Source organism: Ruegeria sp. CH8 (assembly GCF_056536985.1).
On record NZ_JBQFQR010000004.1, the window covers coordinates 1 to 55,850 of the forward strand.

Genomic DNA, 55,850 nt, shown 5'->3' on the forward strand with positions numbered 1-55,850 from the left:
TGGCGAGGACGGCAACGCCGACGTCGAAGCCAAGGTCAAAGCCGAGGTCGCAGACCTCTGCGCCAAATTCCCGATCTATCCTAACCTGTAATCAGGTTTAAAATCAAAGACCTGAGCGGCGTCCGATGGGCGCCGTTCTTTTTGAAGCGGGTCAGATAAACCCCTGCCACCGCAGGAAAATGATCAACAATGCCGACAGGGCCAGCAGATTGAACGCCAGCCCGCCCAGCACCCCCAGAAACCACCCCATCCGCCGGTCAGCGCGGTTGATCCCGCTTAGATGGGCCTGAACCTCTTCTGACGCGCGCACGAGCTTCGGCGTATCCAGCACCAGCCGCAGTTTCGGATGGGCTGCCATCGGCTCGGCATGCGCCAGCATTAATGCCTGTTTGTATATACGGCGGGGCAGCAGCCGTTTGGCCTTGCGGATCGATTCCGCCAGCGTCTTGTCCTTTACACCCAGTTTCTTGCGCAATAGCTGAACCGTCTGCGCAATCTGGCTTTGGATATCTGTATTTTCCGACATGACGCGGCCTCCGAAGCTGCCAACTTAACCGCCATGGGCGAAGGCGACAATGGGGGTGGTTGTTTCTGATCGCGACGGGTATCACAGCCTCATGCTGAATACGATCATACATGGCGAACCGACCGCGAACCCTCCTCTGCTGATTGCGCACGGGCTTTATGGCTCGGCCCGGAACTGGGGGGTGGTTGCCAGGCGTCTGGCGGACGAACGGCAGGTTGTGGCCGTGGATATGCGCAACCACGCCTTCAGCATGTGGACCGATCAGCACAGCTATCCGGAATTGGCCAATGATTTGGCTGAGGTCATCGAACATTTCGGTGGTAAAGCTGACGTGGTGGGCCATTCGATGGGCGGCAAGGCCGCTATGACGCTGGCCCTGCAACACGGGCATCTGTTGCGCAAACTGGTGGTCGCCGACATCGCGCCGGTGACCTACACGCACAGCCAGATTCAATTCATCGAGGCGATGCGTGCTGTTGATTTCTCCAAGGTCGAGCGCCGTTCGGACGCGTCAGAGCAATTGGCCACATTGGGCGTTGAGCCCACACTGCAAAGCTTTTTCACCCAATCCCTTGATATAAAGGGGAAACGCTGGCTGCTGAACCTTGATGTTCTTGCGGCTGAGATGCCAAAGATCATGGGCTTCCCGGATTTGGATGCATCGTGGGGAGGACCGACCCTTTTCCTGTCGGGCGGCGAGTCGGATTATGTCCTGCCCGAGCATCGCAATCTGATCCGTGTTCTGTTTCCCGCTGCCAAATTCGCCAAAATTCCCGGTGCGGGCCACTGGTTACACGCCGAGAAACCACGCGAATTCGAAGCCGCGGTTCGGGCATTCCTGAACGCCTGATCTTTTAGGCGGTGACTTCGCCCCCGCCATTGACCCAATCGGTCAGACCGCCGAGGTTATAGACCCGTTCATACCCCATATCTTTCAGCAGCTTGCCCGCCAGCGCGGCGCGACCACCGGCGGCGCAGTACAGTACAATCGGCCGGTCTTTTCTAAGCTCGGGGTCATGGGATTGCAGGGTTTCGTCAGCACTGAATTCCAGCACACCACGCGGTATATGATGCGCGCCACTGGCCCGCCCTGACTTCTGCACTTCAATGCCATCGCGCACATCCAGCAACAACCCGCCCTGCCCCAACAGTTCTTTCGCGGTACCCATGTCGATACGCTCGACTACGGCATTTGCGGCTTCGATCATGTCTTTAACAGTCAGGTGCATACGCATTCCTCCGGTGTTTCCCACCGGAAAGTAACATGCAGAAAACGGAAGGAGTAGACCGGCCCAACGGCCAGCCTGTTTACTGTTCGCGGAAAGCGCGCGACATACTGTCTGTCACAGGTTTTGCGATATAGGCCGCGAAGGTGCGCTCTTCCGTCTGGATCATGATCTCAGCGGGCATACCCGGGGTTGGGATAAAGCCCCGGACGCGTTCGATCTCTTCCGGCTCCAGTGAGATGCGGGCCAGATAAACCTCTTGCGGCGCACCATTGGTTTCTTCGATCAGCGAGTCAGCCGACAAATAGAACACCTGACCGTTCAGAACCGGCGTTGTTCGCTGGTTCAGGGCAACCAGACGCACCGTCGCGTCCTGGCCGGTCACCACGCTGTCAATCTCGGTGCGTGGGATCTGAGCCTCAATGATAAGGGGCGCGTCGGCGGGTAGAATCTCGGCGATCGGTTCACCGGTTTCGATCACGCCGCCCGGCGTGTGATAGTGCAGCCGCACAACCGTTCCTGTCACCGGAGCCCTCACGACCGCGCGGTCCAGAACGCTGCGGGCCTGACGCGCTTTTTCACGGACACTTTCCAGATCGGCTTCTATCACACCCAACTCATCCAGCGCAGCCTCGCGATAAGCTGCCCGGGTACGGGAAATCTGCTCCTCGTATTTCAACAGCATCTGACTGATCTCGGCTGCCTCGGCCTGCAAACGCGCCTGCTGGCCTTCGGCTTCGGCCTGAACCCTGCGAATGGTGTTCAATTCGCCCTTGCGTACAAGGCCCTTTTCGAAAAGCGCTTCTTTGGTTTCAAACTCTTCCTGCAGGATTTCTGCACGCCGGACCATGCTTTCCAACTGCGCCTCAAATCCGCTGGATCGAATTCTCAGCGCCTCCATGTTGCGCTCAAGCAAAGCGATGTCGTTCAGCAAGGTCTTGCGGGACAGGTCAAAGGTGATCTTTTGCCCGTCAAGGATGCTTAGCACTTCGGTATCATCCGACGCGGCAATCAGGTTGGGAGAAAACTCCAGCCGTTGAAGCTCGCCATATTCCGCATTCAGACGTTCCGACATAGCCTGCAGGCGGATTTTGCGGATGAACAGCTCACGCTCATTGGCTTCGGCCGAGGTCTGGTCCAAGGTCATCATCACCTGCCCGGCTTTGACAGCCTGGCCTTCGATAACTTTGATATCCTGAATGATACCACCTTCCAGATGCTGGACGATCTTGTTGCGACCAGTAGCGACAAAACTGCCCTGCGCGATCACTGCAGCAGCCAAAGGTGCGCGGAAAGACCAGATGCCAAACCCCCCAAAGCAGACAACCAGCATGATCATCCCGATGACGATCAAGTGGTTTATCGAACGCGGAACTTCGGCGTACCATACCGCCGGGTCCTTGGGGTCGTTGTTTACGGGTACTAGTTCATTCATGTCGCACCCCCTTATTGTTTCTGTATGCCGGGCTGATTGTTACGCGGACCGTTCAGTTGTTGCAGAACCTGTTCGCGGTGACCGAACAACGCAACACGGCCATCCGTCAGCAGCATGATCTTATCGACCACGTTCAGCAGCGTTGGTTTCTGCGTGATCACCACAACGGTAATCTTGTTTTCCCGGGCCTGTTCAATGGCCCGCGCAAGTGCCTTGTCCCCGGCAACGTCCAGGTTCGAGTTCGGCTCATCCAGAACCACCATACGCGGATTGCCGAAGAAGGCTCGTGCCAATGCGATGCGCTGTTTCTGACCGCCGGACAAGGGTGAGCCATCCGCAGCCACTACGGTTTCATAGCCCTGCGGCAGCGTCGCGATCATGTTGTGGACATCGGCCAGAACGGCGGCGTCATGGATTTGCTCGTCCGTCGCATCTTCGCGCATCCGTCCGATATTGTCCTTGATCGTGCCGGGAAACAGCTGCACGTCCTGCGGCAGATAGCCGATGCTTTCACCAAACTGACGCGGATCCCAGTTGCGGATGTCCATCAAATCCAACCGTACACTGCCCGAAGTTGGCAGGACCGACCCGACCAGCGTTTTACCAAGCGTGGTCTTGCCAGCGCCAGAGTTGCCGATGATCGCCAGCGTCTCGCCTGGATTCAGTGAAAAACTGATGCCATTTAGCACGACCCGTTTGGTTCCGCCCGGTACATAAAGCAACCGCTCTACATCCAACCGTCCCTCGGGGCGCGGCAGGCGCAGCTTTTCAAATTGCAGCGCTGAGTTGGACAGCAATTGGTTGATCCGGCCATAAGCTGCGCGTGTCAGCAAGAAAGCATTCCAGCCTTCGATCGAGCCTTCAATCGGCGCAAATGCACGACCTGCGATGATTGAAGCTGCGATAACCATGCCTCCGGTGATCTCGCCCTGCAGCGCCAGAAACGCGCCCCAGCCCAGAATAGCGATCTGCGTCAGCAGACGCACCGCTCGGGAAATGGCAGCAAAAATCACGTTCCGGTCCTGAGCGCGGACCTGCCAAGTCAGGGATTTCGCAGTATCACGGCCCCAGATGCGCACGGCCTCGGGGATCATGGCCAAAGCGTTGATGATTTGACTGTTTCGGGACATTGAGTCCAAATGCATGTTTGCCATCGACTGCGCCTTGTTGGCCTCGGCAAACGGCTTGGCCGTCATACGCTGGTTGATGAACGCGATGGTCACCAACAGCAAGGCGGTGACGATCACGATCATCCCAAGCTGCGGATGCACCAAAAAGATCATCAGTATGAACAATGGCGCGAATGGTACGTCCAAGAATGATATCAACGTTCCGGAAACCAGAAACCCGCGCACTTGTTGAAGATCACCCAGCGTCTGATACTCTCGCCCGTTTCCGTGCAAAGAGGCATGCGCAGCCGCGCTCAGAACCGGGGCGCCCAGACGGGCGGCCACCTCGACCGCAGTACGCATCAGCATGAACCGCCGCACCGCATCAAAGGCCGATTGGAAAATCACGGCCCCGCCAACGATGGCCGTCAGCATGATCAGCGTATCCAACGACCGGCTGGTCAGAACGCGGTCACTGATCTGGAACAGATAGATCGGGATCGCCAGGATCAGAAGGTTCGTTGCGCAAGTCAGGACCAACACGAAAGCCAGATTGCGGTAGATCGCACGCAACGAGGTGCGCAGTGTCTTCCGGAAATCTTCTGGCGGGGTCCGTTTATGGAAAGTTTGGGGTGGCCCTTTCCCATCGCCGCCACCTGAATTGCTGCGCAGCAATGGTTCGTTCGCCTTGGCCTCGATAGTGGTGCCCATGCCATCACCGCCATTCGAGCGCGACGCGGGGGGTGTACGGTCGCTCGTTTTATTGACGGGTTCCGGATCGGGGCTCTCGGCGTCGGCCACCCCAGCACCGCTGCCCTGTTGGTCATTGTCTTCGGCAGGCTGCGGCTGCTCGCGCCGGGGGGGAGGTCCGGCGCGTAATTGCGAATCCTCTTTTTCGTCGTGATGTTCAAGTTCTGCTGTCACGGTTTCACCGGCGCTCGCATCGCTTTTGGCGACTGCCTCCCGTTTACCGTCTTGCGGATCACCAATGCGTAAATCTTCGCTTAGACGTAATCCGGGGATCTTCTTTGGTTTCTTTTTGGACTGGCCCGCGCTGGACGGTTTTGATACGCCGCCGCTGTTACGATCCAATGGGCTGGCGTATCGACGCGGGCGCGACAGAAAAACAATCGACATGTTAAAACTTTCAGGTCACTCGTAACAAACAGGGTTACTACGCTAGCATAGATTGCAGGCCATCGTCGATGGTGGCCTGTTCCGAAGGTGTCAGCTTGTGATGGTCCGGCATGTGCTTAGAGTTGGCAGCCGCATCCATTTCTTCCAGCATAAGCGCGACAGCCTCGCCAACGATTTCGGCCTTTTCCTCTTGCGCGCTCTCGAACATGCTCGCCTGATGCAGCATCAACTCCGAGTATTCTTCTTCCTTTGCCATAATCACTGAATCAACGCCCATTTTTTTGATATTGGCTTTGTTCAGAATGGCGTTGCCGGCACCTATGGCAGAAACCTCTTGCCCGTTGTTCGCGTCAACATAGATGTCGTCATCGTCCTGCAACTTGGTCACTTGTTCGATGGCGTTGACCTGCAGCAAATCACCTTCAATCTTCAGCACGCGCACCAACTCAGCACCCGCGAACATCGGATCGTTCATAAGCGCATCTTCCAGTGCATCTGTATCGACCTCCTGCATAGGAATGACGTCCGCCAAAGAGTCACTCATCTCTTCATGCGTATCCTCGCCGGTTGTCGTCAGAGAAACCTCGTTCATTACAAGGTTTTCTTCTGGCGCGGTCGGGTGCGCACCGTGAACCACATCGCTATCCATAAGCGCAATGGTCTGGGTCACGACATCGATTGAGAGCATGTCACCACCAACGATGATCATGTCGTAGAAACTGCCCAACTGCAGAATGTCGGTTACGTTGGTCATGATGTTCTCACCCAACGTATATGCCGTGGACGAGGCCGTTATCTCGGTATGAATGTGGTCAATATCCGTGGCGTCGATGATCTGTTTGATAAAATTGGTTACCAGCAGATCGCCAGAAATCCAGTCGACGACAACAAACGGGTCTTCACCAGCCTCGCCGACGTTACCTTCTAGCCATGGCGCCTCGTTGCCTTCGACCAGAATTTCCGAAGACTGAACCACGTGGGTCGTGCTTTGCACGCCCGTTTCACCCTCGTCAAAGTCGGTTACAACTGCAACCTGACTGACAACGCCGAGGTTTATGGATTGCCCACCAACCAGGATGTTAGGTGCGTCAACCCAGCCAACGCTGATTGAAACTTCGTTAACCGCAAGGTTGCCCCCTGCGACCACAGAATGACCACCTTCGAACTCGGCGTCTATGGGCTGGTCCCACTCATCCGGCATCGCATATGAAAAGTCGTGTTCGGTTTCCTCGTCTTCCTCTGACTTGAGGTTTTCCGGCAGCAAGTCATTAAAATCAGGCGCTTCATCGACATATTCACCATTCACGATAACGCCATGTGCATCTTCGCCGTAGAACTGAACGACTGTGGCACCTTCAATCTCGATGTGTACAAACGAGTTAATCTGATCAATCAGTTGCTCTACCGCCTCGCCAGACAAATACTCATTGACGTCAATCGAGAACCCGGAAATCACATGCAGCGACAAGGCTGTTGCCAACATCGCCTCGCCATGTGTGACCAGGGTTTCCAAATCGCGGAAATCACCTTCTCCAACGGCATCATTGTCGTTCAATTTGATCGTCTGGAACGTATAAGTAACTGCAGACCCAATCAACTCGGTCACAAATTCCGGCACAATTTGAATAGTGTTTAGTTGAAAGGCAGCTCCACTGCCTTCGAACCCTTCAGGAAGGGTGAATTCGCGCCCTGGGCTTGACCCGAGGTTGACCTCGGATTCTTTCAACGGCCCGGGATCTGCCGGGGTTGAAGTGAGTTGTTCTTGGGGAGCGAAAAATTTGTAAGGCAACGGGTCGTATTCACCCGGGTTCATCTTCAGGTCTGCCTTAATCTCAATACGAGTGGGGTCTTCCAAATCTTCCAGTTCGGCTTTCCGTTTCAGCGCGACAAATTCTTCATACTGATCCCGTAACCGAACCTGTTCTGTGGTTAGCTCAAAAGTTCCAATAAAATGGGCAATTTGTTCCGAAATACTGTCAAGTGACATATTGATGTCCTTTCCCCGCCCCGGCCAAAAATTTCCGGTTGAGGTTAAGTTGGGCCGAGGCCGCCCGATACGGCCTCGGCGTTTTTTTGAATGAAATCAGAACCCGCTCAAGGGCGGGCTCTGATTTCAGTTACGCGTCGGTATCGTCGCTGGAGTAGCTGGACGACATGTTACCGCCAACCATTGTGGTATCGACGTTGTTGCCAAGAACATTGGCACCCATGACGATGTCCTGGTTGAAGGCCGACGTATCGATCACTGCAGCAGCAGATGCATAGGATTCACCGCTTACAACGCCGTCACCGTCGTTGTTCGAACCCCAGTTTCCTGCACTGCCACCGGCACCGCCATCGCCCGAGTATGCACCCGATGCGTTGCCACCGGTATTCACGCCACCATTGGTGTGGCCAGATTCAGCAAATCCGCTCGCGTCACCGCTGGTTCCGCCCCAGGCTTGTGCGGCACCGCCGCCGCCACCGATGCCCGATTCCGACATACCTGTGGCCTCACCCGTTCCGGTCGAGGTTGCATCGTTGTCGGAGTTTGCCGCTCCGCCATAGCCCGAGATAGCTTCGGACAGGCTGTCAGCAGTTCCGTCAACTTCAGACGTTGCGAAGACTTCGGCGAGCCCGCCATCACCGGCTGTGTTGGTCGCGTCAGCAGAGCCTGTACCAGAACCATCCGAGGTTGCATCCTGGTCAACAGCGCCACCGCCACCGCCAACGCCGTCTGCCGTCGAGGTGCTGGTTCCGTTAGCATCTGCTGCACCATCAGCTTCGTTGAAACCACCGGCTCCGGCTGTCGAGTCTGCGTCCTGATCGCCAACGCCGTCAGCATCAACTCTTGCGTCCGCAGGGCCACCATTGCCGTCGCCACCGCCGCCGTCGCCACCGGTACCTTCGGCGCCATTGCCGTCACCACCGTTACCGTCGCCGCCGTCACCGCCGTCACCGCGAGCACCATCACCGGCAGTACCTTCGGCGCCATTTCCGTCACCGCCGTCGCCGCCGTCACCGCGAGCGCCGTCACCGCCGTCACCACCGTCACCGCGAGCGCCGTCACCGCCGTCGCCACCGTCACCGCCGTTGCTGCTTTCGTCACGACCTCTGTTACCGCCGTCACCGCCGTCGCCGCCGTCGCCGCCGTCGCCGCCGTCACCGCCGTCGCCGTAACCGCCGTCACCGCCGTCGCCGCCATCACCGTAACCGCCGTCACCGTAACCGCCTTCTCCGTCGCCGCCGTCGCCGCCGTCACCGCCGTCACCGTAACCACCGTCACCGTAACCACCGTCACCGTAACCACCGTCACCGTCACCGCCGTCACCGTCACCGCCAGTTCCGTCTGAATGATTGGCCGCTAGCCCACCAGCAAGACCCAGTCCGATGTTACCGGCGCCGCTGTCGCCGCCGTCTGCGTCGCCATTCGACGTGTCGTTGTCTGCATCGCTGTCTTGATCTGCGTCAGAGTCGGTGTCGTTTTCACCACCAGAAGAATCGGCGTCATTGTCGGCATTCGACAATCCAAGACCCAGGCCAAGGCCGATCGAACCGGCGTTTCCGCCATCACCACCGTCACCATCGGCATCTACGTCTGAATCGCTGTCTTGGTCAGCTTCGGAGTTGCTGTCAGCGTCACCGCTGTCTCCGCCGTCGCTGTCGCCTTCGGCGGACGCTTCCGACTTACCAACACCCAGGCTTGCTGTTTTTGCGTCGCCCGAGTCGCCGCCATCGCCGGCTTCTGCGTCGCCATTGGCGTCGCCAGAATCACCACCAGTGGCATCGGCTTTGCTACCTTTTACATAGGCGTCTGCGTCGCCAGCTTCTGTTGAGCCACCGTTACCGGAATCGCCGCCGGTTGAGTTGGCGCTGATGCCTTCACTCGCTTCAGCATGACCTCCGGATGCATCGCCGTTCTGTTCGAACGTGCCCCAATTACCAACCTGAGCAGAACCCAATTCGTCATTGTCTTCCAAGCTTGCAAGCTGGTTATTGAAGGACGCCATATCGTTACCGGCGCCATCTAGCGAAACATCGATATTAATGTCGTCGCCAGGATCGTAGTCGCCACCAACAGTAATAACGTCCCCTACCGAACCGCCGTCATAGACATCAATGTCGACGTGGTCATCATCACGGGGAATCCATTCGCCACCACCAAAGTCGATGTGAACAGAGTTCGAGTTGTCGTTGCTGTCGTCACCGCCGTTTGTGTTCTGCTGTTGTTGCTTCTGATGTTGGTCCTGATCCTGATCTTGCTTCTGTTTTTGATCCTGATCGTTCTCGTTATCGACTTTCGTCTTCTGATCTTGCTTCTGCTGCTGCTGCTGATCGTTATCAACGCTGTTGTCGTTGGTTTGCTCTTGCTCATTGAGGTTCGCATCGACTTCAGCGTTTTCGACATCAATGTCGGCTTCAATCGGGATGTGCGCCTCGTCGATATTTACTTCGCCAACAGCTGTGGCTTCAGCATAGGGAGTATAACGTTTCGATGACATAACAATTTTCCACTCATTGAGCGCCTGGCTACCATTCATCTACAAAGCAGCTACCGGCGCGGTTAAAATAAAAAATTTGGCCTCAAGCGCAGAACGCGCATGACGCGGTGTTGTTCAGTGAATTCGCTTCCCACCTCCCTTTCCCGGCTAAGCCGATGAACTGTCCGCAATATTGAAATTCACGCTAATTCGCGATTCGCGGACACGTCAGGAACAGTGCTTCCCAAATTGAAGCCGGATCATCGTTGCAGCAGGAAAGAGGTCTGAATAGCTGCTCTAAAGCATTAGACAGGCTCAACCAATTAATTTTAAATCATTTTTTTACGATATGCTCAAAACTGATCAGCTCGCACACGAAAATACGGCCGAAATTCGGCCATTCCGTTAAATCTATAATATTGCTTTGCTTTTATGGAATTGGCCACAACGAACCTAACTAAAAGTTCTAGTCCCAATCGTCAGGTCAACACGGATTGTTGAAGAAAAATATACTTTCAGGTATAGTAGTTAGGCAAAAACTGAAAAATTGCCGCTATTTTGCGCTCCGCGTTTATTTTTACGATTTCGCCAAAAATTTTATGGCGTTGGTTTAAAGGGGGAAAGAATGAGCAATCCTTTGCAGGATAGTGCCGCCCAAATAAATGTATGTTCCGAAGATTTCTCGATCAATTTCATCGGCAAGGAACTCTTCTTTTCAAATCAAACTCTGCGAAGTGTTCAGTCGGAATTCGGCGTGTCCGCACATCGGTACGAAGATGTCGCTGACCTGTCATCGGAAGGCGCCCAGGTCCCGCTGGGAGGCAAAGTGGTGGTCGTTGATCAGATGATGCTGGATGATCTGCTTGCCCGCCCGCATGTCTATACCGAAGCAGCCTGGACGGGCTGCCTGGCTTTAGCCTACCGCAAAGAAGACGCCGCACGGGCCTTGTTCGAAGCCTGGGATCGCGCACAATTCGGAGATATCGGGTATCTTCCAATGAACGTCGCACCGGACGTGTGGCGCTCTATTCTTCGGCTGCTGATGCATGAAGAGCTTTATCTGCCAAGTTTCCTTGCCGATTGCGTATCCGCTCCCCAATCTCAGAACAAGCCGTGCCTGCTGAGTACGAGCAGTGTAAAACCGAAAGAGCCTCATCCGGTATATTCGCGGCTAACACGACGGGAAAAACAGGTTCTGAAACTGGTTGCAAAAGGTCAAAGCAACAAGATCATCGCCGCGAACCTCGGCATTACCGAACACACAGTAAAACTGCACATGCACAATGTTGCAGGAAAGATCGGTGTAAGTAACCGAACCGCAGCCGCGCAGTTCTACTTCGAAGTGACCGCGGACGAAGCGTACGGTCAAAGCGTTGACTAAGACGCTCGAAACTCGCTTTGACCGCCTGATCCTGCTGGTCGGCAGGCTAAACTACATGTGGACCAATACCGAAAGCCTGTTGATTCATCTGATTGCCGGCCTGAGTGGCACCAACAAGGATGTAGCGGTCATAATTTTCCTGACACTCAATACCACGCGCGCCCGGATCGATCTTGTCGAGCGGCTTGCCAAGATGGACGGTCGTCCAGCCGGCATACGCGATACGATCCTCGAGCATACTCAACGACTAAGCAAGCTGTCCTCAATTCGCAACAGGTACAATCACTGTATTTACTCGTTCGATGCCGACAGCGGTAACCCCAAGACCATTCTGATGCGTATCGCGGATCGAAAGACCGACATAAAAGTGGGGCGTGAAGACACCATGGACGATAAGGCAATTCAGGAAATCGAGGACATCGTGGCACAGCTTTCTGCAGCGAACCGCGATATCTGGCACCTTATCGGCAAACTGGGATTTCCGGTCTGACAAATTGAATGGTGCGGATGGCGGGGATCGAACCCGCAAGCCCTAGGGCGAGGGATTTTAAGTCCCTTGCGTTTACCAGTTTCGCCACATCCGCGTGCCACCGATGTCTTGAAGCCGGTGACCTCGGGAACTCTTACTGCCAAGCGAACTGATTGAAAAGCCGCTAAGTTGCCCTGCCACGTAAGATGCCGCTCCATTACCGGATCGTGCAGAACTCCCAGCGAAGAAAACTCGGGTGTTTTCACGTTCGAAAGCACAATCCGTTGATGCGAACAGTTATGATCGGACCCATCTACGTGATCCGGATTGATTTCTTGGCGCATGACCGGCTGAGCCATCGCAACCAAGGCTTCCGGGGCTGGTCAGCGATGTCCCAGAGCACTATGCGGTCGTTTGATGACGCGGTGTTTCCTCCGTTGTTCGATCAGGAATTGCGCCTCTCGCCGGGCATATCTTGGCCGACCATTCGGGAGGGGGCGTTGGGCAGGCGATCAAAACGGGTGCATAGCCTTGCCGTCGGCTGCGGCTTCGTGGTCCCAGGTGGCGGTGTCCTGAAGGGAAAAAACCGTTCTCAAGTGTTGTTCAGCATATCTGTGATTCGCCATGCTTCGCGCATTTTATTGAACATACTCATTCATGTTCGCTTCAATTGCTTCAGAGGCATCTTGAATCGCGTCGGAGATGGACGCGTCTAACGTATTTCGCTGAGATCGCAATGGCTCCAAGTTCAGCGATGACTAGAGGCATAGTGTCACCTCGTGTGTCACCTCCCAATCCAGCGAATGCGCTTTAAAGTACTGATATTTAATGATTTTTATGGTGCCCCGCACGGAATATAAAAAATATGGTAAATGTATACTTCTAAATTAAAAAATTTTGCACAAACCGCATGATACACCTAATGGTACCCCCCGCAGCGAAATTGCCTCGCCTGCATTTGCAGTGTACTTACCGTGACCGTTACCAAGTAGAGGCCAATTTTGACCTCGAGCACAACTACGCCCTCAAAAACCAGTCGTTCGTATGATACGAGCTTTGCGATCAATCTGGCAGCGAGCCAGCTTCAGCGGTTTGAACATTGAAGGCAGTAACCTGATCATTCGCTTATGCATGCTTTAGTGACCGCTAAGCGGACAAAACGGTGATTGCCTCATGAGTAGGAAATGACCGCGGTTAGCCCAAAGCGGGTATGTCCGTTTAACGCATTATGTGCCTCCTCAGGGAGAGGCACCGCAAAAGCTCCGGTGCTTGCGATACCCCGGAACTTGCACAATAAACATGGCCCATTGCTCTGCGTTTCTCTAAGCTGGCTGAGTCGTCCTGGTTCGTGGAGGAGCGATTGTGCGGTGGATAAGACCACTGATTGCCGGAGTATCCCTCCCATGCCTGCTATTAGGTCTTCTGTTTTTTGCGGCCTCGCTGACCCCCTCCCTCATTCCACGCGAGCCGATGGTTCAAGGATTATTAGGCGGGATCTTGGTGGCGCTTGGCTATCTTCTGGGGCGTGTGCTCGAACTGATTTGGCAGGCCGCTGATCTGCCGCGCATGCGCGGACGTCTAGCGCTTGTCGGCAACATTGTCTTTGCAGCTCTTGTTGCCGGATTTTCAATATGGGCGCTGACCTTCAGCTTTGAATGGCAGAATGAGCTACGCGCAAAAATGGGGATGGAGCTTGCAGATGCAAAGCACCTGGCGCAGATCCTGTTGGCAGGGACCGGAACCTTTGCGCTTTTTTTTCTGATCGGCGCGCTCGTGGCGGCCCTGTTCCGATGGGTCAGGGGCCGCTTCTATCGCTTCATGCCGCCGCGCCGGGCCAATGTTCTGGGCGTTGTGACGGTCGCCCTGCTGCTCTTCGTCGTCACCCGCGACGGCATTTTCGACCGGGTGGTCACGGGCCTCGATGAAAGCTACGAGGCTGCTCAGATGCTTTTTGATGTCGCGCCTGACCTGCCCGAAAGACCGGATCAGGCCGGTTCCGAAGCGTCTCTGATTGACTGGGCGGCGATGGGTCAGCCCGGCCGAGATTTCGTCCTAGATGGCCCGGACGCCGAAGCGATTTCCGCCTTCACAGGCAAACCCGCGCTGGACCCTATACGGGTTTATGTCGGCCGGGCAAACGGCGAGTCACCGCAAGAGCGGGCCGAACTGGCACTTGCCGAGCTAAAACGGCTGAGGGCTTTTGATCGGGAAGTTCTGATCGTTACTAGCCCCACAGGAACCGGTTGGATGGACCCGGGTTCTCACGATCCGGTGGAATACATGCACAATGGCGACATCGCGACGGTTAGCGCCCAGTATTCCTACCTACAATCGCCTCTGGCTCTGGTTCTAGAAACCCGGACCGGCCTCGATCAGGCAACCGCGCTTCTCGACGTGGTGCACTCCTATTGGCGGACGCTGCCAAAGGATCGCCGCCCAAGATTTTACGTGCACGGTCTGAGCCTTGGTGCCTGGTCGTCGATGTACGCCACAAACCTCTTCCGACTTGCCGACGACCCGATCGATGGGGCTTTTTGGGCAGGTCCGCCGTTTCCGTCACGGTTCTGGCAGCAAGCGCAGAACGCGCGCGAACCTGGCAGTCCATGGGTGCTCCCTATCATTGGGAACGGATCGTTCGTCCGATTTGCGTCGCACTTCTCGGATGCTTCTCAAGCCATCGCAGACTGGGGGGAGATGCGGATCGTATTCCTGCAGTATTCCAGCGATCCGATCGTCTTCTACGATCCGAGTTCGCTTTGGCGGGCACCGCCCTGGATGAACGAGCCTCCAGCTGAAGATGTTTCAAAGCATCTTGTCTTCATCCCGGTAGTCACGCAGTTTCAGTTGGCCCTCGACATGGCGTTATCTTTTGGCACGCCACCAGGACATGGCCACGCCTATTTTGCGCAGGATTACATCTCGCCCTGGGTCGAGATCACGGCCCCTGCGGACTGGACTGCTACTGACACCAAACGGCTGAAAGCGCATTGCGATATCGGGTACCAGCTTGGATGCCGGAACCGGTGAACCAGTGTTGACGTTCCTTAATCTGTCTTGCGAACTCGGCACAGGCCGTCGCTAGAAGCTAAACGACTAATCCGCATTCCTGAGAAGCGGCGCGCAAGGCGAGCCGTGCAGATCCATGATGATCCAGGTACCGCTGTCCAGCAGACCTTCGGCATCACCAGCCAAGATGGCGTATCCAGCGGGTTAAACTGAAATTAACTCATACCTCATCGAAGTCTGTGCTTAGTAAGTCGGTGGGACCAGACCGGCTTGAAACCATTTTATGAACGAGACGATCGAGAACACGGGCAACCCGGTGGCCTGCTGAATATCAGACGCATAGGGGCACATATTCGTGCATTCCAGCACGATCGCACCCAAACTTGGGTTATCTGATACCAAGGCTCGCGCGGCCTGCACATTGTCTTCACGCGCTTTCTGAACATCCAACCTTAACTCGTTTCCAAGGATCGCGCGGGTAAACTCATGCCCGCCTTCGGTTGTTCCGATCGGAGTATCCAACGGCACGTTGGCCGACAGCAGATGGTCTTTGGTCAGGGTGGAGGCTGAAATAGTCAATACCCCGGCGCGCTTGCCCTCAGGCAGAATGCGGTTCACCATCTCGACCTGCATCAGGGACGACGTAGCCACCGGGACCGGGACAGCTTGGGCCAGTTCTTTCTGGAACAGGGACAGGAAACCACAATTGGTCGTTATTCCGTCAGCACCATCCCGAACCAGTTCCTGGGCCGCGTCGATGAACACCTCCAGCATGCCCTCAGCCCGGTGCCGAACCACCCGATCCGGCGAGGCATCTCGGACAATGCGGTAGAGAACCGGGAATGGCCAGGTCAGCGCATTTCCCATATCACCGGGGATTCTCGGGAATTGGGCATCCAGCATCAGAATACCGACGGATGCGCCGTAAATAGATTTCCCGCCCCCCGCGATCATCCCTCGACCTCCTCGATTATGCGGGCCGAGATATCTTCGGACCCATGCATGTAAATGCTGGAAATCCCATGACGCACAGCGTCCTGCACCTGATCCATTCGCCTGGCGATGTGCGCACCCAGAACACGCGCTGCCTCATTGGGATCACGATCCAACAAGGCCTGCATAACCCGCTTGTGTTCATCTTTGGAGCGGTGCACCCGGTCCAAGCTCATTGAAATCCAACGGATATAGCGGATCCGCTCGTTGATCCGCGTGAGGGTTTGCAACAGCTCCATGTTGCCCGACAGATTTGCAATCCCAAGGTGAAACGCCTCGTCTCGGCTGACGGCTTCCTCAACGGTCAGGCCGCTGATGTCGATGCCCGTTGAATAAAGCTGATCCATCAGCAGATGCAGGTCCTCATCCGACGCTTTAGCGCAGGCGGCACGAACAGCAGCAGTTTCGATAATCTGGCGCAGTTCGAATAGGTCAAACACGCTTTGCGCATCCAAGGGGCGGCAGAAGAAACCTTGCCCAGGACGGAAATCAAACAGGCGTTCAGCCACCAGACGATTCAATGCCTCTCGCAAAGGGGTCCGACTGACACCAAGATCCTTGGACAGGGCAACTTCGTTCAGACGATCCCCGGGCCGCAGACGGAACGAGACCGCCATCGCCTTGACCTGTTCATAGATGTCGTCGACCCGTGGACCCGCCATTAACCTTGTCCTTCCTCTTGTTCGCCACAGGTGACACATGCTGGGCTTGAAATCAATATACAAAACTGTATACAGATCTGCGTGCAGACTTTAATCAAAGGACACGCTGATCATGACAGGGACGAATTATCTGACCGGGGCAGAGGCAATGGTCCGTTTGCTCGAGGCACACGGCGTGAAGCACATGTTTGGTCTGTGCGGCGATACTACCTTGCCGTTCTATGACGCTCTGGCGCGCATGGATCACGGCATTCAGCACATATTGACCCGGGATGAACGGCACGCCGCCTACATGGCGGATGGCTATGCCCGCGTGACAGGAAAGCCTGGTGTCTGCGAGGGCCCCTCAGGCGGTGGCGCAACTTACATCCTGCCGGGCGTTGTTGAAGCCAATGAAAGTTCCGTTCCAATACTGGCGATCACCTCGGACGTGGCGACAACCAGCCGGGGCAAGTACCCGTTAACCGAGTTGGATCAACCTGCCCTTTTCAAACCTTTGGCAAAGTGGAATACCTCGTTAGATGATGCCGCGCGGCTTCCGGCCATGGTGCGGGCAGCCTTCCGGGCGATGACAACGGGAACGCCAGGCGCCACTCATCTGGCTTTGCCCTTCGATACGCAAAAAGCACAGGTCGACGAGGCCGAGATCTGGGCAGATGACAGACATCGCAGCTATCCTGCCGAGCGCGCCGCCCCGAACATGGATGCAATCGAAGCGGCGGCGGAAGTCTTGGCACGGGCCAAATCCGCTGTCGCTGTCTGTGGCGGCGGCCCTGTTCTTTCAGGCGCAACCGACGCGCTGCGACAGGTCGCCCGTCTACTGGACATGCCGGTTGCCACAACCGTATCCGGCCAGGGCGCCATCGCTGAAACCGACCCGCTGGCATTGGGCGTTGTCGGGTCGAACGGTGGTGTCTCCGCGACACGCGTCGTAGTCGATCAGGCAGATGTTGTCCTGTTCATCGGATGCCGCGCCGGTTCAGTTACAACCGAACGGTGGAGAAGCCCTGGGCGCGATGCCACAATCATTCACATCGACAGCGATCCCATGGTGATTGGCGCAAACTACCAGACCGAAGTGGCGATCTGCGCAGATGCCCGTCTCGCACTGGAGGCTCTGGCCCGCGCATTGCAGGATCGGCAGGATCTGAACACACAAGGTGGGGCGGACAAGGCCCGCGCCGCGTGGGATGCCAAACTTTCAGCCTTTGCGCCCTTGGCCGCGAGCCGGGAATTACCAATCCGGCCCGAAGCGGTCATGGCGGCGTTGATGGACATTCTGGATGACGATGCAATAGTTGTGGCTGATCCCGGCACCCCGTGCCCTTATTTCAGCGCGCATTACCGGTGGCGGACATCGGGACGGCAATTCATCACCAACCGGGCGCATGGCGCTCTGGGCTATTCTTTGGGTGCAGCGATGGGTGCACATGTCGGGCGGCCTTCGGTCAAGACCCTGGCCGTTATGGGCGATGGCTCGTTCGGCTTCACATGTGGTGAGTTTGAAACGATGGTGCGGCACAAAATGCCCATCACATCGATTGTCTTCTCAAACTCGGTCTTCGGCTGGATCAAGGCGGGTCAGGATGCGGGCTTTGGTCAAAGATTCTACAACGTTGACTTCAACCGCACAGATCATGCAGCAGTGGCGTCAGCCTTTGGCGTTAAATCATGGACGGTCAAAGACCCCGAAGACCTTTCAAACGTCTTGAAGCAGGCCATCTTTCATGACGGTCCCACGCTGGTCGATATCCATTCGCAACAACTTCACGATGCTGCCGCGCCGGTATCCGAGTGGGTTGCGTAAGAGGCGATTGACGGGATCAACTGGTCCAGAAATGCGTGAGCGATCCTGGACAAGGGACGACCCTTGGCCGTGATGATTGCAAGCTCCAGTATGACCGCCGGTTTGAAAGGGCGGGTTTGGTATCCGCTCTCTTCATCGAAGGTAACGGTAAAGGGGTCGATCATCGCGACCCCCATGCCTTGCTTTACGAAACTAAGCAGGTTTTCAGACAAGTGCGTGTGAATCTGTGTGCGCCATGTACGCCCGGCACGCTGAAAGATGTCTCGGGTTTTTCGGTGCGTCTGATGTTCCGGCCCCATGACGACAAAAGGCTCATTCTCCAATACTTCCGCTGTCAGAACGTCATACGCCGCCAACGGGCTGTCTTGGGGAAAGGTCGCAAGCGTTTCAAATTCAAACACCTGATAATTCAGCGTGTCATGAAGAATTGGCATCTCGACAATACCGATCTCAAACAGGCCAGACGTCACCCACTCCTGAATCTTCGACGAATATTGCGACTGAAAGCTGACGGACAGGTTCGGGCGGCTCTCGGCAAACCGCGCGATCTCTCGAGGCATGAACCCAAAAGACAACATGTGTGGCGCAGCAACCTGTAACTGACCGGGATGCTTGTTCTGCAGATCTGTCACCGCTTGGGCAACGTGATCCAAGCCGCGCACAACAGTGTCGACTTCGCGGTACAACAGCTCGGCTTCGGGTGTGGGCAACAGACGCCCCTTATTGCGCTCGAACAGGGGCAAACGCGCCTCACGTTCCAGCTGCGCCAAGAGGTTACTGATCCCTGGCTGCGAGATTCCAAGAACCGATGCTGCCCCTGTCACGGTTCCGGTCTCCATGATGGCATGAAAGGCTTGAAGCTGGCGAAAGCGTAGTGACATTTGCTAGTACATCATTTTTTTTAATGAACTCTCGAATATATTGTATTTGAAATGATAGTTCGGTCAAGGCAGGCTTCTGCTCATCCACAGGGGGCGGAATGAGCGATCTGTTACAGAAAATCACTGGCTATGACTTATGGCACCTCAAGCTACCGGTCACGTCCCGGCGAGATCACGGTATTGGATCTGTAGAAGGCGCCTGTGAGGTTGTCATATTGCGACTGACCTCCGAAGATGGCGCGCACGGATTTGGCGAAGCGTCACCGTGGTCGGTGTTCACCGGCACGCCAGAGGCGACGTTTGCAGCATTGGATCGGTATCTGCGTCCGGTTGTATTGGGTGCAAAGGTCGGAGACAGATCCGCGATCATGGCGCGCGCCGCTTATGCTGTGGCGCATTGCACAGAAGCCAAAGCTGCGCTGGAAACCGCGCTGCTGGATCTTGCGGGTCGTATCAGCAACGTTCCGGTCTGGTCTTTGTTGGGCGGGAAGTGCCGTGATGCGATACCTCTCAGTTGCTCCATCGCCAACCCGGACTTCGCGCAGGATATCGACCTGTTGGCACGGTTGCACGACGATGGCGTCCGGATTGTCAAACTCAAGACCGGGTTCAAAGATCACGCCTTTGACATCATGCGGTTGGAACACCTGGCTCAGAACTGCCCGGAGTTTTCGGTGCGCGTGGACTATAACCAAGGACTAAACATTGAAGACGCCCCGGCACAGGTGCGCGACGTGGCAAGGTTTGCTCCAGATTTTATAGAACAGCCCGTGCGCGCCCATCACTTCGGCATGATGGCCAAGTTGAGGCAAATGACTGATGTGCCGTTGCTGGCAGACGAGAGCGTTTTTGGCCCAGAAGATATGGAGCGCGCGGCACGCGATGGGATTTGCGACGGTGTTTCCATCAAAATCATGAAATCCGGCAGCCTGACCCGGGGTCAGACCGTTGCACGCATTGCGGCTGCACACGGCCTTACGGCCTATGGCGGCGATATGTTCGAGGCTGGTCTGGCCCATCTGGCAGGCACACACATGATTGCCGCGACACCGGAAATCACTCTGGGCTGCGAGTTCTATCAGGCATCGTATTTCCTGAAAGAAGATATTTTGGAAGAACCGTTCAAGGTCAGGAATGGACAGGTCTGCGTTCCCGATGGCCCTGGACTAGGCGGCAAGCCCGACTTGGGAAAACTGGACCACTACGCAGTGTCAAAGGCGGTGGCAGCGTGAGCGAGAGGAAAACCATAGTTATCATCGGATCCGGAATCGTCGGCGTGTCCGCGGCGCTCTGGCTACAGCGCGATGGACATGACGTCATTCTGATCGATAGGGCCGGACCGGGCGAAGGAACGTCACATGGCAATGGCGGCGTGTTGGCGTCCTGTTCTATCATTCCAGTTACGGTTCCAGGGTTGCTCGGCAAAGCGCCCAAGATGCTACTAAGTCCCGCCCAGCCATTGTTCTTAAAATGGGGATACTTGCCAAAATTGCTGCCTTGGCTCAGGCAGTACTTGAGCCACGCTAATGCCGCGGATGTTGAACGGATCGCTGCGGCCCTGACGCCCATCGTCGGCGACAGCCTGAACGATCACAAAGCGTTGGCCGCAGGGACCGTCGCTGAGAAATGGATCGTCCCCAGCGACTATCTTTTCCTCTATCAGAACCGCGCCCATTTCGAAAGCGATGCCTTTGGTTGGAGCATTCGGCGCAAGCATGGCTTTGCGTGGGAAGAATTGGAAGGCAAGGCGTTCCACAACTACGACCCTGTGTTTAGTCCGGATATCGGATTTGCGGCCAAGCTGTCAGATCATGGCCATATCACCGATCCTGGACGATATGTGAAAGACCTAGCTGCCCACGTTGAGGCCCAAGGAGGTCGGCTCATCCGTGCAAATGTCGAAGATGTCACGCGCGAAAATGGCAGCGTCACAGGCGTGCGCGCGGGCGGTGAAACCATAAAATGCGACACGGCTATTGTAACGGCTGGAGTCTGGTCGGGGCCTCTGGCGAAGCGATTGGGTGTTTCTATTCCTCTTGAAAGCGAACGTGGCTATCATCTTGAATTGGTGGAACCTTCTGCCATGCCCCGCAGCCCGGTCATGGTGGCATCAGGCAAGTTTGTTGCCACGCCTATGGATGGGCGCATACGCTTAGCAGGTATTGTAGAGTTCGGAGGTTTGGATGCACCGCCCTCACGCGCCCCGTTTGAATTGATGCGCAAAAATGCCCGGGCGGCTTTCCCGGGCATAACATGGAAGGAGGAAGTGGAATGGATGGGGCACAGGCCCGCCCCGGCTGACTCGATCCCGATCATCGGCGGCGTGCCGGGTATCCAAGGGGCCTACATGGGCTTTGGGCACCACCACATTGGCCTGACAGGCGGGCCGAAAACCGGGCGCCTTCTGGCGCAGATGATCGCGGGCAGAACCCCGAACACGGATGTGAGCGTCTACGCGCCGTCACGTTACACGACATAAGAACAGGTCGATGAAAAACATCGGCGTTGACAAACTCAATAGGGAGAAAACGATGAAAAAACTGACAAACCTTCTGGCAGCGACAGCTCTGACTGCAGCTGCGTCCGCGCCGGCTATGGCCGAAAAATGGGACATGCCGATGGCCTATTCGGCCTCGAACTTCCACTCGGCCACAGGTGCGGAGTTTGCAAAATGCGTGACCACCGGTACAGGTGGTGAGATCGAGATTGTCACGCACCCGTCCGGCTCGCTTTTCAAAGGTGCCGACATCAAACGCGCGATCCAGACCGGGCAAGCCCCGATTGGTGAGCGTCTTTTGTCTGGTCACCAGAACGAAAATGCGTTGTTCGGGTTTGACTCAATCCCCTTCCTCGCAACCTCGTTCGACGACAGCACCAAGCTTTGGGAGGCCGCGAAGCCATCTATCGAAAAAGTATTGGCCGAACAGAACCTGACATTGCTGTATGCTGTGCCATGGCCGCCGCAGGGACTATATTTCAAAAACGAAGTGAACTCCGTCGCCGATATGAAAGGAATCAAGTTCCGTTCTTATAACAACGCGACTTCGCGACTGGCCGAGCTTACAGGAATGTTGCCTGTGACAATCGAAGCGGCGGAAATCAGTCAGGCCTTTGCGACGGGTGTGGCGGATTCGATGGTGTCATCGGGATCGACCGGATATGACCGCAAGGTCTGGGAAAGCTTGAACTTTTTCTATGAAGTTGATGCCTGGTTGCCGCGCAACTACGTGATGGTGAACTCGGATGTCTGGTCTGGTGTGTCGGATGCCAACAAGAATGTCATCAAGGCCTGCGCTGAACTGGCGGAATACGCAGGTAACTGGCGCGCCAAGGAATACACCGGGTTCACCCTGCAGGGTTTGCGGGATGGCGGTATGACCGTTGGCCCGGCTTCTGAACAGATGACGAATGAGCTGAAAGAGATCGGCGTGACCATGACCAATGAATGGCTGGAAGCTGCCGGTGATGAAGGTAAAGCCATCGTCGACGCGTTCAACGCATCTCAGTGACCTTTCGATTTGGGCGGCGATTCATCAGGCCGCCCTTTTCGCATCCAATCAAAATACAGCGGGGACAGCATGGCGGTATTGCGAGGGCTTCGGTCCGTACTGGACTTTATATATCTGGCGGCAGGGGTACTTGCGGCTCTCAGCCTCATTGCGATCCTGCTATTGATCGTTGTTCAGATGCTGGCCCGCTGGACCGGTGAGGTGTTTCCCGGAGCGCCCGATTATGCAGGCTATGCCATGGCCGCAGCGTCTTTCCTGGCCTTTGCCAATGCGCTCAACCGGGGCAGCCATATTCGGGTTTCAATCCTTCTGAACGCAGTGCCGGACGGTATCCGGCGTATTCTGGAGGTATGGTGTTTCGCGATAGGCACCGCTGTCATGTGGTATTTTTGCTGGTACGCCTACCGCTTTGTCTACTGGAGCTGGAAATTCAACGATGTCAGCCAGGGACAGGACAAAACCGCCCTTTGGATCCCGCAATCTGCAATGTTGATCGGCGCCGTCATCCTCGCCATCGCGCTGACCGACCATCTGGTCCACGTTCTGTTCAAGGGCGACCACCGCATTGTCCGCGATCTGGCCGACCAAAGCCACGGAGAGTAAGTCCATGGAAAACCTCTCTGTCATCATCCTTTTTCTGTTTGTTCTCTTTACCTTGCTGGGCACTGGCGTCTGGGTCGGGTTGGCCCTGATGGGTGTTGCCTGGGTCGGGATGGAGCTGTTCACAACCCGTCCCGTTGGGGACGTTATGATCACCACCATTTGGTCGGCGTCGTCGTCGTGGACGCTGACCGCACTGCCCATGTTCATCTGGATGGGCGAAATCCTGTACCGAACGCGATTATCCGAAGACATGTTCAAAGGCCTGTCCCCGTGGATGGCCCCTTTGCCCGGTGGATTGGTACACACCAATATCGTTGGATGTACGGTTTTTGCAGCCGTCTCGGGCTCATCAGCAGCCACGCTGACAACGGTTGGCAAGATGTCGATTCCTGAACTGCGCAAGCGCAATTATCCCGAGCGGATGATCATCGGGACATTGACCGGGGCCGCCACACTTGGGCTGATGATCCCCCCCTCGCTGACCCTGATCGTGTACGGGGTGACAATCAATGAATCCATCACCAAGCTTTTCTTTGCAGGGATCCTTCCGGGCCTGGTTTTGGCGGCGATGTTCATGGGCTATGTGGCGATCTATTCAAAGCTCGGCAAGGATTGGAGCCCAAATTCCGAAAGCAAATTGAGCTTTTCCGAGAAAATCAGAAACTCGCGCTTTCTGTTGCCCGTAATATTGCTGATCATGGTCGTCATCGGGTCGATGTATCTGGGATACGCCACCGCGACTGAGGCCGCGGCCTTTGGGGTCATCGGCGGACTGCTGTTGGCGGCGGGTCAGGGATCGCTAACCTGGAAGACCTTTACTGAAAGCCTGATGGGCGCCACGCGCACCAGCGCGATGATTGCCCTCATCCTGGCGGGTGCGGCCTTCCTTTCGTTGTCGATGGGCTTTACCGGCCTGCCGCGTGGTCTGGCCGATCTGATCGCCGGTTGGGAGTTGACCCGGTTCGAACTGCTCATGGTGCTGCTGGTCTTCTACATCATTCTGGGCTGTTTTCTGGACGGTATTTCTTCGGTCGTGCTGACCATGGCCGTGGTCGAGCCCATGATCCGCGACGCGGGGATCGACCTGATCTGGTTCGGTATCTTCATCGTGGTCGTTGTTGAAATGGCGCAGATCACGCCACCGATCGGATTCAACCTGTTCGTCATGCAGGGCATGACGAACCACGAGATGAGCTATATCGCGCGGGCGGCCATTCCGATGTTCCTGATCATGGTTCTGATGGTCTTTATCCTGATCTGGTTCCCCGACCTTGCAACTTGGTTGCCCGAGAATTTGCGGCAAAGCCCAGGCGGATAGAGCTGTTTTGAACCCGCTCCACCTGGCGGCGCGCCATGGCCCTTATGTTTTGATCTGTGGGTTGGCGGCAGGTCTTCTGTTGCCAGCTCTCGCGGAACCGATGCGTGATTTGCTTCCTCCTTTGGTGGTGCTTTTACTGTTCGTGAACGTGCTGAGGATGGATCCCAAGGCCATTCTGGGATCACTGAGTGACCTACACAAAGTCGCGCTCACGGTTGTCGGATTTCAGCTGGTTACGCCGATGATCCTTTTTGCACTCGGATACGTGTGCGGATGGATCGGGACACCCGTGCTTTTATCCCTGCTGATCATGGCGGCGGCACCGTCCATCTCGGGTAGTCCAAATATGTGCCTGATGATGGGCCACGCGCCAGAACATGCGATGCGATTGATGGTTGTGGGCACGGCTCTGTTACCCTTGACCGCCCTACCCATCTTTCTCCTCATGCCGCAGTTGGGGGACATACAATCTGTTTTGTGGGCAGGTCTGCGACTGTTTCTCACGATCTTATGCGCAACTGGCGCAGCCATATTCGTAAGACGCACGGTGTTGCGCAGGCCTTCACAGTTCATGCTGTTGAATCTTGAGGGGATGGGAACACTCACACTGGCTGTGTTTGTCATTGGTCTGATGCCATCGGTCAGCGCAACGGCGCTGGAGGACCCGGCTTTGGCTGCATTCTGGATCGCCTTTGCCTGTCTGGCCAATTTCGGCGCGCAGATCGTCATGTTTCGCTTTACACAGGGCAGGCTACCTGCGGCGCGGGCCACTACGGTGTCATTGATTGCTGGCAACCGCAACATCGCGATCTTTTTTGTAGCTCTGCCTACAGAGGTCACGGCCCCGATAATGGCCTTCATCGGGGCCTATCAAATTCCGATGTACCTGACCCCGATGATTTTGCGCCGCCTCTACCAACAGGACGGGCCATCATGACCTTTGATTATGTGCGCGCGCCTCAGTTTTTGACTGTTTTTTTTGCGACACCCGCTTTTGTAAGTCGGAACGTGCAGGTGATGATCACGGCTGATGGCTCTTGTAACAAAAAGTGCTTCGATGCGGCCGCAAAACGAAGGGTGCTGTCAGACGAATTCTAACCAGTCTCAGTTTGCCGCAGAAACCGTGAATCTATGGCGAGGGCTCGCTCAATGGCGTCCGGATGCCAGTGGCCGGATTCGTTGGCCAGTGTGGAAAACATTGCCCGAAAGCCATGTGCCGTCATCTCGTCCTTCTCATACCCCATGCGGCGCAGCGCGGCATTCAAAGTATTTTCGCTCATGCAGCGCTTGGATGAACGTACCGATGGAAAGAGCAACTTGCCCCAACCCGTCAGGTCGCGCAGTTCCTTCAAGTGATCGAAGGTTTGGCGGGACAGCGGTATTGTGTGAGGCCGACGCATCTTGGCGCGATGTGCCGGAACAGTCCACGCCATTCTGGCTTCGTCGATCTCATCCCACTCCGCCATTCGCAACTCTCCAGGGCGCAGGGCAGTCAACGCGAGAAGTTGCAACGCAAGGCGCGTAGTTCTTTGACCGGCAAACCCTTCGATAGCCCGCAGCAATGCACCGACCTGCGCCGGATCAGTGATTGCCGCGCGGTGCTGCACCTGGGGCCGGATCTGGGCATCCTTCAAACCATACGTCGGATCGTTATCCGCCTGTCCCAGGGCGATGGCATAGCGAAAGACGGCCCCGGCAGCAGACCGCATCCGTACGGCGCTTTCGTGAGTGCCCTTTTTTTCCATCTTCTGAAACGGAGCCAGAATATCCCGTGCTGTTATTTGCGTGATCGGTATTTTCCCAATATCTGCGGAAAGTAGCCGGTGAAACCAGGCGGTCTTTGTCAGCGTTGCTTCGGCACGGCCTTCGCTGCGCTTCTTTTCCAGCAGTTCTGCCGCCAACTTGGAGAAGGTAGCGTCGTTCTCTGCCTCTTCTCTGGCTTTTTTGTCTTTGCGAACGCTGGAAGAATCTTCGCCATTTGCGATCAAGCTGCGGGCGTCGTCCCGTTTCCGTCGCGCATCAGCCAGTGTCACTTCAGGTTACTTGCCCAGCGCCAGCAGCTTTTCCTTTTGGAGCCAACGATACTTGAAGCGCCAGAGTTTCGAACCGTTCGGCTTTACCAGCAAATATAGTCCGTCAAAATCGGCCTGCTTGTAGGGCTTCTCCTTAGGCTTCAGAGCCCGAATCCGTGCGTCGCTCAAGACAGGGTAGATTACAGCGCACGTAGCAGGACAACATCGGACAATCCGACAGTAGAAGTCCTGCAACTACAAGCTAATATCAGTCAAAATCGGACGCAACTGGATGTTAAAGTGGTGCCCCCACACAGCTTCGGCACCAGAAATCGAACCTTTCTAAATCACACGTTTTCAGATACTTAGCCGATACAGCCTGCCTGAGTGTGGACCCAGTGGGGACCATTTTGTGGACCCGCGAAGAGAAACTAGAGGGAGCCTAAGTTGAGCGTCAAGGCATAATCAACCGCGGGGACAAAGTGCAGAAGGACACGTTAAAGAAAGAACTTCAAAGCCTTGGCATCGAAGGTCTCTCGAACGCAACTACCGACCACACGACTCTACTGAATTGGATGATTCACGCCGGATTGTTCAGCAAGGCTGGCCGCGCTAATCCGGTCCCTGAGGACGCGGTAATAAAGTCCACACTCGGAATCTCCATGACAGAGCGTGCTCAATTCGCTGAGTTACCACTAGCTCAACAGATTTTCTTGCAGGTGCTACGGCGACTGGCAGAGAGCAGTGGAGCCGCGGGAATACCGGCAAAGCAAATCATAGACGAATGCCTTCGGGACCACCCTGGACGATTTCGTGAGGATCAAACCGTGCACTTGTCGTTAAACCTCTTTCAGACGCTGGCTGGCTAGTAATTCCACCCCCTTCCGGGAAAGGGAGAGGTGGGAAAAGCGGGCTCATTGAACCAGCGGCGAAACTACTTGGTGTGCCAATTGAAGCAGTCTTACCTGATTTTGATCAAGTCATCCCATCGGAACTTCGCACCAAGATAGACTTGCCACGCGAGGAAGTTCAGCGCCTATTGAAGAGCAAGGAAAAGTATGATCGTGGTCTTGGCCTTGAACTGCTTGCATTAAAGATGATCATTGACATCGGCTTAGAGCCGAGAGCCTTTCGACTTCGAAGTCGAGAAACTGCATACGCTGAAGTTGATCTGACTGCCGAAGGAAAGAACTTGTTGTTTTCCCGATGGAACTTCCAGTGCAAGAATACAAAGGACAATGTCAGCCTAGGCGATGTTGCAAAAGAAGTTGGTTTAGCGATTTACTCCAAGGCACACGTAGTTGTCGTCGTCACGACTAGTGACTTTTCAGGCGAAGCCAGAAACTACGTGCGGGAGATTACTCAAGCGACACACCTACAGTTCCTTCTAATCAACAAACCCATAGTAGATGCATATCTCGACCGAGGGCCCGGAGTTCTACACGATCACGTTGCCGAAAATGACGCAAACGTCATGGCTCAGAAAAGAGCTCAGCCCATTTCTCCAGACGAATAACCTAAACTTCCTCTGTCTAAATCTGAATGCCCGAAAGGGCTGCGCGATCAAGTTGTGATTGCGCACCAGTAGTTTGAGAGAATTTGAACTGGCCATGTTGCCATATCGCCAACAGGAAGATTTTGCCAAAGCAAAAGGCCGACGGGGAAAAATCTGGATTCCCACCTAGGGGTAATGAATTGAGCCCGCCGAGCAGCGATCAAATTGACCGTGAGACGGTATTTGCGAAGACCACGGTTTATTCTGCTTCATCCACGCCTGTTGCTTCAGCGGTGTGTGCTTTGTTCCACGCTTCTTGTGTTTTCTGTGAACCCACAACTTCCACGAAGTCGTCGGGCGTCTGTGTCGCAAATTGCTTCACTGCATCACGCCCCTTCGCGAAGTAAAGTGTGGTGCCCGTTATAGGTTCAATTCCGGTGTGAACAGTGTCTCCCTCGGATTGTGCCCAGAATCCGAGGTGATCAGCCGCCTTGCGAAGATGCGTATGCGACCAAGGGAAATCGTTACCAAAAACCGCCTCAATAGCTGGGCGCATTTCTTGGACGGCATCATAAGGGCGTTTGGGGATGCGGGGATCGATATCGGCAGGTGCCGACAATTGGACGTTGCCGACAAGTTTGTAGGCAGGCGAACCCTTCTCCTGAACAAGCGTTCCAGTGTCAATTAGGTTGAGCTCCGTTGCGGCGCTGGCAGGCAAGTAGAAGCACTCGCTCGTGCCGCACCATCGCGGGGCGTTGTTCGTCGCCTTCACCACCCCCAAGCTTTTCTTTCACGTAGATGTAAAAGGCATCCTTAATGGTCAGCTTAGGTTTTGGATTGTCAGGGTGCGCGTTGTTAGGGTCCATTATCGCGCGCAAAAGCGCAGGGTCATCCCGCCCAGAAGCAATCAGGCTCTCAGCAAGAAGTTCTCGGGAATAATCAGGGGTGAAGCCATGAGCATCAGGCTGGTCACCCACTTCCCCTGCGCCAATCACTGCCAAAGACAACTCGCTGGCCTCAATGCGCGCAGCATCCCACGCAGCGCGGGGCGTGAATTTCTGTTTGGGGGCCTTCGCGGCGGCGATCTCTGCGTCAATCTGCGCAACAACCACTGCATATTTTCGCATCAGTTCTTTGTCTGTGCGGGCCTCGATAACAGCCTTTCGTTCAGACCTACCTATGGCTGCCTGCGCATTCGCTGGAACTCGCTTGCGATATTCCCACTTACCCTGACCGAGTTCTTTCAGACCTTTTAGTTTCATCATCACGCCCATTATGGACCTCCTGTGGACCTAAATGTGGACCCGAGAAGGCATCTATCGGCTTGTTTTCTTTGAAAATATGGTGATTTGCAAGGTGAAGTGGTGCCCCCACACGGACTCGAACCGCGGACCTACTGATTCATACCACTACGACTTTCGCCGCCACGCACAGAGCGCTTTGTGGTCTGGACTTTCTCTTCACCGTGACCCCGGGGGGCTTTAGGTGGGTGCCGTCAAGTCTCTACACGTTCAATCCGAGTTGCCTCGGAAAGCTTCGCTCGGGATTGCCAGCAGCACTACCTGCTCAGGTTTCCCCGAATTTGACACCAGTTCACCTCAACGTTTCCATCAAGGGCTGCAACTTTGCCTCAGAATTAGAGCCTGAGGCGGCGCTACAAATCAGTTGCTCTACCAGCTGAGCTATAGGGGCACCTTTTTGCCTCGCTTCTTCGACACGACCAGATCCACTTCATTTTTGGATCAAGCCAATCAAACGGCCAAGCGTCAAAAGTTGGGACGCACTTTGGAACACATTAACCCTTGTTCCTCGGACACCGTCCCACTGGATGAGCAGGCGTATATGGCAAAATTTTCAGACCCGCAACCCGCTAAATTTCGTAGTCCGTGACGTTGTCCTCAAGCACTGGTTATGCCAGTTTGTGAACTTCCATTACCCAGATATCGCAGAAAACACTGGTTCGATTGTTGGCATCATCTGAAAAGGCTGTCTGCGGCTTTTTACACTGATCTATAGGGTTTTCCGCAACTCGAAGAAATGTAGGCATACTTGCCTTGCGGTCGAGGGGCTCGGGCTTCAAAGAGAGATGAACATATCCGAGATCTGCCTCACCGCAAACGTCCCTGTACGAGACGGTAGGTCACGCTAAATAATCTGAGGATTCCGGAACAGTTATTTGATATCCGGGAGGCGCCATGCCTGCACAGACTTGAAATGCGGACCTGCTGATTACAAATCAGTATCTCTATTAGCTTGGCTACAGGGGCACTTGGCGTCAATTACTTTCACTTGTAGTGGACCGCAAGCCTATATAAATAAAGTAACTCGGGGATTTGCGGTGTTCATCACTTGGCAATGCCCCATCACTCAGAATGGCGTGGGTTTGACTGCTCCTGTCGCAGCCTGTAACTCGACGAACGGGGCACAAGCAAGGGCACGAACCGAAGATGCAGGTTGCTATCCACGCAGGCGCGGCGTTTACCGACGAAGGTCGGGTGCTGGCTTCATTGACAAAAAATGCCTCCACACTGGCGGCAAACGGGGTGACGTTTTTTGGTCCGCGACGTTACAGACGCGTGTTCAAACCGGCTTTTGACAAGTTTGAGGCCGCGTCTAACGACTTAAACTCGCAACAGAACACTGATGAGACTTTGCCGGTCGGTGCAAATTCCCCGCGGGTTATATACTCTTGCAGCAGCTTCATGGGAGAAACGGTATCGGCTCTAAAGGAAGGGCACCTGTACCCTCTTGCAGGCCGCAGAATGGCCTTTTTGGAGCAAAACTTCCGCGACCATCAGATCGAACTTTTCATGGGGCTCAGAAACCCGGGTAGTTTCATCCCAAAACTGCTGATGTCACTGCCGGAACAGGCACGCGCCGACGCTATTCGGAATACAGATCTGAGCTGCCTGAGTTGGATTGGCATGATCGAAGACATCCGAGATCTCGCACCCGGAGTTCAAATTTCATTATGGGGCAACGAAGACACCCCCTTTATCTGGGGAGAAATCATTCGTGCTCTGGGTGGCTTGGGCGAGGACACCCCCCTAATAGACGAACACGATCTGCTGCTGTCTTTGTTGGACGAAACAGGTCAGAAGGAAGTCTTGGAGTTGTCCAATCAGGATGCCGAACCAAGTGAGGCAAGCCTGCACGAAAACATGGCTCGTATTTTCGAAAACCACGCAAAGCCGGGTGAAATCGAAGAAGAACTGGATCTGCCCGGTTGGAGTATCGAAGTCGTAGACGCGTTTACCGAATTGTATGAACAGGATCTTGAACGGCTTGGTTCCATTCCTGGGGTTCGTGTTCTTAAACCCTGACCGCGTTTCTGGAAGCCGGCTCCTGTATGGCGGAGCTAATTTTACTGCCCTCGCCGAAGAGTTTCTTCGAATCTGAAGCTTATTCAACTGCAGTGAGTCCTGTGACTGCCTCGGACGCATCCGGCACAAGATTTCACAGAGTGGATCGAAGTTGACCATTGGGCGATGAGACCTCTGGCTTTGGTAACTGAGAAACAGGATGGATGCTGACTTTATTCATCTCGTCAGGGCTCTTGATGCCAATCATTGACCAACACGCCATTTCTGTTTGAATCGTTGGTTAGTGTCGCCTTTTGAACAGGAGCAGTTCGCGAGAAGAGCTGCTCTTGTTCATGGTCAAGCCCGGTAATCGCGCGTTAAAGCGGCGACCCACATTTTCAATGGTGCCCGGAAATCCATCAGGTCAAAGCCTTTGTGATCGTCGACCCAACCGTCGATCCGATCCGAAGTCGCACCGACAAAGTCGTTGAACATCGGACAGATCAGACCACCGTCATCACGGATCAAAGCAGAGGCTTCCGCGTACATTTCCTTGCGCTTCGCTTCATCAAGCTCGGCGCGCGCCGCGATGACGATTTGGTCAAAACGCTCGTTGAAGAACCGGGTGTCGTTCCAATCCGCTGTGGACAAATAGGCTGTGGACAGCATTTGGTCCTGAACCGGACGGCCACCCCAGTAACTGGTGCAGAAGGGTTGCTTGTTCCAAACTTCGGACCAGTAGCCGTCATTGGGCTCGCGCTTCACGTCCAGCGTGATACCCGCGGCAGCTGCGGACTGCTGAAACAACGCGGCCGCATCCAATGCGCCGGGGAACGAGTTCTCAGACGACCGAAGCGTGACTGGCCCGCTATGACCCGATTTCTTGAAGTGGAAAGCCGCTTTGTCCGGGTCGTATTCCCGCTGTTCGAACTCGGTCGCGATTGGATAAGAGCCGTTGATAGGTGTGTCGTTGCCCACAGAGCCATAGCCAAAGAGGATCTTGTCCACCATTTCCTGACGATTGATGGCGTATTTCAAAGCCATCCGCAGATCATGATTGTCGAATGGCGCCGTATTAACGTGCATGATGAACACGTAATGGCCTGCGCCAGAAGTCGAGCGAACGGTAACTCCGGGTGCACGGTCAACAAGGCGCGCGGTACGGGGTGGCACCCGGTCAATCATATCGACCTGACCGGATTGAAGCGCCGCGACACGTGCGGTGTTGTCGTTGATGACAATCACTTCGATTGTGCCGGCATGACCAATATTGTCATCCCAATGATTGGGGTTCTGTTCGGCCACGAAACGCACACCCATATCGGCGGCTTTCAAAATATAGGGGCCAGTGCCAATTGCGGCAGCAGGGTCCTCCTTGCCGCCACCGGGCTGGATGACCAGGTGATAGTCCGAAAGCAGATATGGGAGGTCTGCGTTGGGCGCTTCCAACTCGACGATGAACAGGTCGCCATCCGTCCGCATGCCGGCGATACCACGCAACAAACCCAACGCCCCGGATTTGGTCTCTTCGTTCGAGTGTCGATCGATGGTCTGCAGAACATCCTCGGCGGTGACAGGCTGGCCGTTAGAGAATGTAATGCCGTCGCGGATCTTGAACGTCCATGTTTTCGCGTCGGCAGAAGCCTCAAAGCTTTCCGCAACTTTGGGCTCAAGACCGCCGTCAGGTGCAAGCGCCAATAGCGTCTCACCCCACAGGCGGGCGACCATATTGGCAGTCGAGTTTGCGGCAGTCGCAGGATCAAGGCTGTCGGTCGTGCCGCCGCCCTGGATACCAACGCGAATGGTACCGCCTTTCTGTGGACCAGCGGCTTTGACCGCTGCCGACATCGCCAGATTGGCTGTTGCCGCAGCCAGACCCAAGGCAAACGCCTTCCCAAGAAATTCACGGCGGGGCATTTTGCCCAGGGCCGCCTGTTTTGCCAGATATTTGATATGTTCGTTCATGGTGGTTTCCCCGTTGTCGTTTGAGAGCTTAGATTTGGTTAGTAGGTCGCAAGTGACATACCGCCTGCATCTGCGGCCGGCGGAAAGCGCCGTGACAGTCTTTCGATGATCTCGTCACGTGTGCCGCGATACTCTTCTTTGAAGTAGAGATTGACGTGTTCACCCGGATCGTTGCGCAGATCGAACATCTCTCCCCAATCTGGGTTCTGAGGGTAGATTGTGACGCGCCATTCGCCTGTCATCACCGTCTGATTGTAGGTGTCCATGCGCGTGCGTGGGTGATACTCGGCAAAAAATTCTTGCCGTCCCGACCCGTCTGCCTGCGTCATCAGGTGAGCGAACGAGACCCCTTCAGTTGGCTGGTGTTCCAATTCCAGATATTCTTGCAGGGTCGCGCGTAAATCCAGATGACTTGTCGTTCCGTGACGCTCACCAGGTTCGATGCCCGGACCTGCGACGATCAGCGGTACCTGCAAGAGCGATCTGTAAGGGCTGGGCCCTTTCCGGATCAGCCCATGGTCGCCCAGCAGTTCTCCATGATCCGAGGTGAAAATGACAACCGTATCTTCAAGAAGACCCTGCTGCTCTGCCTGTGCCATGATCCGCCCGACGCAATCGTCAATCATCGAGATCATTCCATTGGTATAGGCGATCGCACGGCGAATGGAGTCATCCGAGAACTTCAATGTGGTTTGCAGAAATCCTTGTTCGCGCGGGGGACCCGGATCGCGCAGAAAGTCCACATAGCTTTTGTCATTTTCATCATTGTCGCCGTCGCGCAGAAAAGACGGCATCGCTGCCAACTCATCCGGTATATGCGCAGGCATCGGCATGTCTGCCGGATCATACATGTCGCACCATGGCGCAGGGGGCGAGAACGGATGGTGCGGATCGGGAAATGAAACAAACAGAAAGAACGGGTCTGAACCGCCATTTTCAGTCAGGAATTCGCAGGCCCGATCTGTGATCCAAGAGTTGTAATGCAAGTCGAAAGGGATGGCCGATTTCCAAACTTCGTCGATATCCCCGGATTGCGGTTCAAGCGCGTTCTCAGGCAGGTAGAGTTCAGCCGCTCCCGGCGCGACGGACTCCAGCCACCGGGCATAATGCCCACCTTCCGTTGCGCTAACGGATTCTCCAATCAGCATGTCGACCGTTTCGAACCCGTAAAAGGGGCCGCGCCATCCCTCACTTTCCGGTAAGGCCCAAAAGGCGTTCGAGTCCGGCATAAGATGCTCTGGCCCGGCCAGAATGGGTTGGAAATGAAACTTCCCGATCCCATGGGTCTTGTACCCCACGGCTTGAAAATCATGGGTTATCAGTTGCAGGTCTTCAGGCAAGGCAACCCCGTTGCGCGTCAGGCCGTGCGACCTTGCGTATTGACCGCTGAACAACGTGGACCGGCTTGGAGAGCAGATTTGGTGCGGTGTGAAATGCTTGGTAAAGACAGCGCCCCGCTGGGCCAACGCATCTATATTCGGTGTCCTGACATGCTCGTTTCCTGTGCAACCCAGACTGTTCGCGCGTTGCTGGTCCGTCATAATCAAAATGACATTTTTCTTCATTCTTAGCACTGCCCCCCAAAACAACGGGACAGTACCACGAGCGGTAAATTCGAAATAATACTATCTGCTTAACATGATATTTGATAATCGAATACCTATGTTCACCCATAACCAACTCAAAGTCTTTTCTGCAATCATGCAAACCGGGTCGGTTTCCGCTGCTGGTCGCAGGTTGAATCTGTCACAGCCCAGCGTCAGTCGTCTTTTGTCAGATCTGGAGCGGGAATTCGGGGTGCCCTTGTTTCGTCGCCGAAGTAAGGGTGTGACGCCGCTCCCCGAAGCCGAGGAATTCTATCAAGAAGTTGAACGCAACTTTCTGGCCCTTGCGAACCTGGACGAGGTCGCAACTCAGATCGCTCGAAAGGATCGCGGATCTTTATCCATCGCTACAATAACCGCCGCCTCTTTGGATATCGTGCCTCAGGCTTTGAAGCGGCTGAACATAGCGGAAAAGAACATTCGGATCGATTGGCGGGTACGATCTTCGAACTGGATACTGGACTATGCCCGTTTCGGAGCGATGAGAACAGGTTTCGCCTATGTGTCCCGTTCGTTGAAGGAAATGAACATCTTATACGAAGGGAGCTTGCCGCATGTTTGTTTTGTTCCCGAAAGTCATCCCTTGTCCGCAGATCAGGGGGCGCTGACACTGGATCAGATGGCGCCCTATCAGATTATCGGGCTTCGCAACGAGGTTGAGAGTGCATTGTCGCTTAGTGATTTACCCATAGGTGAGCACCCGCCAGTGACTGTCGAAACATCTTTAGCTGCACTCACTCTCTGCAAAACCTGTGGTGGGCTACCTGTCGTAGATGCTTTTACGGCTTGTCATTGGTTGAAGGGGAACAAGGGGCAGCCGCGGATCGTCGAAGACCTTCCTCTCTACCGGTTCGCGGTCGTCGAACCGATTGGCATCAACGCTTCACAGATCGACAGGGACTTTCAACATTGCCTGATCCAAGAGATCGAACGCGTCGTCTCGTGGATCAAACGACTCCGAGAAAAAAAATAGCGCTGTCATTGGCCATGGCATATCAATGCTGTGGTCGCATTCCTCATTGCAGCCATTCGCTGCAAGTACAAATCCCAACTTTTGTTTTCGCAACGGTGACCAGGATCTTCGGGTGAAGATTGCCCCTGAATGTAAGCTCCGCCGACGCACGCGCCACCGCTGCCAGTCCGCGACGGTAATGAGATCTTTCTCTGGGGATACTCTTGCGAGAGGTTTTCGAGTTGCACGCCTTCGTCCAGATACGTCGATTTGAAAACGGCGAGCGCGCAACCCTGGGATCGAAACCGACGTCAAGGCGCCGATCAACTTCGGGTCCTGAAGATCGGACAGGCCCCGCGGTCGGGAAGTTCAGGAGATCAGGAAACCAAATATTAGCTTCCCGGATCGCGAGCTTTACTTCATGCCCAATGCTTCTTTGTACATCTCAATTACAGCCTCTTGTTCGGCAATGTCGTCTTTATCTCTTTTTCTGAGAGAAATGATGCTGCGCATGGCCTTCACGTCGTAACCACGTGCTTTACTCTCTGAATACACTTCTTTTATTTGATCCGCGATATCCTTCTTTTCCATTTCCAAACGCTCAATACGCTCGACAAATTGGCGCAATTCTCCGGCGGTGACCTTGTAGCTATCTTGGACCGAATCCTGTTCCATCATTTACCTCATTAGATTTCGCTGCGTTTATCCGGGTACAGAGAACACATCTCGGGATGCGTGTATCTCTCATTACTCATTGCCTTTAAAACTAGACAACAGTTTATTGGTGGTAAAAATAACTGTGGGCTTTAGCCTCAGTCACGACCTCTTTCTGCTGTTAAGCCAGATCTTTCTTTTCAGCGTCCAGACCTTCGAACCGTTCGATGAATTGGCGTAGCTCGCCTGCGGTTACGCGATAATTGGCAGTGGCCTGATCTTCGGCCATGTCATCCATTTATGTCTCTCCCAGAGGTGGATTGCTGTTGCTTTGGCAACGGGCAATATGCCGGATACATTGCCACCGCCCGCGCCGCAAGCGCCCAATCACCAGCGGGCTTGTGCGCGCATGGGTTCTCGGCTAATCGCAGAGGAACGTGACAAGCAAATGTGGGGAACCATGTTCGAATTCATCACTTGGGGCGGTGCCGCCCTGTCGCTTGCCGGGCTTGTGGGCCTGGTCTGGTGCATTGCACACGTGATGAAGGCGCGCAAATCCGGCCTCTCGGACGAAGAATTGCGCGCTGTTGTTCAGGGTGTTCTGCCGTGGAATCTGGCTTCGTTGTTTTTGTCGGTGATTGGCTTGATGGTGGTAATCTTAGGGATTTCTTTTGGCTAGCCTGACGGACTAGACCGGCAGATTGTCGAAGCGCGCCTCCATGGCATCTTCGCACAGGGCTGCATCCAGCTGTCGCAGGCGCGACGGTACGTGCATACCCTCCTGACGCATCCTATCGATCACTTTGGACAGGCTGGGCTGAAGGGCAAGTCGCGTATCAAGACCCGCACCGTTGAGCTTTTTTTCAAGTTCTTCAGCTTCCGAGTATAAATTGATTGATGACATTTCCATCCTCCCAAATGTCTTCATTTACTCCGATATATGTGACCTTTTTAAGACCCGCCCAGATTACGCATAAATCGCGCGGGAATCCGCCTGTTGGCCCTGCCGTTCCGGTTGTCCTAAAGCGAATTGACTAAATTTTACTCATAATGAGACTTCCCTGCCTTGACCAGCATCAAATTACACATGTTGATTATGACATATTCCGTAATTAATATGTGAAATGGCAGCACTGACGGAGAGCCACATGACACCCATAGTGAAAGCGTTTTTCGACCCCGAGACCTTTACGGTTTCCTACGTGGCGCAAGAGCCCGAAGGCCTTGCCTGTGCGGTCATCGACAGTGTTCTGGATTTCGACCACGCCTCGGGCCGCACCAGCACAAGCTCGGCGGATCAGATCATCGACCATGTGCGCAAGAATGATCTGCGGGTCGAATGGATACTGGAAAGCCATGTTCATGCCGATCACCTGTCTGCGGCACCTTATTTGCAGCAGGAATTGGGTGGCAAGATCGGTATTGGCGATCAGATCGTCACCGTTCAGGAAACCTTCGGCAAAATCTTCAACGAAGGCACCGAGTTTCAGCGCGATGGCAGCCAGTTCGACGCTCTCTTCCGCGAAGGCGACAGTTTTCACGTCGGGCAGATGCGCGGAGACGTGCTACATACGCCCGGACATACGCCTGCCTGCCTGACTTACGTAATCGGGGATGCGGCTTTTGTCGGCGACACCCTTTTCATGCCGGATTTCGGTACGGCGCGGTGTGACTTTCCGGGCGGGTCTTCTGCGATACTGTATGACTCGATCCAGAAAATCCTGTCGCTTCCGGATGAGACGCGGATTTTTGTCGGCCACGATTACAAGGCACCTGGGCGCGATGAGTACGCCTGGGAAACAACGGTTGGTGAGCAGAAGGCGCTGAATGTTCACATTGGTCAGGGTCGCTCGATCGAAGAATTTGTCGAGATGCGCGATGCCCGGGATGCGACGCTGGGTATGCCGCGGCTGATCCTGCCGTCCCTGCAGGTCAACATGCGCGCGGGGCAGATGCCTCCCGCCGATGAACATGGTGACGTGTTTCTGAAGCTTCCTCTGAACAAACTCTGACTATCTGGCCGCGAACGGCAAAGGACACAAAATGCACACAGACTGGATTTGGGGCCTTGGCGGAGGCCTTCTGATTGGCCTTGGCGCCGCCGTCTACTTGTTGGGCAACGGGCGCATCATGGGGGCCAGCGGCATTCTGGGCGGGTTGATCGACAACAGTGACCGGTCGCTGGAACGACTAAGCTTTCTGGCGGGTGTAATCGGGATGCCCCTGTTGCTGCGGCCCCTGCTCTCTCCGGCGCCCGAGACACATCTGACCAGCAATATCGCCGTAGTAATCATCGCCGGTCTGCTGGTGGGGTCCGGAACGCGCATCGCCAACGGGTGCACATCCGGTCACGGTGTCTGCGGGATTTCGCGGTTCTCGCTGCGTGGCATCGTCGCCACCTTGATCTATATTGGGGCTGGCGTTGTTACGATCACCTTGTTCCGCCATGTCTGGGGAGTGATCTGATGCGTGCGCTTGTTTCGCTACTGGCGGGGTCTCTGTTCGGTGCAGGCCTGCTGTTGTCCGGTATGACCAACACCAGCAAGGTACAGGGTTGGCTGGATTTCTTCGGCCAATGGGACCCGACGCTGGCCTTTGTGATGGGCGGTGCGATCCTGCCAATGCTGATCGCCTGGCATTTGACTACTCATCGGCGCCCCCTGACTGGTGGGCAGTTTCCAAAACCGGCCGCGCCCGAGTTGGACCGCCGCCTGATCCTGGGGTCTGTACTGTTCGGGATGGGCTGGGCGCTGGCCGGGTTGTGCCCCGGGCCTGCGCTCGCCTCGCTCAGCTATGGTGGGGTTGGCGGGGTTGTCTTTCTGCTGGCTATGATCGCGGGGATGTACGCGGCACCGTCGTTGGGCGCGCAACTGGACAGGGTCGCAAAGGCGGCCTAATCAATTGCCATGGAGATTCGCCCGATTACCCCCCGCTACGCCGTCTCGCCGCAAATCACGGTCGAGGACGTTCCCGCCATTGCCGAGGCCGGTTTTGTCAAGGTCATCTGCAACCGGCCCAATGTCGAGGTTCCGGCAAACATGCAGTCGGATGCCATCGGTGAAGCGGTGCGCGCGGCGGGGCTGGACTACGAAGTACTGGAACTGACACACCAGACCATGACGCCCGAAAATGTGGCCCTGCAACGCGAGTTGGCCGAAAGCTGCAGCGGGCCGGTTCTGGCCTATTGCGCCTCGGGCACGCGCTGTTCCGTGATTTGGGCGCTGGGTCAGTGCGACCGGATGAGCACGGACGACATCCTGGATGCCACCACCAAAGCGGGTTACGCGCTGGAAAACCTGCGCCCGACCCTTGATCAGATCCGCAGCGGTGCTGACTGATTTAACTCAGCGCTCCCGGATCCGTGTCTGATAATTTCAGACCGGCCAGTTACGAAATTTCGGCCACCATCTGATCTGAATCGGCGAAATTCAGGTTGGACTCGGTATCGCTTGTTGCACCGGGATCGAACGCGACCGGCATCTGCGATAGCTCCGACGGCGCGGGCATGTCCGGCTCGGGTTGAGACGCTGCGATCGTGCGGGCCTCTAGAAACTCGGCAGTTTCGGATTGGGTCAGCGCTGTCAGCGGCGTGTATTCGTTCAGCCGGACCGCGCGCATGCCGCCACGCTGCCCCAACCGGCCAATCGCGGCGCGGCTGCGGTCAATCGTCAGAACCTCGGCGCGATCCAGCCTTGAACCCGTCAGGGGAAGAACATCCCCAGTCTTGAGGCGAGACAGAGATGCCAGAGGCAGCGACATGCGGCAGATCACCGTATTCAGCTCGGCCCGCAATACCCCCGATGCTTGCTCAAGATTTGGGCCTGTGTCCTCTTGCGTCAGCTCGTCGGCATCCTCGGCAGTCCGGTCCGGCAGGAGCACCGAAATCTGCCCTTGTCGCAGACCGCCGCCCAGTTCCAAAGTCAGGTCAAACACCCGATACGCGTCTTCGATCATCGCCAGCGACGACGTGCGCAGATCGGCAAGTTGTGTGGCAAATTCAAACCCCGACAAGCTGGATTTATCCCCCGGAGCCTCTACCAGATCGACCGCGCGCGCCATGGCGTCTTCAATCAGAGGCACCACCATTGCCCCGTCGGTGTGTGTAAATGCGCGGGGGGCAGGTTCATCCGCCATCACCTCGCCAATGGTTTGCACCTGAACGATGGCCGATACCGCACCAATATCCATGCAGATGGCAGCCGAAGCCCCGTCGTCATCGACAAACTGCAACAGCAGCCAATCTTCCCCGACCTGATCCGCCAACATGTCCGGTGTTCGGTGGGATTGCCTGGCGCCGATAACAACCATTGGCAGCTGCAACCGATCCCCGGCAGCCCGGGCAAAGGCCAGCCGCAGCGCGCGCAGGACCGAGCGCGGCTTATCGCCCTGCTCTTCCTGTCCCACTGAAAGCTTGCGCGCCAAAGCTGCGCTGATCGTCTGCGTCATGCCCAAAACCGCTGTAGATTGCTGTATCCGACATCTGGTCTAACCCGGTTCAGGTTACGAATGTCTTTACACCCGCATCACTGCGCCGCCTGTTGATAGGCCATTGGCAGCCTGACACGAAACGCTGCCCCGCCCTGCCCCGGCAGATAGGTAATCTCTCCGCCCAGTCGCTGCATGATCTCGCGGCAGATCGCCAGCCCCAGCCCGGCTCCGCCCGCCTTGTCGACACCCACGCGAGCGAATTTCTCGAACACCATCGAACGGGCCTCGGGCGGGATGCCGCTGCCATTGTCGGTGAAATCGATCACCACCTGCCCGCCGACATCATGGGCTGCGATCGTTAGCACCGGCTCTTCGGCGTCACAGTATTTTTGTGCGTTGGATATCAGGTTGATAAAGACCTGCCCCAACCGATCTAGATCGGTGTGTAGCGGAATGCGTTCTGTTGTCTTTGTGCGCCGAACCGTGAGGGTCCGGTTCGACCCCGCCAGCGCGCTGGGCACAGCCCGATCCAGCACCGAGCGCAGCGTGTCATCACCGACGTTCAGATTGACCCGCCCGCTTTCCAACACGCTTAGGTCCAGAAGATCGTCCAACAAGCGGGTCAGACGCAGGGCTTCGTCGTGGATGATCGCGGCATAGCGCGTCTGTTCTTCCCCGCTCAGCCCCTCAGTGTCGCGCATGATCTCGGAAAACGCGCGGATCGAGGTCATCGGCGTGCGCAGCTCGTGACTGACCTGACTGAGGAAACTGTCCTTCTGCTCCGAGATTTGCGTCAGCTTGGTGTTTGCCTCACGCAATTGCCGCGCGGTTCGGGTCAGTTCGGCGGATTTCACCTCCAACTGACTGGAATACTCCAGCATCTGCGCGGATTCGTCGGCCACGGCCAGCAGGTCTTCAACCGACACGGACGAACCACCGACGATTTGACCAATCATCGCGTGGGCTGTGGCGGCACCGACGGAGCCGCTCAGTTCGCGCTCAAGCCGTTCCAGAAAGGCCGGGGTCGGCTCCGGCAGGTTGGAACGCCCGCCCTGCAAGTCCACCTCGGCCTGAAAGAACTCCTGCGCGGGGCCTGCGCCCAATATCCGCTGGGTCATGATCATCAGGTCTTCGCTCTGTGCGACCGACCCGGACCAACCACGCGGCGCGACAGAATGATCAAAAACGTTGACGAATTGAGCGCCCTGAAGGCGTTCCAAGGGGCTGGGGAAACTCAGTAGAGATGCCACGCAGAACGCAATGGTATTCAGGGACAGCGACCACATCACGGTATGCACTATCGGATCCATCCCTTCGATCCCGAACAGGGCCTGCGGGCGCAGCCAACCCAAACCGAACGGTCCGTATTGCAGCACCGTCTCAGACATCAGCGCCCCTTCCATCCCCGGCAGCAGCAGGGTGTAGATCCACAAGAGGAAGCCTACCGACAGCCCCACCAAGGCGCCGGTCCGCGTCGCTCCGCGCCAGAACAGGCCGCCAACCAATGCGGGCAGAATCTGGGAAATCCCGGCAAAGGCAATCAAACCGATTGAGGCCAGAGCTGCGCCGCCGCCGGACAGGCGGTAGTAATAGTAACCCAGCGCCATGATCACAGCGATTGACACCCGCCGCGCCACCAGCACCACGTTTCTGACGTCACCGGATACGGAACCGGACCCCTCTTGCATGCTCAGCCAGATTGGCATGACAACGTGGTTCGATACCATCGTCGACAGCGCCATGGCAGTGACGATGACCATGGACGTTGCCGAGGAAAACCCGCCGATAAAGGACAGCATCGCCAACCAGTCATTTCCCTGCGACAACGGCACGGTCAGCACGAACAAATCGGGGTTCGAGCCTTCAGGCAGCAGGTCCAGACCAACAACTGCGATGGGCACGACAAAAAGGCTCATCAACAGCAGATACAGCGGGAAAGCCCAGGCGGCGGTTCTCAGATGCCCTTCGTCCGCGTTCTCGACCACCATGACTTGAAACATGCGCGGCAGGCAGATGAAGGCCGCTGCAGACAGAAAGATGAAAGTGGTCCAGCGTCCGGCGTCCACGTTCCATTGGCCAATCTCGGACGCGTCGATGCGGTCCATCATCGGCCCGACACCGCCTGCAACACCCCAGACCACAAACGCGCCCACCGCAAGAAGGGCGAACAATTTAACCACCGATTCCAGTGCAATGGCGGTGACGACACCGTGGTGACGTTCGTTGACGTCCAGATTGCGCGTACCGAACAGGATAGCGAACACGGCCAATCCAGCCGCTACCCAAAAGACGCTGGAACCTTCGCGATACAGGCCCGTGGGATCAGCTTCGGCAAAGATCGAAAACGACAGTGTGATGGATTGCAGTTGCAACGCGATATAGGGGGTGCCGCCCAACACCGCCAGAATGGTCACGCAGATCGCCAGCGTATTGGATTTGCCGTATCGGGATGAGATCAAGTCTGCGATGGACGTCACCCGCTGGCTGCGCCCGACCCGCACCAGTTTGCGCAGCCCCCACCACCAGCTGACCATGACCAGCGTCGGGCCAAGGTAGATCGTGACGAATTCCAACCCCGACCGCGCAGCATTCCCGACGGCGCCGTAAAAGGTCCAGGCCGTGCAATAGATCGACAGTGACAACGTGTAGACCAGTGGCGACCGTAGCCACGCCCCCCTTCCCGCTGCGGCAAGCCTGTCAGCGGCAAACGCGACACCAAACAGCAGCACCACGTAGCCCAGACATACCAGAATCAGAACGTTCAGCGTTGCCATCGGTCCGTCTCGGGTTCGGATTCCTCATGGGCCCTCATGCGTCTGGCGGCAAATCCAAACACCAGGCTGGCCCCGATCATCGCCACCCAGCACGTGAAGATATAAAAGATGGCCGAGGACAGAGACACACCCTCCTGCGCGCCCTGACCATCCGGCCATAGTAACGGTATGGCCAACAGAGCCGCCCCCAGAAATGGCAGCAGGCGCGCGGCATCCGACAATCGGCGGCGGCGATAGCTCTGCCGTTCGAGAAACAGTGAAGGCCGGACGCCCGAAGGCTTACGGTCTTCGTCCGAACTCATGACTGCGTTGCCTGCGCGTGCAGGTCCCGCACAGCAGTCAACATCTCGGTATTTGAAAACGGTTTAGTCATGAAACGACTGACACCTGCATTTTCGGCCATTTCCCGATCACGAGACTGCCCGCGGGCGGTCAGCATCAGAACCGGCAGGCCTTGCATGTGTTCCAACTCGCGCAGATCGCGCAGGATCTCCATCCCGCTTTTACCCGGCAGCATCACGTCGAGAATCACTAGATCGGGGTCTGCACCCTGAATGACCTGTAATGCGTCGCTGCCTTCGGCGTGCGTCTCAACTTGCCAACCCTCGCGGGTCAGCAAGAACCTAATGGCCTCGGCGATGTTAGGCTCATCCTCAATTAGCAGAACCTTACGGCTCATGATTTTCTGTCCTCCCCGTGACGGGTCTTAAACTGATCGACCCATCTCTGCCAGCTTACGCGCAGTGTCAGGAGACTGTCAAAAACCTTCGCTCAAAATAGAAGGTTCGCGGCGGGATGCGCAATCGCTGCTTGGGCAAACCCGGCAACTGGGACCAACCCTTGCAACCGCTTGTTCATCCTGGGCAACGTCCTCTACCGACCGTACCAGCATTACCGAACGATAGATTGGCCCGTCGTCAAAATCGGATATGTGCTGCGGCCACGCATAGGCAAAACAATCGAAGACCGCCGCCGTCCGCCCAAGCTGTACGACGCGTTTGCGGATCGGCACCAACGGCCGATTCAGCGCCTGAAACAGAGGCCACAGGGGGCAAGCCTCACCAAAGCGAGGCATGGCGAATCCGGGCACGGATTTGCTGAACAGTATACTGCCAGAGGCATCACATATGACCAGCCCCGTCGGCCGCCCCAAATACCCGCCTGGCAAAGCAGCCAGACGCCGCAGCACCGTCGCGACATTCACCGAGAACCGCGCCGCCAACTGCAACGGGTCCAACGGAGCCTCGGCCAGTGCGGCCTGCAGCCTGTCCAACGGCATCGCCTTGGCATCTGCGGCATAGACCCTCAAAAACTCGCGTGTCACGGTTTTTGCAGCGGTGGATTCCAGATCGCTCAGGTCTATTTCCGCATCCTCGCCGTCCTCTTCAACCTCGGGGAAATGGTGCCCGTGGGCCTCGAAAAACGCTTCTACATCTTCCATCGGAACGCCGCGATGATCACCATCAGAATCGCTTTCATCCAGATAAGCGACCAGCGACTTGGAGCTTTCCGCTAGACGTTCGGCGTCCTGATGCAGGTTGGTATGAAAGCGGTCCTGCCATTCGGGTTCGATATCCTGTGTATCCGCCAGAATCGCGGCGGTTGACCGAATCGCAGCGGCGGTTGACAGAACCTCATGCATTGAGGCCGCCAGATGCGGGTCGTGAGTCAGACGGTCCGACAGCGTTTCGACAGTGCGCTCCAGCGACACGACCCGGCGGTGCATCTGCGATAGCACACCTGCCCATCCGGGGAACCGGCCGGCAAACTCCTCAAGCCCGTCCAGTTCCGCCTGCTGACCAACGGCATCGGCGGCGGCTTCGCGCAGGGCCGAGATCAGCGTAGCCTCGATCCCTTGCGTCAGCACCGACGGCTCTACCGCCAGCGCCCCGGCGATATCGACCAACAGCTTACCGCCAATCCGCCGTCGATTATGCTCGATAAGATTCAGATATGACGCTGAAATCCCGACCTGACGCGCCAGTTCCGCTTGCCGCAGGCCCGCGATCTGGCGCCTTTCACGAATGCGGCTGCCTGTCAGCGTGTCGCGCATGTTCTCACCCCTCCCAAAGCGAAACAATCCGAACCTGATCTCGGTTTATTTTCAGAACTCTTACTGTATTTCTAGTAGTTAAGTCAGAGTTTTCATAGGTCATTTACAAGTTTGACAAAATAGGATCACCGGGCGCCCGTAAGGGGTAGGCAGAATCTGCGTGGGCCCCCTTCTAATTTCCCTGAAATCCCGGCACGATAGCCGGATGAGCGACCCCGCGTTTGAATATGCGCCAATCGGACTTGTCGAATTGGAAAACCGGATCATCCGGCGCTGCAATTTGCAGTTCGCCCGTACCTTTGGCGGTGAGGCCGCGGATTATCGAAACATGCCCCTTTTGCACCTTTACCCCTCGGTGGCCGACTGGGAACGTATCGGCGCACGCAGCCTGCAGGTGATGCGCGACACCGGCTACTACACCGATGAACGTGTCATGCGGCGGCGCAACAGCGATCTGTTCTGGTGCCGTGCACGCGGGCGGTCGCTGACCCCGGATGACCCGTTCCGCCACGGTATCTGGAGCTTTTCCGACATCTCGGAAGAACGCCCCCTGGTCGAACTGACCGCGCGTGAACGCGAGGTTGCGATCCTGTCTTGCCGTGGCCTGTCCGCCAAGGAAATCGGGGCTGAACTGGAGCTCAGCTATCGTACAATCGAGGCCTATCGCGCCCGTCTTTTGGAAAAATTCGGGGCCCGCAAACTGCCCGAACTGGTGGCGAAACTTTCGGGAATGCCACTATAACCCCTCCTGCCCTTCAAAATCTTCATTAAAACCCCCATCTGACAGGCCCGGACGCGCTTTTCATGGCCGGGCGCATGCCTTATAACGCTGCGTAATCAGACCAAAGCCCGCATGGAACAGACGGGCCAAAGGGGAACCGTCGAGGACACTCATGACAGACACCAAACACGAAGCGGATGTGGCATTCATCAAGGCACTGGCCGAATTGCTGCGCGAAAACGACCTGACCGAGCTGCAGGTCAAACGCGAATATGGCGAGGAAGACAGCCTGAACGTGCGCGTCAGCCGCATGTCTCCGGCCGCAGCCGCTCCGGTTCAGGTCGCAGTTCCGGCGACAGCACCCGCCGCAGCCCCGGTTGCCGCTCCTGCCGCTGCCGAAGCCCCCGCCGCGCTGGAAGATCCAGCCAGCCACCCCGGTGCAGTGACGTCGCCCATGGTTGGAACCGTTTACATGCAACCCGAGCCAGGCGCGCCTGCGTTCATCTCGGTTGGTGCATCGGTGTCCGAAGGCGACACGCTGCTGATCGTCGAAGCGATGAAAACCATGAACCACATCCACGCGCCCAAGTCGGGCACCATCAAGCGCATTCTGGTCGGTGACGGCGACGCGGTGGAATTCGGCACCCCTCTGGTCATTGTTGAGTAAGGCGGGCCCATGTTCGACAAGATCCTGATTGCCAACCGAGGCGAGATCGCCCTGCGCGTGATCCGCGCAGCGCGCGAGATGGGGATTAAGACGGTCGCCGTCCACTCCACCGCCGACAGCGACGCGATGCATGTGCGCATGGCGGACGAATCGGTGTGCATCGGCCCACCGCCCAGCCCGCAAAGCTATCTGTCCGTACCCGCGATCATCTCAGCCTGTGAGATCACCGGCGCGCAGGCGATCCACCCCGGCTATGGCTTTTTGTCCGAGAATGCCGAGTTCGTTCAGATCGTCGAAGATCACGGCATCACTTTCATTGGCCCCACCGCAGAACACATCCGCGTCATGGGTGACAAGATCACCGCCAAGGACACGATGAAGGCGCTGGGTGTGCCTTGTGTTCCGGGCTCGGACGGTGGCGTGCCCGATCTGGCCACCGCCAAGAAGATCGGTGAGGAATTCGGCTATCCCGTCATCATCAAGGCCACCGCCGGTGGCGGCGGTCGCGGCATGAAAGTTGCAAACAGTGCCGCTGAGATGGAGAGCGCCTTCATGACCGCTCGTGCCGAGGGCAAAGCCGCCTTTGGCAACGACGAGGTTTATATCGAGAAATACCTGACCACGCCGCGCCATATCGAGATTCAGGTCTTTGGCGACGGTAAGGGCAAGGCGGTGCATCTAGGTGAGCGTGATTGCTCGCTGCAACGCCGCCACCAGAAAGTGTTCGAAGAGGCCCCCGGCCCCGCGATCAGCCCGGAAGAACGCGACAAGATCGGTAAGATCTGTGCCGACGCCGTGGCCAAGATCAACTATATCGGCGCGGGCACCATCGAGTTCCTATATGAAAACGGCGAGTTCTATTTCATCGAGATGAACACCCGCCTGCAGGTGGAACACCCGGTGACCGAAGGCATCTTTGGCGTCGATCTGGTGCGCGAGCAAATCCTTGTCGCCGCTGGTGAGGACATGTCGTTCGGTCAGGACGATCTTGAGATCAATGGCCACGCCATCGAGGTCCGGATCAACGCTGAAAAACTGCCCAACTTCTCGCCCTGCCCGGGCAAAATCACGGCCTATCACGCGCCGGGCGGTCTGGGTGTGCGGATGGATTCGGCGCTTTATAACGGGTATTCGATCCCGCCGTATTACGACTCGCTGATCGCCAAGCTGATCGTTCAGGGCCGTGACCGGGCCGAGGCGTTGGCGCGTCTGGAGCGGGCCTTGGGGGAACTGATCGTGGACGGCATCGACACCACCGTTCCGCTGTTTCATGCGTTGTTGCAGGAACCCGACATCCACAGCGGCGACTATAACATCCACTGGCTGGAGCGCTGGCTTGCGGAGCATATGGCCGATTAATACAACTGGGCTGAAGGGCACCAGCCCTTCGGCCTTCGGGCATTCCCAATGAGCCTATCCCCGGAACTCTTACTCCACAGCTATTCCATCGGCATTTTTCCGATGGCCGAACACCGTGACGCGCCAGAGCTGTTCTGGGTTGATCCCAAATTTCGCGGTGTCTTTCCGCTGGATGGATTTCACGTGTCGCGAAGCCTTACGCGACGTATCCGCAAAAGCGGATTTTCAGTGACGATCAATCAGGATTTTGCCGGTGTCGTTGATGGCTGCGCAGATCGCGCGGACACATGGATCAACGCCGAATTGCGAGATCTCTACCAACAGATTCACCACCTGGGCCACGCGCATTCTTTAGAGATCTGGGAGGCGGATCATCTGGTCGGAGGCGTCTATGGTATCGCACTGGGGGCGGCGTTTTTCGGAGAGAGCATGTTCTCGCGCCGAACAGACGCGTCAAAAATCGCGCTGGCCTATCTGGTGGACCGCCTGCGGCAAACCGGCTTTCAACTGTTTGATACGCAGTTTCTGACCGCGCATCTGGCCTCATTGGGCGCGATTGAAATTCCGCGAACACAATACCGACGGGAATTGGACGAGGCGATCAATGCCAGCGCGGATTTCACCGCGCCGCTGGCTCAGTCACCCGAAGGTGTCATACAGCGGATCACCCAGACGTCGTAACGCGCATGGTCCAGCGCGTTCAGCGCCGGAGATGTGGCAATCATCCAGCCGTCGAATAATTCGTCCGGCTTACCTTTTTCCCAGATCGTCAGATAGGCAAAGGCATCACCGGTCGGGTTCTCGGCCGGGTAACGGCAATCGCCGAGCGCAACGTCCAGACCAAAAACTGCCGTGGTCTCACCGTTCTGCAATTCCACGTCTACGGTCTGCCCGCTGACCTTGTCGAGGCCCCGCAGAATCGCTCCGGGGCCTGATTGCGCCTTTTGCTGCGCCATTGCACCCGAGGCGGCCAGTAGCGCCGCAATCAGGGCAAAACGCCTCATTCTCCGCCGTCTCCGGCCACGAATTTGACCAGTAGCGAAATCAGGCTGACAGCACCTTGCGTGTCTTCGACCTGATCGCCGGGTTCAAAATAGAATGGTGAACCGCCGGGCATTACCTCGACAAAATTGCCGCCCAGCAAACCTTCGGATGAAATCACGATGGCGCTGTCATCCGGCACCAGAATGCCGTCCGCAATCGAAAATGTGGTGTCAGCGCGATAGGTATCCGGGTTCAGGTCAACGCCCGTCACGGTGCCGATCTTGACCCCGGCCAACCGCACATCCGTGCCTACGCCCACGCCTTCGAGTGAACGGAACGACGCCTCAAGCTTATATCCCGCACCACCTTGCGACAGGCCGGTGGACTGGCTGGCATAAACGCCAAAAGCGACGGCGCAGGCCAGAACGGCCCCACCGACAAGAACTTCGGTAACGTTGTAACTCGACATCGCTCGCCTCGTTTATTCCGGGCTCCAGGCCTCATAATCCGTGCGCTCAACCGGGTCGACACGGCGCAGCGACCCCGCAGGGGTATAGGCCAGAGCCGTCCCCGTCAGGTTTTCCTGGTGCGGTTTTTCCCAGGACTTGTGCTGCAACGGTTTGTCGGTCGGCGGCTCATCCCAGGTGCGGTGCAGCCAGCCGTGCCAATCTGGGTCGATCCGACTGGCCTCGGCCTCACCATTGAAAATCACCCAGCGCTTGCTGTCATCGGCATTGCGATAGAACACATTGCCCTCGTTATCCTCACCGACCTTGACGCCTTTGCGCGCGGTATAGAACTGCGTGTTCAGAGTGGCCCCGTTCCACCAGGTTACGGCCCGCAAAAGACTGTTCAGGATACCCATCGGTTGCCTCCGACATTTCTGTTCCCGCAGATATGGACCAAAGCCCCGCCAAGGTCCAGTGCCACTAGGGCCGCACCTGCTATTCCGGCAGATATGCCGTTACTTCGACTTCGATCCGGTACTTCGAGTCGATCAAACCGCACTCAATCATCGTTGTAACCGGTGGATTGTCGCCGAAATATTCCCGCAAAATTGGCCAGCAGGGTTCGAACTCGGACCGGTCCGGCAGCATATAGGTCACGCGTACGACGTCTGCGAAACTAGCCCCGGCTTCGGTCAGCGCCTTGCCGATCGTTTCAAGGGCCGACCGGCACTGCGCGGTCACATCATCGCCCTGCCCGACCGTTCCGGCGACATGAACCCAACCACCGGTAACCACGGCGCGGCAATATCCGATTTTGGCCTCAAATTCTCCACCCGAGGAAATGCGTCTGATCGTCATAGTGACCCCCACAAGAAAACGGCGCGGTCAGTGCCGCGCCGTGTTTGTTAAATCGTTTTGAGCTTAACCGGCAGATGCCGATTCCGCCGCATCCGCGTAGATGATCAACGGCTGCTTGTCGGACGACACCGCCTCTTCGTTGACCACAACCTCGGTCACGTTCTTCATGCCCGGGAGTTCGAACATCGTGTCCAGCAGGATATCTTCGAGGATCGAACGCAGACCACGTGCACCGGTTTTCCGTTCGATGGCCTTCTTGGCAATCGCCTTCAGCGCATCGTCGGTAAAGGCCAGTTCAGCGTCTTCCAGTTCGAACAGGCGCTGGTATTGCTTGACCAGAGCGTTCTTGGGCTTGGTCAGGATGGTGACCAGAGCGTCCTCATCCAAGTCTTCCAGTGTTGCCAGAACCGGCAGACGGCCAACAAATTCCGGGATCAGACCGAATTTCAGCAGGTCTTCGGGCTCCAGATCCTTAAAGATCTCGCCCACACCGCGTTCGTCGTTATCCCGCACATCGGCGCCAAAGCCCATGGCCGAGCCCTTGCCGCGCTGCGCGATGATCTTGTCCAGACCGGCAAAGGCACCACCACAGATGAACAGGATGTTAGTCGTATCCACCTGTAGGAATTCCTGCTGCGGGTGCTTGCGCCCACCCTGCGGCGGCACGCTAGCAACGGTGCCTTCCATCAGCTTCAGCAGCGCCTGTTGCACGCCCTCGCCCGATACGTCGCGCGTGATTGATGGGTTTTCGGATTTGCGCGTGATCTTGTCGACCTCGTCGATATAAACGATGCCGCGCTGCGCACGTTCGACGTTATATTCGCTGGCCTGCAGCAATTTGAGAATGATGTTCTCGACATCCTCACCCACATAACCGGCTTCGGTCAGGGTGGTGGCATCGGCCATGGTGAACGGCACATCCAAAATCCGCGCCAGCGTCTGTGCCAGCAGTGTTTTACCACAACCGGTCGGGCCGATCAGTAGGATGTTGGATTTCGCCAGCTCAATATCGCTGCCCGCTTTCTGAGCATGGTTCAGGCGCTTGTAATGGTTGTGCACCGCGACCGAGAGAACCCGCTTGGCCGTAGCCTGACCGATCACGTAGTCGTCCAGAACTTCGCAGATATCCTTGGGCGTCGGCACACCGTCCGAGGATTTCAGGCCACTTGCCTTGGTTTCCTCGCGGATGATGTCCATGCACAATTCGACGCATTCATCGCAGATAAATACTGTCGGGCCGGCAATCAGCTTGCGTACCTCGTGCTGGCTCTTGCCGCAGAAGCTACAGTAGAGCGTGTTCTTGCCGTCACCGCCTGAATTCGTCGCCATGTTCTACCTTTCGGGCTTCGTCCCTGCGGTCCCCCTCGGACCGCTTGCCGCCTGTTGGTGCAGCTTAGGCCAGCACCGAGACGGCTACAATCTCAAAATGCGCCCCCGCACGATACGCGCGGGGGCTTAACGTCAGGCCTCTTCGCCGTCCATTTTGGCGCGGTTTTCGACGATTTCGTCGATGTGGCCCCAATCTTTTGCCTCTTCCGGGCTCATGAAATTGTCACGATCCAACGCTTTTTCAACCGCCTTTTTGGTCTGGCCGGTATGACGTACGTAGATGTCATACAGGCGATCTTTCAGTTTCTGCGTTTCGGCCGCGTGAATCATGATGTCGCTGGCCTGACCCTGATATCCGCCGCTGGGCTGGTGTACCATGATGCGACTATTGGGCAACGAGAACCGCATCCCCTTCTCACCACCGGCCAGCAGAACCGACCCCATCGAGGCCGCCTGACCGATCACCAATGTCGAACATTTCGGCTTGATATACTGCATTGTGTCGTAAATCGACAAACCGCTGGTCACAACACCGCCAGGCGAATTGATGTAGATCGAGATCTCTTTGCTGGGGTTTTCTGCCTCCAGGTGCAGCAGTTGGGCGACGACCAGATGGCTCATCCCGTCATGGATTGGGCCGTTGATGAAGATGATCCGCTCTTTTAGAAGGCGCGAGAAAATATCGTAGGCACGTTCGCCCCGGCTGGTCTGTTCGACCACCATCGGGACGAGCGTATTCATATAGGTATCAACTGGATCGAACATTCTGAACCTGCCTGCTTTGCTAAGGATCGGGACATTACCCGAAGAAACGTTACCCGAGTCTTAGTGTCGCCACAGGGGGGCTGCAAGGGGGACAGAGTACTTCATGCATCGGCGCGGTATTTTGCGGGTCGCTCCTGCTGTCTCGAGGGCACTGCGACAACCATCCACCAAACCTATATGAGATTACATCACATTATTTTGATCCATGCATATGGAAATTCATGATCAAAATATGTACCCAAGGATCATAATTCTGTAGTGCCGCCCACCCCAACTTTTCCCCGGCCTCCAGGTATAAAAAGGAAACACACGATGGCCCTTCCCCAGCTTTCGCAAGGAACACCCCCGAAATCGTTCGACAATATGCTGGAAAACGCGACGCGCGCGTCGAATTTCCTGAAAGCCATCAGCCATGAGGGGCGCCTGATGATCTTGTGCCATTTGGTGTCAGGTGAGAAATCCGTGACCGAATTGGAAGAACTGCTGTCCGCTCGCCAAGCGGCTGTATCCCAACAACTGTCACGTTTGCGTCTTGAAGGTTTGGTCACTCCCCGCCGCGAAGGAAAGGCCATCTATTACCGTTTGGCCGATGACCGCCCGCGCCGCATGCTGGAACTGGTCTACGACATGTTCTGCGGCGACGAAAAAGACTGAGTGACCGACCAGTTCGTGCTCTATCAGGCGGCTTTCACACACATTGCCCAATACCGTGCAGCGGTTCGGAACATGGCAAAATACAAGTGCAATCCGCTCAAATCCGACGCATTTTGACTGCCCATCAGACGCTTTTACGTCATGTCCCTGCGCGTTGTCGCATTACTTGTGAGCCTTCTCGGGACCGACGACTGCGGACCTCTCTGAGAGGTCGAGGCGAAATCAATTGTCAACGAAATTGCATTGGTGATCGTTGCTGCTGGCTACAATTTCGTAGGCAGGTTGGGTGGTTCTGTTCTAACCGAAGCACCGGCCGGGCCAGCGTCACCTGAAGGGCCGCTCTCAATGGTGTTTCAATGCCTGTTTTGCCGTTGATCCGTAAAGTTTGAACAAACCTTAAAGCGCTGGTTGCACTCAAGGAAAACTGATACGCAACATGAGACTGACACAAATGGAGACACTCATGATCCGTACAATCTTGGTAGGACTTACCCTGTTCACTCTCACCGCATGCGAGACCGCAAAGGGTGCTGGCAAAGACATCGAGAAAGCGGGCGACGCGATTCAGGACGCAGCCACAGACGTTCAGCAAAACCTGTAACGTACGTATTTTGCAGAAATTTGCGCATAAGCAACGTAAAATTGATCCTCAACTCAGGCCACATTTGGCTTTGGGTTACAGGTACATAGACGCGGTATTGCACATCTGACTCGACGCGGGGATCTTGTGAACACACAAGATCCCCGTTTGGTTTTCCTACAAGGGGAAAGTGGCAGCCTGTTTCGAACCGGAATACGGTTAAAGGAAAAGGCGTCAGGTGCACAGACACGGTCTATACATGTACCCTTGCGGATACTCCTGACGCCTTGCCGGGTCGACACGTCCGCAGACGTCCCGAGCCAGTTTCCGAAGCCCCTGAAAGAGCCACGGCCGCTGTACAGCACCCGAAGACACCACACAGTTTGCGACGGCCTTCTGAGAGGATGACCACTGATCCGGATACGGCACCCCGATCACCAAACATCCACCGGTAAGTCTCGGCGCAACAAGTCAGATCCTAAAACCTGCCCTCACCGCGCAGACCCCCTAGCCTTTGCGCCCCACCCCGTTCCTGAGAACTGTTGTGGTACAGAGACTGTCGCATTGGCGCCTGTGATCCGACAAGAAAATAGCACTGCAGCATAAAAAAAGGCGGGGATAACATGTTGATATCCTTTGGGAGGGTTTTGGGGATAACTCAGGAATTCTAGCTGCAGCGTCAGCTTGAGGCAGGAAAACTCTGAATTGGCGCAAAACACCCAACGACATTACGTTTCTGCAACTGCATTAGGCCCAATCTGGTTGCTGACCACAATATCTGAGGATCCCGGTTCTTATATCCCCACTTCGCGATTCGTATCACACCGCGCATTTTGCCATTGAGAAATTTAGAAACGGAACCCGGGTCGGACGCGCCTCCTCCTCATCTGAGACGTCGCGCTGAAGGCTCGCGAGGTTCGGGTGGCCAACGCCAGTTTACGCCGTAATCCGGCACAGGCCGATCCAAACCTTGTCGCAGGTAGGACGAAGCGCGTCCAACCCGTCTCCCTCCCGTTGGAGACCTTTGTTCCACTTCCTGAGAAACGTTCTGGCCCGGCCGGGATTACCGTTTACACGCTGCGGCAGACTGCCGCCAGCACCCCCTACAGACCGACCAGGCCAGATACGCTTCAGTTCACCTGACGTTCCAGAACGGTGCTGTAGGTCGTTCCGTTACGCAGGCTACGGAAATCCGCATAGATTTTACCCTCTTCGTACCGGGCATCGATCAACGCATTCGCGCCAATGACCAGCGGTGAGGTTTCGACGATCCCGATGCTACCCGACCCATCGAGGCTGATGGTCCCGGTGGCCTCATTCACGTTCCATTCAGTATCGCCGTCACGCCGCCACTTGCTGGGGCCCCAAAAAACGTTTTCCTCCTGAATTTGGATATCCAGCATCCACTCAGCTTGGTTGAAACGCGGCTCTTCACCACGATGGGCATGGGTTGGCGAGACGGTCGTGTACGACCCCAGCCATGTGCCGCGCAGGTCCGGCGCGTCGGCCAAAGCGGCTGTTCCTAGGGTGAGGGTTGCGGCCAGAGCGGCTGCTCCGGCAGTCATGTATCTGGTCATTGGCTCTCTCCCCCAAAGCTGTGGCCGTCCTTGGCCTGCTGATCAGATTGGGAGCGAGAGAGCCGGTTGCAACTTACCTAAGGGAAACTTCATGATTGGTTCACAGAACCCTAAGACGGCTACAACAGGCGGGGCCAAAAACCCCT

Annotated in this window: 56 protein-coding genes, 1 tRNA gene and 1 pseudogene; 27 read left to right on the plus strand and 31 right to left on the minus strand. The window is 56.2% G+C overall.

Annotated elements, in window-relative coordinates:
• Positions 1–151: 151 nt before the first annotated feature.
• Positions 152–526 (minus strand): hypothetical protein, encoded by a 375-nt coding sequence (locus ACR0ER_RS05325; RefSeq protein ID WP_480768025.1) that lies wholly within the window; start codon positions 524–526, stop codon positions 152–154.
• Between the two features lie 49 nt (positions 527–575).
• Between ACR0ER_RS05325 and ACR0ER_RS05330 the strand changes: the two genes are divergently transcribed.
• Entirely contained in the window at positions 576–1,376 is an 801-nt protein-coding gene (locus ACR0ER_RS05330; protein ID WP_480768026.1) for an alpha/beta fold hydrolase, read from the plus strand.
• A 4-nt stretch (positions 1,377–1,380) separates the two neighbouring features.
• On the opposite strand, the gene ACR0ER_RS05335 is transcribed toward ACR0ER_RS05330, so the two are convergent.
• From ACR0ER_RS05335 to ACR0ER_RS05355, 5 genes are all read right to left on the minus strand, one after another.
• Positions 1,381–1,755 (minus strand): rhodanese-like domain-containing protein, encoded by a 375-nt coding sequence (locus tag ACR0ER_RS05335; protein WP_480768027.1) that lies wholly within the window; start codon positions 1,753–1,755, stop codon positions 1,381–1,383.
• Positions 1,756–1,834: 79 nt separating this feature from the next.
• Positions 1,835–3,187: an HlyD family type I secretion periplasmic adaptor subunit gene (locus ACR0ER_RS05340; protein ID WP_170332542.1), complete on the minus strand. Its 1,353-nt coding sequence runs from the start codon at positions 3,185–3,187 to the stop codon at positions 1,835–1,837.
• A gap of 11 nt (positions 3,188–3,198) precedes the next feature.
• A complete protein-coding gene (locus ACR0ER_RS05345) occupies positions 3,199–5,433 on the minus strand; it encodes a type I secretion system permease/ATPase (RefSeq protein WP_480768028.1) in 2,235 nt (744 codons plus the stop codon).
• Positions 5,434–5,470: 37 nt separating this feature from the next.
• A complete protein-coding gene (locus tag ACR0ER_RS05350; RefSeq protein WP_480768029.1) occupies positions 5,471–7,420 on the minus strand; it encodes a type I secretion protein in 1,950 nt (649 codons plus the stop codon).
• A 130-nt stretch (positions 7,421–7,550) separates the two neighbouring features.
• Positions 7,551–9,914: a hypothetical protein gene (locus tag ACR0ER_RS05355; protein ID WP_480768030.1), complete on the minus strand. Its 2,364-nt coding sequence runs from the start codon at positions 9,912–9,914 to the stop codon at positions 7,551–7,553.
• Between the two features lie 604 nt (positions 9,915–10,518).
• On the opposite strand from ACR0ER_RS05355, the gene ACR0ER_RS05360 reads away from it, so the two are divergent.
• Together ACR0ER_RS05360 and ACR0ER_RS05365 are read left to right on the plus strand one after the other, a co-directional pair.
• Positions 10,519–11,274 (plus strand): helix-turn-helix transcriptional regulator, encoded by a 756-nt coding sequence (locus ACR0ER_RS05360; protein ID WP_480768031.1) that lies wholly within the window; start codon positions 10,519–10,521, stop codon positions 11,272–11,274.
• Complete coding sequence (locus tag ACR0ER_RS05365; RefSeq protein ID WP_480768032.1) at positions 11,267–11,764, plus strand: hypothetical protein; 498 nt, start codon at positions 11,267–11,269, stop codon at positions 11,762–11,764. Before ACR0ER_RS05360 ends, ACR0ER_RS05365 begins: the two co-directional genes overlap by 8 nt.
• 9 nt (positions 11,765–11,773) lie before the next feature.
• On the opposite strand, the gene ACR0ER_RS05370 is transcribed toward ACR0ER_RS05365, so the two are convergent.
• A tRNA-Leu gene (locus tag ACR0ER_RS05370) sits at positions 11,774–11,858 on the minus strand.
• Between the two features lie 184 nt (positions 11,859–12,042).
• On the opposite strand from ACR0ER_RS05370, the gene ACR0ER_RS05375 reads away from it, so the two are divergent.
• Positions 12,043–12,459: a hypothetical protein gene (locus tag ACR0ER_RS05375; protein WP_480768033.1), complete on the plus strand. Its 417-nt coding sequence runs from the start codon at positions 12,043–12,045 to the stop codon at positions 12,457–12,459.
• Positions 12,460–13,243: 784 nt separating this feature from the next.
• Positions 13,244–14,770: an alpha/beta hydrolase gene (locus ACR0ER_RS05380; RefSeq protein ID WP_480768034.1), complete on the plus strand. Its 1,527-nt coding sequence runs from the start codon at positions 13,244–13,246 to the stop codon at positions 14,768–14,770.
• A gap of 222 nt (positions 14,771–14,992) precedes the next feature.
• Here ACR0ER_RS05380 and ACR0ER_RS05385 read toward each other — a convergent pair whose 3' ends face one another.
• A complete protein-coding gene (locus ACR0ER_RS05385) occupies positions 14,993–15,703 on the minus strand; it encodes an aspartate/glutamate racemase family protein (protein WP_480768035.1) in 711 nt (236 codons plus the stop codon).
• Positions 15,700–16,404, minus strand: a complete 705-nt coding sequence (locus ACR0ER_RS05390) for a GntR family transcriptional regulator (protein ID WP_480768036.1) — start codon at positions 16,402–16,404, stop codon at positions 15,700–15,702. The genes ACR0ER_RS05385 and ACR0ER_RS05390 overlap by 4 nt, the downstream gene beginning before the upstream one ends.
• 112 nt (positions 16,405–16,516) lie before the next feature.
• On the opposite strand from ACR0ER_RS05390, the gene ACR0ER_RS05395 reads away from it, so the two are divergent.
• Entirely contained in the window at positions 16,517–18,211 is a 1,695-nt protein-coding gene (locus ACR0ER_RS05395; protein WP_480768037.1) for a thiamine pyrophosphate-binding protein, read from the plus strand.
• Here ACR0ER_RS05395 and ACR0ER_RS05400 read toward each other — a convergent pair.
• Positions 18,172–19,092, minus strand: coding sequence for a LysR family transcriptional regulator (locus ACR0ER_RS05400; protein ID WP_480768038.1), 921 nt, complete (start codon positions 19,090–19,092; stop codon positions 18,172–18,174). The genes ACR0ER_RS05395 and ACR0ER_RS05400 overlap by 40 nt on opposite strands.
• Before the next feature lie 98 nt (positions 19,093–19,190).
• On the opposite strand from ACR0ER_RS05400, the gene ACR0ER_RS05405 reads away from it, so the two are divergent.
• From ACR0ER_RS05405 to ACR0ER_RS05435, 7 genes are all read left to right on the plus strand, one after another.
• Positions 19,191–20,324 (plus strand): enolase C-terminal domain-like protein, encoded by a 1,134-nt coding sequence (locus ACR0ER_RS05405; protein WP_480768039.1) that lies wholly within the window; start codon positions 19,191–19,193, stop codon positions 20,322–20,324.
• The gene (locus ACR0ER_RS05410; RefSeq protein WP_480768040.1) at positions 20,321–21,571 is read left to right on the plus strand and encodes an NAD(P)/FAD-dependent oxidoreductase; all 1,251 of its coding nucleotides are present in this window, start codon (positions 20,321–20,323) and stop codon (positions 21,569–21,571) included. The genes ACR0ER_RS05405 and ACR0ER_RS05410 overlap by 4 nt, the downstream gene beginning before the upstream one ends.
• A gap of 52 nt (positions 21,572–21,623) precedes the next feature.
• Positions 21,624–22,601 carry a TRAP transporter substrate-binding protein gene (locus ACR0ER_RS05415; protein WP_480768041.1) on the plus strand — a complete coding sequence of 326 codons (978 nt, stop codon included), beginning with the start codon at positions 21,624–21,626 and terminating at the stop codon, positions 22,599–22,601.
• Positions 22,602–22,670: 69 nt separating this feature from the next.
• Entirely contained in the window at positions 22,671–23,204 is a 534-nt protein-coding gene (locus tag ACR0ER_RS05420; protein ID WP_170336582.1) for a TRAP transporter small permease, read from the plus strand.
• Between the two features lie 4 nt (positions 23,205–23,208).
• Positions 23,209–24,522: a TRAP transporter large permease gene (locus ACR0ER_RS05425; protein ID WP_480768042.1), complete on the plus strand. Its 1,314-nt coding sequence runs from the start codon at positions 23,209–23,211 to the stop codon at positions 24,520–24,522.
• A gap of 100 nt (positions 24,523–24,622) precedes the next feature.
• Positions 24,623–25,459, plus strand: a complete 837-nt coding sequence (locus ACR0ER_RS05430) for a hypothetical protein (protein WP_480768043.1) — start codon at positions 24,623–24,625, stop codon at positions 25,457–25,459.
• Positions 25,456–25,620, plus strand: a complete 165-nt coding sequence (locus tag ACR0ER_RS05435) for a hypothetical protein (protein WP_480768044.1) — start codon at positions 25,456–25,458, stop codon at positions 25,618–25,620. The genes ACR0ER_RS05430 and ACR0ER_RS05435 overlap by 4 nt, the downstream gene beginning before the upstream one ends.
• Here the strand turns inward: ACR0ER_RS05435 and ACR0ER_RS05440 are convergent.
• Positions 25,617–26,555, minus strand: coding sequence for a tyrosine-type recombinase/integrase (locus ACR0ER_RS05440; RefSeq protein WP_480768045.1), 939 nt, complete (start codon positions 26,553–26,555; stop codon positions 25,617–25,619). The genes ACR0ER_RS05435 and ACR0ER_RS05440 overlap by 4 nt on opposite strands.
• Positions 26,556–26,561: 6 nt before the next feature.
• A complete protein-coding gene (locus ACR0ER_RS05445) occupies positions 26,562–26,789 on the minus strand; it encodes an Arm DNA-binding domain-containing protein (protein ID WP_480768046.1) in 228 nt (75 codons plus the stop codon).
• Positions 26,790–27,477: 688 nt separating this feature from the next.
• Here ACR0ER_RS05445 and ACR0ER_RS05450 point away from each other — a divergent pair.
• Positions 27,478–28,050 (plus strand): restriction endonuclease, encoded by a 573-nt coding sequence (locus ACR0ER_RS05450; RefSeq protein ID WP_480768047.1) that lies wholly within the window; start codon positions 27,478–27,480, stop codon positions 28,048–28,050.
• A gap of 238 nt (positions 28,051–28,288) precedes the next feature.
• Here the strand turns inward: ACR0ER_RS05450 and ACR0ER_RS05455 are convergent, their stop codons facing one another.
• A complete protein-coding gene (locus tag ACR0ER_RS05455; RefSeq protein ID WP_480768048.1) occupies positions 28,289–28,747 on the minus strand; it encodes a hypothetical protein in 459 nt (152 codons plus the stop codon).
• A complete protein-coding gene (locus ACR0ER_RS05460) occupies positions 28,710–29,303 on the minus strand; it encodes a hypothetical protein (RefSeq protein ID WP_480768049.1) in 594 nt (197 codons plus the stop codon). The genes ACR0ER_RS05455 and ACR0ER_RS05460 overlap by 38 nt, the downstream gene beginning before the upstream one ends.
• A 1,428-nt stretch (positions 29,304–30,731) precedes the next feature.
• Between ACR0ER_RS05460 and ACR0ER_RS05465 the strand changes: the two genes are divergently transcribed.
• A complete protein-coding gene (locus tag ACR0ER_RS05465) occupies positions 30,732–31,352 on the plus strand; it encodes a hypothetical protein (RefSeq protein ID WP_480768050.1) in 621 nt (206 codons plus the stop codon).
• Positions 31,353–31,688: 336 nt separating this feature from the next.
• Here the strand turns inward: ACR0ER_RS05465 and ACR0ER_RS05470 are convergent, their stop codons facing one another.
• Entirely contained in the window at positions 31,689–33,296 is a 1,608-nt protein-coding gene (locus ACR0ER_RS05470; RefSeq protein WP_480768051.1) for an ABC transporter substrate-binding protein, read from the minus strand.
• A gap of 38 nt (positions 33,297–33,334) precedes the next feature.
• Positions 33,335–34,861 carry a sulfatase family protein gene (locus ACR0ER_RS05475; protein WP_480768052.1) on the minus strand — a complete coding sequence of 509 codons (1,527 nt, stop codon included), beginning with the start codon at positions 34,859–34,861 and terminating at the stop codon, positions 33,335–33,337.
• A gap of 97 nt (positions 34,862–34,958) precedes the next feature.
• Between ACR0ER_RS05475 and ACR0ER_RS05480 the strand changes: the two genes are divergently transcribed.
• A complete protein-coding gene (locus ACR0ER_RS05480) occupies positions 34,959–35,873 on the plus strand; it encodes a LysR family transcriptional regulator (RefSeq protein ID WP_480768053.1) in 915 nt (304 codons plus the stop codon).
• A gap of 393 nt (positions 35,874–36,266) precedes the next feature.
• Here ACR0ER_RS05480 and ACR0ER_RS05485 read toward each other — a convergent pair whose 3' ends face one another.
• Together ACR0ER_RS05485 and ACR0ER_RS05490 are read right to left on the minus strand one after the other, a co-directional pair.
• On the minus strand, positions 36,267–36,527 hold the full coding sequence (locus ACR0ER_RS05485) for a DUF2312 domain-containing protein (protein ID WP_480768054.1): 261 nt from the start codon (positions 36,525–36,527) through the stop codon (positions 36,267–36,269).
• A gap of 163 nt (positions 36,528–36,690) precedes the next feature.
• Positions 36,691–36,804 (minus strand): annotated as a pseudogene (locus ACR0ER_RS05490) (GapR family DNA-binding domain-containing protein); the annotation flags it as partial.
• A gap of 162 nt (positions 36,805–36,966) precedes the next feature.
• Here ACR0ER_RS05490 and ACR0ER_RS05495 point away from each other — a divergent pair.
• Positions 36,967–37,185: a hypothetical protein gene (locus tag ACR0ER_RS05495; RefSeq protein WP_170445090.1), complete on the plus strand. Its 219-nt coding sequence runs from the start codon at positions 36,967–36,969 to the stop codon at positions 37,183–37,185.
• A gap of 9 nt (positions 37,186–37,194) precedes the next feature.
• On the opposite strand, the gene ACR0ER_RS05500 is transcribed toward ACR0ER_RS05495, so the two are convergent.
• Entirely contained in the window at positions 37,195–37,410 is a 216-nt protein-coding gene (locus ACR0ER_RS05500) for a hypothetical protein (protein ID WP_170332566.1), read from the minus strand.
• A 244-nt stretch (positions 37,411–37,654) separates the two neighbouring features.
• On the opposite strand from ACR0ER_RS05500, the gene ACR0ER_RS05505 reads away from it, so the two are divergent.
• Genes ACR0ER_RS05505 through ACR0ER_RS05520 form a run of 4 tightly spaced genes read left to right on the plus strand, consistent with a single transcriptional unit; the run spans position 37,655 to position 39,844 of the window.
• The gene (locus ACR0ER_RS05505) at positions 37,655–38,518 is read left to right on the plus strand and encodes an MBL fold metallo-hydrolase (protein WP_170332568.1); all 864 of its coding nucleotides are present in this window, start codon (positions 37,655–37,657) and stop codon (positions 38,516–38,518) included.
• 31 nt (positions 38,519–38,549) lie between these two features.
• Positions 38,550–38,972, plus strand: coding sequence for a YeeE/YedE family protein (locus ACR0ER_RS05510; protein ID WP_480768055.1), 423 nt, complete (start codon positions 38,550–38,552; stop codon positions 38,970–38,972).
• The gene (locus ACR0ER_RS05515; RefSeq protein WP_480768056.1) at positions 38,972–39,403 is read left to right on the plus strand and encodes a DUF6691 family protein; all 432 of its coding nucleotides are present in this window, start codon (positions 38,972–38,974) and stop codon (positions 39,401–39,403) included. Before ACR0ER_RS05510 ends, ACR0ER_RS05515 begins: the two co-directional genes overlap by 1 nt.
• Positions 39,404–39,412: 9 nt before the next feature.
• Positions 39,413–39,844, plus strand: a complete 432-nt coding sequence (locus ACR0ER_RS05520; RefSeq protein WP_480768057.1) for a protein tyrosine phosphatase family protein — start codon at positions 39,413–39,415, stop codon at positions 39,842–39,844.
• 49 nt (positions 39,845–39,893) lie between these two features.
• Here the strand turns inward: ACR0ER_RS05520 and ACR0ER_RS05525 are convergent, their stop codons facing one another.
• From ACR0ER_RS05525 to ACR0ER_RS05545, 5 genes are all read right to left on the minus strand, one after another.
• Positions 39,894–40,952 (minus strand): FliM/FliN family flagellar motor C-terminal domain-containing protein, encoded by a 1,059-nt coding sequence (locus ACR0ER_RS05525; protein WP_480768058.1) that lies wholly within the window; start codon positions 40,950–40,952, stop codon positions 39,894–39,896.
• A gap of 77 nt (positions 40,953–41,029) precedes the next feature.
• Entirely contained in the window at positions 41,030–43,708 is a 2,679-nt protein-coding gene (locus tag ACR0ER_RS05530; RefSeq protein WP_480768059.1) for an ATP-binding protein, read from the minus strand.
• Positions 43,696–44,010, minus strand: a complete 315-nt coding sequence (locus tag ACR0ER_RS05535) for a hypothetical protein (RefSeq protein WP_480768060.1) — start codon at positions 44,008–44,010, stop codon at positions 43,696–43,698. Before ACR0ER_RS05535 ends, ACR0ER_RS05530 begins: the two co-directional genes overlap by 13 nt.
• Positions 44,007–44,387: a response regulator transcription factor gene (locus ACR0ER_RS05540; RefSeq protein WP_170332582.1), complete on the minus strand. Its 381-nt coding sequence runs from the start codon at positions 44,385–44,387 to the stop codon at positions 44,007–44,009. The genes ACR0ER_RS05535 and ACR0ER_RS05540 overlap by 4 nt, the downstream gene beginning before the upstream one ends.
• Positions 44,388–44,465: 78 nt before the next feature.
• Positions 44,466–45,761, minus strand: coding sequence for a short-chain fatty acyl-CoA regulator family protein (locus ACR0ER_RS05545; RefSeq protein ID WP_480768061.1), 1,296 nt, complete (start codon positions 45,759–45,761; stop codon positions 44,466–44,468).
• Positions 45,762–45,966: 205 nt separating this feature from the next.
• Here ACR0ER_RS05545 and ACR0ER_RS05550 point away from each other — a divergent pair, with 205 nt between their 5' ends.
• The 4 genes from ACR0ER_RS05550 (at position 45,967) to aat (ending at position 49,189) form a co-directional block, all read left to right on the plus strand.
• Positions 45,967–46,503 carry a LuxR C-terminal-related transcriptional regulator gene (locus ACR0ER_RS05550; protein WP_480768062.1) on the plus strand — a complete coding sequence of 179 codons (537 nt, stop codon included), beginning with the start codon at positions 45,967–45,969 and terminating at the stop codon, positions 46,501–46,503.
• 151 nt (positions 46,504–46,654) lie between these two features.
• Entirely contained in the window at positions 46,655–47,149 is a 495-nt protein-coding gene (accB, locus tag ACR0ER_RS05555; protein WP_480768063.1) for an acetyl-CoA carboxylase biotin carboxyl carrier protein, read from the plus strand.
• 9 nt (positions 47,150–47,158) lie between these two features.
• Positions 47,159–48,508, plus strand: a complete 1,350-nt coding sequence (gene accC / locus ACR0ER_RS05560) for an acetyl-CoA carboxylase biotin carboxylase subunit (RefSeq protein WP_170332590.1) — start codon at positions 47,159–47,161, stop codon at positions 48,506–48,508.
• A 48-nt stretch (positions 48,509–48,556) separates the two neighbouring features.
• Positions 48,557–49,189, plus strand: coding sequence for a leucyl/phenylalanyl-tRNA--protein transferase (aat, locus tag ACR0ER_RS05565; RefSeq protein WP_480768064.1), 633 nt, complete (start codon positions 48,557–48,559; stop codon positions 49,187–49,189).
• Here the strand turns inward: aat and ACR0ER_RS05570 are convergent.
• From ACR0ER_RS05570 to ACR0ER_RS05595, 6 genes are all read right to left on the minus strand, one after another.
• Positions 49,144–49,512 carry a DUF2155 domain-containing protein gene (locus tag ACR0ER_RS05570; protein WP_480768065.1) on the minus strand — a complete coding sequence of 123 codons (369 nt, stop codon included), beginning with the start codon at positions 49,510–49,512 and terminating at the stop codon, positions 49,144–49,146. The genes aat and ACR0ER_RS05570 overlap by 46 nt on opposite strands.
• Positions 49,509–49,961, minus strand: coding sequence for an outer membrane lipid asymmetry maintenance protein MlaD (mlaD, locus tag ACR0ER_RS05575; RefSeq protein WP_480768066.1), 453 nt, complete (start codon positions 49,959–49,961; stop codon positions 49,509–49,511). The genes ACR0ER_RS05570 and mlaD overlap by 4 nt, the downstream gene beginning before the upstream one ends.
• A gap of 12 nt (positions 49,962–49,973) precedes the next feature.
• Positions 49,974–50,357, minus strand: coding sequence for an NADH:ubiquinone oxidoreductase subunit NDUFA12 (locus ACR0ER_RS05580; RefSeq protein ID WP_170332598.1), 384 nt, complete (start codon positions 50,355–50,357; stop codon positions 49,974–49,976).
• 79 nt (positions 50,358–50,436) lie between these two features.
• On the minus strand, positions 50,437–50,799 hold the full coding sequence (locus tag ACR0ER_RS05585) for a RidA family protein (RefSeq protein ID WP_480768067.1): 363 nt from the start codon (positions 50,797–50,799) through the stop codon (positions 50,437–50,439).
• 63 nt (positions 50,800–50,862) lie between these two features.
• Entirely contained in the window at positions 50,863–52,128 is a 1,266-nt protein-coding gene (gene clpX / locus ACR0ER_RS05590; RefSeq protein WP_170332602.1) for an ATP-dependent Clp protease ATP-binding subunit ClpX, read from the minus strand.
• A gap of 132 nt (positions 52,129–52,260) precedes the next feature.
• A complete protein-coding gene (locus tag ACR0ER_RS05595) occupies positions 52,261–52,893 on the minus strand; it encodes an ATP-dependent Clp protease proteolytic subunit (protein ID WP_239336169.1) in 633 nt (210 codons plus the stop codon).
• A gap of 312 nt (positions 52,894–53,205) precedes the next feature.
• Between ACR0ER_RS05595 and ACR0ER_RS05600 the strand changes: the two genes are divergently transcribed.
• Together ACR0ER_RS05600 and ACR0ER_RS05605 are read left to right on the plus strand one after the other, a co-directional pair.
• Positions 53,206–53,547: an ArsR/SmtB family transcription factor gene (locus tag ACR0ER_RS05600; protein ID WP_170332606.1), complete on the plus strand. Its 342-nt coding sequence runs from the start codon at positions 53,206–53,208 to the stop codon at positions 53,545–53,547.
• 463 nt (positions 53,548–54,010) lie between these two features.
• Positions 54,011–54,148: an entericidin A/B family lipoprotein gene (locus ACR0ER_RS05605; RefSeq protein ID WP_480768068.1), complete on the plus strand. Its 138-nt coding sequence runs from the start codon at positions 54,011–54,013 to the stop codon at positions 54,146–54,148.
• Between the two features lie 1,109 nt (positions 54,149–55,257).
• Here ACR0ER_RS05605 and ACR0ER_RS05610 read toward each other — a convergent pair.
• The gene (locus ACR0ER_RS05610; protein ID WP_170332610.1) at positions 55,258–55,704 is read right to left on the minus strand and encodes a hypothetical protein; all 447 of its coding nucleotides are present in this window, start codon (positions 55,702–55,704) and stop codon (positions 55,258–55,260) included.
• Positions 55,705–55,850 lie beyond the last annotated feature (146 nt).

Coding starts and splice junctions, on each gene's coding strand:
- ACR0ER_RS05390 (WP_480768036.1), bottom strand. CDS start 16,404: ATGGCGGGTCCACGGGTCGACGACATCTATGAACAGGTCAAGGCGATG.
- ACR0ER_RS05325 (WP_480768025.1), bottom strand. CDS start 526: ATGTCGGAAAATACAGATATCCAAAGCCAGATTGCGCAGACGGTTCAG.
- ACR0ER_RS05525 (WP_480768058.1), bottom strand. CDS start 40,952: ATGACGCAGACGATCAGCGCAGCTTTGGCGCGCAAGCTTTCAGTGGGA.
- ACR0ER_RS05340 (WP_170332542.1), bottom strand. CDS start 3,187: ATGAATGAACTAGTACCCGTAAACAACGACCCCAAGGACCCGGCGGTA.
- ACR0ER_RS05530 (WP_480768059.1), bottom strand. CDS start 43,708: ATGGCAACGCTGAACGTTCTGATTCTGGTATGTCTGGGCTACGTGGTG.
- ACR0ER_RS05420 (WP_170336582.1), top strand. CDS start 22,671: ATGGCGGTATTGCGAGGGCTTCGGTCCGTACTGGACTTTATATATCTG.
- ACR0ER_RS05475 (WP_480768052.1), bottom strand. CDS start 34,861: ATGAAGAAAAATGTCATTTTGATTATGACGGACCAGCAACGCGCGAAC.
- ACR0ER_RS05545 (WP_480768061.1), bottom strand. CDS start 45,761: ATGCGCGACACGCTGACAGGCAGCCGCATTCGTGAAAGGCGCCAGATC.
- ACR0ER_RS05510 (WP_480768055.1), top strand. CDS start 38,550: ATGCACACAGACTGGATTTGGGGCCTTGGCGGAGGCCTTCTGATTGGC.
- ACR0ER_RS05430 (WP_480768043.1), top strand. CDS start 24,623: ATGCGTGATTTGCTTCCTCCTTTGGTGGTGCTTTTACTGTTCGTGAAC.
- ACR0ER_RS05470 (WP_480768051.1), bottom strand. CDS start 33,296: ATGAACGAACATATCAAATATCTGGCAAAACAGGCGGCCCTGGGCAAA.
- ACR0ER_RS05500 (WP_170332566.1), bottom strand. CDS start 37,410: ATGTCATCAATCAATTTATACTCGGAAGCTGAAGAACTTGAAAAAAAG.
- ACR0ER_RS05540 (WP_170332582.1), bottom strand. CDS start 44,387: ATGAGCCGTAAGGTTCTGCTAATTGAGGATGAGCCTAACATCGCCGAG.
- ACR0ER_RS05515 (WP_480768056.1), top strand. CDS start 38,972: ATGCGTGCGCTTGTTTCGCTACTGGCGGGGTCTCTGTTCGGTGCAGGC.
- ACR0ER_RS05585 (WP_480768067.1), bottom strand. CDS start 50,799: ATGACGATCAGACGCATTTCCTCGGGTGGAGAATTTGAGGCCAAAATC.
- ACR0ER_RS05435 (WP_480768044.1), top strand. CDS start 25,456: ATGACCTTTGATTATGTGCGCGCGCCTCAGTTTTTGACTGTTTTTTTT.
- ACR0ER_RS05580 (WP_170332598.1), bottom strand. CDS start 50,357: ATGGGTATCCTGAACAGTCTTTTGCGGGCCGTAACCTGGTGGAACGGG.
- ACR0ER_RS05600 (WP_170332606.1), top strand. CDS start 53,206: ATGGCCCTTCCCCAGCTTTCGCAAGGAACACCCCCGAAATCGTTCGAC.
- ACR0ER_RS05550 (WP_480768062.1), top strand. CDS start 45,967: ATGAGCGACCCCGCGTTTGAATATGCGCCAATCGGACTTGTCGAATTG.
- ACR0ER_RS05465 (WP_480768050.1), top strand. CDS start 30,732: ATGGGAGAAACGGTATCGGCTCTAAAGGAAGGGCACCTGTACCCTCTT.
- ACR0ER_RS05335 (WP_480768027.1), bottom strand. CDS start 1,755: ATGCACCTGACTGTTAAAGACATGATCGAAGCCGCAAATGCCGTAGTC.
- ACR0ER_RS05425 (WP_480768042.1), top strand. CDS start 23,209: ATGGAAAACCTCTCTGTCATCATCCTTTTTCTGTTTGTTCTCTTTACC.
- ACR0ER_RS05520 (WP_480768057.1), top strand. CDS start 39,413: ATGGAGATTCGCCCGATTACCCCCCGCTACGCCGTCTCGCCGCAAATC.
- ACR0ER_RS05595 (WP_239336169.1), bottom strand. CDS start 52,893: ATGTTCGATCCAGTTGATACCTATATGAATACGCTCGTCCCGATGGTG.
- clpX (WP_170332602.1), bottom strand. CDS start 52,128: ATGGCGACGAATTCAGGCGGTGACGGCAAGAACACGCTCTACTGTAGC.
- ACR0ER_RS05460 (WP_480768049.1), bottom strand. CDS start 29,303: ATGGGCGTGATGATGAAACTAAAAGGTCTGAAAGAACTCGGTCAGGGT.
- ACR0ER_RS05605 (WP_480768068.1), top strand. CDS start 54,011: ATGATCCGTACAATCTTGGTAGGACTTACCCTGTTCACTCTCACCGCA.
- ACR0ER_RS05345 (WP_480768028.1), bottom strand. CDS start 5,433: ATGTCGATTGTTTTTCTGTCGCGCCCGCGTCGATACGCCAGCCCATTG.
- accB (WP_480768063.1), top strand. CDS start 46,655: ATGACAGACACCAAACACGAAGCGGATGTGGCATTCATCAAGGCACTG.
- ACR0ER_RS05415 (WP_480768041.1), top strand. CDS start 21,624: ATGAAAAAACTGACAAACCTTCTGGCAGCGACAGCTCTGACTGCAGCT.
- ACR0ER_RS05610 (WP_170332610.1), bottom strand. CDS start 55,704: ATGACCAGATACATGACTGCCGGAGCAGCCGCTCTGGCCGCAACCCTC.
- mlaD (WP_480768066.1), bottom strand. CDS start 49,961: ATGTCGAGTTACAACGTTACCGAAGTTCTTGTCGGTGGGGCCGTTCTG.
- ACR0ER_RS05330 (WP_480768026.1), top strand. CDS start 576: ATGGGGGTGGTTGTTTCTGATCGCGACGGGTATCACAGCCTCATGCTG.
- ACR0ER_RS05505 (WP_170332568.1), top strand. CDS start 37,655: ATGACACCCATAGTGAAAGCGTTTTTCGACCCCGAGACCTTTACGGTT.
- ACR0ER_RS05400 (WP_480768038.1), bottom strand. CDS start 19,092: ATGTCACTACGCTTTCGCCAGCTTCAAGCCTTTCATGCCATCATGGAG.
- accC (WP_170332590.1), top strand. CDS start 47,159: ATGTTCGACAAGATCCTGATTGCCAACCGAGGCGAGATCGCCCTGCGC.
- ACR0ER_RS05375 (WP_480768033.1), top strand. CDS start 12,043: ATGATCGGACCCATCTACGTGATCCGGATTGATTTCTTGGCGCATGAC.
- ACR0ER_RS05495 (WP_170445090.1), top strand. CDS start 36,967: ATGTTCGAATTCATCACTTGGGGCGGTGCCGCCCTGTCGCTTGCCGGG.
- ACR0ER_RS05405 (WP_480768039.1), top strand. CDS start 19,191: ATGAGCGATCTGTTACAGAAAATCACTGGCTATGACTTATGGCACCTC.
- ACR0ER_RS05385 (WP_480768035.1), bottom strand. CDS start 15,703: ATGATCGCGGGGGGCGGGAAATCTATTTACGGCGCATCCGTCGGTATT.
- aat (WP_480768064.1), top strand. CDS start 48,557: ATGAGCCTATCCCCGGAACTCTTACTCCACAGCTATTCCATCGGCATT.
- ACR0ER_RS05350 (WP_480768029.1), bottom strand. CDS start 7,420: ATGTCACTTGACAGTATTTCGGAACAAATTGCCCATTTTATTGGAACT.
- ACR0ER_RS05570 (WP_480768065.1), bottom strand. CDS start 49,512: ATGAGGCGTTTTGCCCTGATTGCGGCGCTACTGGCCGCCTCGGGTGCA.
- ACR0ER_RS05535 (WP_480768060.1), bottom strand. CDS start 44,010: ATGAGTTCGGACGAAGACCGTAAGCCTTCGGGCGTCCGGCCTTCACTG.
- ACR0ER_RS05480 (WP_480768053.1), top strand. CDS start 34,959: ATGTTCACCCATAACCAACTCAAAGTCTTTTCTGCAATCATGCAAACC.
- ACR0ER_RS05485 (WP_480768054.1), bottom strand. CDS start 36,527: ATGGAACAGGATTCGGTCCAAGATAGCTACAAGGTCACCGCCGGAGAA.
- ACR0ER_RS05395 (WP_480768037.1), top strand. CDS start 16,517: ATGACAGGGACGAATTATCTGACCGGGGCAGAGGCAATGGTCCGTTTG.
- ACR0ER_RS05360 (WP_480768031.1), top strand. CDS start 10,519: ATGAGCAATCCTTTGCAGGATAGTGCCGCCCAAATAAATGTATGTTCC.
- ACR0ER_RS05355 (WP_480768030.1), bottom strand. CDS start 9,914: ATGTCATCGAAACGTTATACTCCCTATGCTGAAGCCACAGCTGTTGGC.